Origin of the sequence: Paenibacillus sp. NPDC057886 (genome assembly GCF_042796655.1) — a bacterium.
Taxonomy (GTDB): domain Bacteria; phylum Bacillota; class Bacilli; order Paenibacillales; family Paenibacillaceae; genus Paenibacillus.
In genome coordinates, this window is sequence record NZ_JBHVMZ010000005.1 from 230687 (window position 1) to 288357 (window position 57671).

The window sequence follows — 57671 nt, forward strand, 5'->3', positions numbered from 1 at the left end:
TCCTAATAGAATGTGTAGAAAGCATTTCGGATGAAAGGCTTATTAACGGTTCAGGTGTGTGTTCGGTGCCAATCCAATTTAGTTTGAATGACTTTAGTGCAAAAAGTGAGTTGGAGAAAAAAAGGACCACGCTTCGACTGCTTATGGACGGGATAGAGAAAATTACTCTAAACAATGATTGGGACGTTAAGCCATTTAGAGAGATAGCTTTGAAAATAGAGGAGTTAGGTTATGTTAATGAATGGTCTTGGAAAAAAGCCATAAAGAGTCCTGAAAAGAAGTACAGTGCTAAAGTCATATGCCATCATAATGTAGAAAGTATGGATATATTTATATCTATTACACCGAGATGGTACACAGATACTTTTAGAAAAGGTGATATCAGAACTACCAGATGAATTCGCCTATGCTAGACATCTAGGTGAACTTAAATGGATATCTGATTTTGAAGTTACTTTGATTAATAAAAAAGGTGATAAGAAGGTCTCGGTAACCCTAGAACAGATACGGTGATAATGGAAAAAAAGATAAAGATGGTCGCTAATTTAGCGGATTTTTTGTTTTATCGCTACAAGTTCTTATCCCGGACGAGGGGAGATAGCTGACTGTGGAAAATCTTTTTTTCGATATGCTAGCGGAACTAATCCTATTTGTTTGCGAAAAAGGGATGAGAAGTAGCTTACACTTTGAAAGCCGCAGGCAAGTGCGATTTCACTCACAGATCTTTTTGTTTCCCTCAACATCTCACAACTTTTATGAAGGCGGTATCGAGTTAGATAGTTGTTGGGAGTTTGACCCACGTATTTATTAAATAAAGTACAGCAGCGGCTCCTACAAACGGCTCCTGAGGACGCAATGTCTTCAAGAGTTATTTTTTGCTCGTAGTTTTGATGAATGAATCGAGTCATTTTCTGAATATTCGTCCATAATTGCACATCATGGATATCTCCCACCTTCGGTTGCAAGTGATCTCCAATACCAGCACATAGAGATAAAGCCTGTGAAGTTAAGCGGAACGGATTTGGAGCAAAGCTATTGTGCATTTCAGCATAGATCGCTTGAATGGATAACAATATCTCTTGTTGCCAGGATATCTGTTCTGCTAGTAGTACAAAATCATCCATGTTTGGACCAAACTTCTCTTCCCAGTATGCTCGTATCAACGAAGCACCTTCCCCGATGAGAGAGGAATGGATCACTATAACAATAAATGAACAATTACAATGAGTGTGAGAAAAACCAAAATGCAAACGATGGCTATTCACAAAAATCCCATTTCCTTGCTCTAAACTAACGGTTTGTCCGTTAACTGAATACTCCATGGAGCCTTCCAGAATGTAAATGAACTCCACATCCGAATGCCAATGAGCGGCAGCTTCAAAATTTTCAAATTGATTCAAGCTTCCCTTTCGGACATACAAGGGCAACTCAGGTAGATTATAATTCAATCGTTCCGATAAATCAGAAAATACTTCTAGATTTTTCATAAAACAAAGTGCCTCCAAAAAAATACGATTTTCACAAAAGTATAGCCAATATTTATGGAAAGGACAATGGATTTATCCTATCTTGATAATATGGAAACCAACAGAGAGGAGTGGATATAGGTTAAAAAGAAAAATCGTATACAGTTAACTACTCCTATGACTCGAGATTTTAATAAGGAATTAATCACGCTTGTCATTCCCATTGCATTACAAAATCTAATCTCGGCCACAGTCATATCAGCTGATGTAGTTATGTTGGGAATGATTAGCCAATCTACAATGTCGGCCGTATCGCTAGCGGGACAAATTACCTTTGCATTGACATTGTTTTACATGGGGATGTCTACGGGAGCAGGGATTCTAACTGCACAGTATTGGGGGAAGAAAGATGTACAAACCATACAGCGTATTCTCAGCACTGCCTGCTTTTTCTCATTTAGTATCTCAATTTTGTTTTTTTTAGTATCTTTTTTATATCCTGAAACGTTAATGCGATTTTTTACCAATGATGGTGAGTTAATTCGGTATGGTTCAATATTTCTAAAGATGAATTCGTTTTCTTATCTTGCAATGGGCATTTCACAAATGTATCTCAGCGTGATTAGAAGTATGGAAAATGCAAGACTAAGCGCTTGGATTAGTTCATTATGTTTAAGTTTAAACATTTTGTTCAATGCGTTATGCATCTTTGTGCTTTTCCCAGACAGACCTGAAATGGCAATCATGGCGGTAGCTCTTGCTACAGTTTTAGCTCGGTTTATTGAGTTGGGCTGCTGTGTTATTTATTCCGTGACGAGAGGATCGATTCGCTTTCGTTTCCCGATACGTGATGGTATTCAGCGCAATCTCCTAAAGGATTTCCTAAAATACACCATGCCTGTACAAGGCAATTATATTGTTTGGGGAGGGGCACTAACTGCAACTGCTGCAATTATTGGACATGTAAGTGCTGATATGGTTGCAGCGAATTCTGTTGCATCCGTGGTTAAGAATTTAACCATTGTACTGTGTGGAGGTATTGCTAGTGGTGGTTCTATACTGGTTGGAAAATATCTAGGTAAAGGGGAGATCGAAAAAGCCAAACAGGTGGGAAACAGAATGAATCTATATGCTTTACTATTTGGAATAATAGCAGGGTGCACAATAATCCTGATAAAACCGCTTGTTTTCTCCATAGTAAATCTAAATGCCATATCTCAAAACTACTTGGATGGAATGTTATATATTAGTGCATTTTATTGTATTGCTAAATCCATTAACGCAACCAATATCTCAGGAATATTCACTGCAGGAGGTGACTCTAAATTTGGCTTTTGGTGTGATTCGATTGTAATGTGGGGCATTATTTTGCCGCTTGGTTATTTCTGTGCTTTTGTATGGAACGTATCACCTCTTGTGCTGTATATCGTTATTAGTTTAGATGAGATCATTAAGCTGCCATTGGCATTTTATCGTTACCGCCAATACAAATGGCTCAATAATATTACAAGGAGTTTTTCACCAGTAGGTTAAGAAATATGCGGTCAAAGAATGTAAGGTCAACTAAAATAAATAGATTAAATGCAGAGGGGACTAAGGCATGAATATTACAGAACGAATGGCAAACCGGCAATTGTTTACTGATCACGATGCAAATTACCCAAAGGAAGCTTCTGATCTGGCTCGTGCGCGTCAGCGAGGAAAGGCGCTATGTTATGAGATCAATCGCTTACATCCCGATGATATTGAAATGCGTAAGACTCTGATGGAACAACTTTTCGGTAGTATTGGTGAAAATGTTTGGATGGAACCTCCTATTCGGATGTCTTATGGATCAAACACTACAGTAGGCAATAATGTCTATATCAACTTTAATTTAACTGTTGTTGATGACTATAAAGTCACGATTGGAAACGATGTCATGTTTGGTCCAAATGTCACGATTGCTGTAACCAATCATCCAGTGCACCCAGAAAAGCGCAAAGAAGGTGGAATGTTCGCTCTACCCGTAGTCATCGAGGATGGCGCATGGATCGGTAGCTGCGCTGTGATTGTGCCTGGAGTTACTATCGGTGCGGGTAGTGTGATCGGTGCAGGAAGCGTGGTAACCAAAGATATTCCTAGCAATGTAATCGCTGTTGGAAATCCATGCAGAGTCCTACGTAATATCACAGACCATGACAGAGAGTATTACTACAAAAACATGCGTTTCGACCAAGTGGAATGGTAATGGATAACAAGCAAATAATCAAATCTAACTTGGGCCGACTAGACGCTACCTGGCAAGGAGAGAACATGGGAAAATGATGCCACTCATTGTTGAAATCATAATATCAGTATGTATTTTGATTGGATTATATTTTGTAGTAGGTAGGTTATTGGAATCCCCACGAGTTGTCAGTTACGTAGAGCATCTAGAAGAACAATTTGAAAAAAATCTTGATGAAGACAAAACAATTGAATAATAGGATAAGAAATGTAGGATCAATTGGTTTTATTCCCTTTTCGTAGACAAGAGAAAAAAGACATCTGTTACGATGGACTTAATCTTGCTGAGCGGAGGGAATTTTTTATGGCTTAAAAAGGAAAAGTGAATCAATGGTGTAGCCGATAAGAACGGCTGTATTTGGATTGAACTAACGGGTGGGGAAATGGATAAGGGATTTACATTAGCTAGCCGATAAATGTTTTGTTCACGAATGTGGATCGACTGTCCATGGAGAGCTTGCCGGAGTCATGTTTATGAGTACCTCCTCGTTGAAGAAACTGATTGTGCAATTAAATAATAATGATCTAAAAGCGTATAAGTTACGCATTACGTATTCAACTCCCATGATCAAAGGCAATGAAATGAATATTCGATATTTCTATTGGAAGTTATATTGTGATGCGTATGAGTTCACAGGATGGCCCTTTGCGAACGTCGATTATGCTTATATCAATCAGTTAAAGGAGGAACTATTAATGAAAGTATCTTATCATGGACATTCCGTTGTGAAAATTGAGACGAACGGCAAAATCCATTCTGATTGATCCGTTTATTACAGGAAACTCAAACACGGACCTGGATGCGGCTACCGTGCATGCGGATGTAATCCTGTTAACCCATGGACATGGAGATCATGTCGGGGACACGGTGTCGGAGTAGGAAAAATGCTTAAGCCTGGCGAAGGGATTGAACTCTAATCCTACGATCTGCAACCCGTTCGCAGCGCCAATTCATGCCATCAGCGCAAGAAGCTGGTCTTAAAGGATGCAACGGATGGATGTGCACAAGCAACGAAGACTATATGGGAAGCCGCTTGCTAGCGGCTTTTTTCGTATGTCGTATCATCTTGTTCACTTAATCGTTGGCAATGATTTTAAAAATCGTTAAGTAGTGTATGTTTTCAGCTATTTTTCGACATATTACGTGATTAAAATCCATTATATGACATTGACAGAGAGACACATCATTTGATAGGATCAATTAAATTTTACTATTCATACTAGAATACTTGGTTTAAGGAAGGAGATCCATTTCTTCATGTGGCAACCCCTATCAGCGATGCAGTTTTTCAAGCCACCTCGCTACATTTTCGAGAACTTGGAGCAGGCTTTCGCTCAACAACCTGAGGCTACCGTATCCCGAATCAATGAAACGTATGAAGAACAGACGATTGCCTTGTTTCTTGTCAAAGGTTATAAAGCCGGGCCGACCGTATGGATTCAGGCTGCATTGCACGGGGACGAACATGACGGAATTATCGCTTGTGCCAGACTGTTGACCGATATTTCGCCAGAAGGGCTGCGTGGCAGCCTGATTGTATGTCCTGTTACGAACCCAACGGCCATGCTCGCAGGAACCAATGCCAGTCCGCTGGACGGTGTTAACCTGAATCGGGTTTTCGGTCAAAACGTTGATCCCGATTCATACTCCAGTCGCTATGGCGAGTGGTTGGCTGACAAAATCACAACGCATGCCGATTTTTTGATTGATCTGCACGGTGGAGGCCGCTGGCTGGACGTATGTCCGTTTGTAATGGTTGCTAGCGATCACGATGAAGCGTTCGATCGTACCCTGGAAGCTTTAAGCCAGGTTCCGCTCACAGCTACACTCATCTGCCGCGCCGAAGCTAAAGGCATGCTGATCAACGAGGTGTGCCAGAAGGGCATTCCCGCTGTGCTACTGGAGAGTGGAGGCGGCAACCGTTGGAGTGATGTTGCCGTTCACATGCACCTTCAAGCTGTGCACTTGATTCTTAAGCAGCTAGGTGTATATCTGACCGAGCTTCAAATGAAATCGGATGAAACTCTATCCACAAATAGCAAGCCGTTAAGGATCACAGAAGTTGCCGAGTTGAGGTTCAAAGCGAGTGGTATTCTGACATTCAGCCGGCAAGCCGGGGAGGTCGTCAGGCAGGGGGAGGAACTGATCCGCGTGTTGTCATACCCGGAACTGGAAGAGCATTCCATAACCTGTCCAATAGAACAAGGTGTCATTTTATCCATCCATTCAGCATCGACGGTCCACGTGGACGGTTATGCGGTTATGCTGGGCAAATTAACATAAAAATTATGTAACGGGGGTTTACATCATGAAGAAGAGCAAGTTTCTCCTGAGCCTGACCTTGTTGGCTGTTTTTGCCGCAGGATGCTCAACCACGAGCAAATCGGGAAGCGAAGCAGAGGTAGCAAGTGAAACACCGGCTCAAAAGCTGGAGATCACGGTTGCCCGGGCATTCGACGTTAACGGATTGGATCCTGGATTTTTAACTGAAAATGCACAAGTCGTGGATAATATCTTCGACACTCTGGTCAAGCGGGACGAGAATGAACAGCTCGTACCAGGGCTCGCGACAAGCTGGAGCCAAGTTGATGACACCACTTGGGAATTCAAACTGCGCGAAGGCGTAACGTTCACCAATGGTGAGCCGTTCAATGCAGATGCTGTAAAGTATTCAATTGATCGCGTTCTTGATCCGGCGAACAATGCACCGACTGCAAGCTATGTTTCCACAATCCAAGAAGTCAACGTGGTGGATGAATATACGGTAAACGTAGTGACGAAGAAGCCTGACCCACTTGTACCCACGCGTTTTAATCGTTATCCAACCGAGATCGTACCTCCAAAATATGCTGAAGAAGTCGGACAAGAGCAATTTGCTCAAAAACCGGTAGGCACAGGTCCTTACCAATTCGTAAGCTGGGACAAAGGCAGTAACGTAGTCCTGGAAGCTAATCCCAATTACTGGGGTGGAGAACCTGAAGTCAAAAAAGTGACTTTCCGTTCCATCCCCGAAGCTTCGACACGTGTCAGCGCACTGCTCAATCATGAGGTCGATCTCATCACAGCAGTATCCCCAGAAGATCGCGAGAAGATTGAATCTTCATCTACAGCGCGTCTTTCGACGGTTGAGAGAGCAGGCAACACCGTCTACGTCGGCTTCAAAACCGATGTGAAACCTTTTGATGATCCGAAAGTAAGACAAGCCTTGAACTACGCGATTGATGTCAAATCCATTGTGGATAAGGTGCTTCAAGGTGCTGCCGTTCAGACCAACAGCTTGATAGGTCCGAAAGACTTTGGTTACGCTGGCGAACCAGAAGGATACAGCTACGATCCCGAGAAAGCGAAGCAACTGCTGGCGGAAGCCGGATATCCAAACGGATTCACCGCAACGCTGGATACCGTAAGCTGGTACATTAAGAACACCGATGTGGCACAAGTCATTGCAGAACAACTCAAAGCCGTAGGTGTGAACATCAAAGTCAACAATGTGGAAAGTTCTGTGTATCGTACGCTCGTACCTGCGGGCAAACAGTCCGACATGTACGTTCTTGGCTGGAGCAGCACCAACACACTGGATGCAGACGCAGCGATCTATGCCATCCTTCGTTCCGGTGAGTCCTACTCGACATACACGAACAAGGATGTGGACGCCAAGCTGGATGAAGCACGATCCGTTACGGACGAGACTCAGCGCAAGCAACTTTACCAAGAGATTCAGGATGAAGTGCTGAAAGATGCACCGCGTATTTTCCTTTATCAGGAGAACCAGTACTATGGCGTATCTGATCGTTTGAAATGGGACGGCCGCGTGGATGGCTCCATTCCGGTATCTACCATTGCTGCAGGCAACGAGTAAATCGGCAGGTGCCAACGCCATGTGGTCAAGCCCGGATGGGAGTGTTAACCATTGAAGCATTACGTGTTAAAACGTTTGGGACAATCGGTACTTGCAGTCCTCGGTGCGGCAACCCTTGTATTTTTCATTATCCGGTTGTCGGGTGATCCCGCGCGCCTGATGCTTCCTCCTGAAGCAAGTGAAGAACAGGTGACCGCCCTTCGAGAGAGCCTTGGCTTTAATCAGCCCCTCTGGATGCAATACATCGATTACCTGAAAAACTTGTTTACTGGCGACTTGGGCAATTCCCTGTATTACAAGGAATCTGCGTTGAAGCTGGTGCTCGAACGGATGCCCGCAACCATCGACCTTGCCATGTTCGCCATCATTATTGCAGTCACTGTTGGTTTGCTTGCAGGTATTGTATCGGCTTATAAGAAAAACAGCTGGATCGACTATGTGGTCAATGCCTGGATTTTCTTGACCCAGTCTCTACCGGTATTCTGGATCGGGATTGTGCTGATCATGATCTTTGCGGTTAACCTTCATTGGTTGCCGACTTCCGGCAATAGGGGATTGGAATCGATTATTTTACCAGCTTTGACGCTGGCAGCATACCCGATTGCACCCATTGCCCGCACTATGAGAGCATCACTCATTGAAGTCATGGACAAGGGATATATGATCACAAGTCAGGCCCAAGGCTTTTCCAAACCAAGCCGGATTTTGAAACGCGGACTCAAAAACGCATTTCTTCCGGTTATTACCGTGATCAGCCTGGAATTCGGAGTCATGATCGCAGGTGCAGTTGTAACCGAAACGATCTTTTCGTGGCCGGGTGTAGGACAATTAATCATTCAAGGCGTCAGCAACCGTGATTTTCCGCTGGTGCAGGCAAGCATCCTCGTGATCAGTGTCATCTATATCGCTATTACACTGGTGACAGACCTGATCTATCATCGCCTTGATCCGAGAATCAAAGTGCACTAAACGAAGAGAGGGATAATCATGAAAAAACGATCTTTGCTCCGCGCCAATGCCAAAGGCATTGCCAGCATAGGTTCGTTGGCCGTCATCTTCACACTGACGGTTTTTGCCCCGCTATTCGCGCCATTCGATCCGTACAGGCAATCCTTGCAGGATATTCTTATTCCGCCAGGGAGCACATATAGCGCAGACGCAGGCATGAGCTTACTTGGGACCGATCAGTTGGGCAGGGACGTGCTCAGCAGATTGCTGTACGGCGGCAGGTTATCGCTCTGGATCAGTATCATTGCCGTAGTGATTTCCGGTGTGCTGGGCAGTGTAATCGGGATCGTTGCCGGATATTTCGGCGGTAAAACGGACGCGGTATTAATGCGTCTGGCTGACATCCAGATGTCCATCCCAAGCATGCTGCTGGCCATCGTCATGGTCGCTGTGCTCGGATCGGGTTTAACCAATATCGTAATTGTGCTTGCCGTGACAGGCTGGGTGACCTTTGCACGCGTCGTACGTAGCCAGGTGCTTGCTCTAAAAGAATTGGAGTACGTCGAAGCAGCCAAAGCGATGGGTGTACCGAGCATCACGATTATGGCAAAGCACATTTTGCCGAATACGCTGTACACGATCGCGACGCAGGCAGCATTGCAGATGTCCCATATGATCCTGCTCGCTGCAGCCCTCAGCTTCCTCGGGCTCGGGATCGACGTGTCCACACCGACTTGGGGTGGTATGGTTAACGATGGCAAAAGCTATATCAGCTCGGCATGGTGGTTATCCACGATTCCTGGTCTAGCCATCGCGCTGGTCATCATGACCATTAACCTGTTCGGCGATTGGCTTAGAGACCAGGCAGAATTACGTTGATTTCGGAGCGATGTCAACGGACAAGCAAAATACCTTTACAATCGCAGAAAGGAGGCTGGAGAGCGTGTACTTCATATCCCGAGAACGCATCGAACAGAGCGGCATTGCAGATCCCTTGGTTGCGCAGCGTCTAATCGAGCGAACGTTCTGGCAGAAGGCGCAGGGAACAGCCGTTAGCGCGCAAGAGGTAGCGATGGCTGCCGGAGCAAGGGAAGCAGGGGCATTCTATTCCTTGCCTGCCTATCTGGCAGAGGAGGGAGTGGCAGGTCTGAAATGGACTTCACATGTACCCCAACCGAATCACGGGCTGCCGTATACTCATCCGGTTGTTTTGCTCAATGAACTGGCTACGGGGAGACCCCTTGCCATTCTGGAGGGTGAGTTGATCAGCGGGCTGCGTACAGGTGCGGTATCCTCTACAGCCATCAAAATCTTGACTGGATCACACGCATCATCGATACTTCTCTGCGGCTCAGGTTTCCAGGCAGGTCACCAGCTTCGCAGTATACTACCGTTCATGCCCGAACTAAAAGAAGTTCACGTGTGGAGCCGCACGGCGCAGCATGCGGAGCAACTGCTCGAAAGGCACACAGCCCAACTCGAACAACGAGGCATTCATACTCGGGTACATGTTTCTTTACCAGAGCGTCTCGATTTTGCAGAGGTCGTGGTTGGTGCCACGTCAGCATCGGAGCCTTATCTGCATGCAGAGCATTTCGTTCGAGGCCATCTATATCTTCATATTGGCATGCGCGACATTGATTCGGAAGCTATTCTGTCATTCGACGATATTGTATGTGACGATTACGAAGCCGGCGTTCCATCCAGCAGCCAGTCGCTCTTTGGCCTTGCTCGACAGTCACCCGATATTGCCCGGAAGGTAACCTTGCTGGAGACACTTCTGGGCAAGCCGGATCAAGCAATACAACAGCACCCGGAGCGTAAAATAATGTTCAATGCGTTCGGGCTGTCCATATTCGATCTTGTGCTTGCCCATGAAACATTGAAACGGTTGTTGGAGCAACCGGGGACGAACATCGCACCATTGGACCTTAGCAAGGAGAGAACGACATGACGGAACAAAAACTTCTGCGTATCGAAGAATTAGGCATACGTTTTACCAAACGGGGTCAGCACAGCGATGTGCTCCATAATATTTCCTTTGATATCCATGAAGGCGAAATATTGTGCCTTGTCGGTGAGTCGGGCAGTGGGAAAAGTGTAGCCGTCAAATCGATTATGCAATTGTTGCCTCGGCCTGCCGCACAATATACGCATGGTCATATCTGGTTCAATGGTCAGGACTTGCTGACGTTAAATGAGAAACAAATGGAGTGCATCCGCGGCAAACGAATCGCCATGGTGTTCCAAGATGCCCTGAGTGCACTAAACCCGGTCTACACGATTGGTACACAAATGGTAGATGTCATTCGCCTGCACGCGCCAAAGCGGATCAGCAAAAAGGCTGCGCTTGAAGAAGCGAAATCGTGGCTGGCACAAGTGGAGATCCGGAATGTGGACGAAGTTGTGAAGCAATATCCGTTTCAGCTCTCCGGGGGAATGAGGCAGCGCGTCATGATTGCGATGGCCTTGTCATCAAGGCCGGAACTGTTGCTCGCTGACGAACCGACAACGGCGCTGGACGTGACTGTGCAAGCGCAGATTTTACGGCTGATCCAGAAGCTAAAAAAACAATACGGTATGACCGTATTGTTCATCACGCATGACCTCGGTGTTGTTCACGAGATTGCTGACCGGGTCATCGTCATGAGACACGGCAATCTGGTGGAAGAGGGAACGAAAGAAGACATATTTCAACGGCCTGAACATCCATACACCAAACAGTTGTTGAACAGCATGCCTCGCATTTATTTCGAGGGGGTGGACTCATGAACAAGCCCCTGCTGGAAGCACAGGGACTGAACAAAGTATATCGAACGAGGAGCGGCACCGATTTTGCGGCCGTTCGTGATGTTTCGTTTCATCTGCGGCAAGGAGAGACGTTAGGCATTGTTGGTGAATCCGGAAGTGGCAAAACAACGGTTGCCAAAATGGTCGCAGGTATGATTCCTCTCACATCGGGAAAAATTGCTCTGGGGGACAAGTCCCTGAGTGGAACGAAGCGTATTCGCTCCGACAGGAGAAGCATCCAGTACGTTTTCCAGGACCCGGTATCATCCCTGAACCCGAGATGGAAGATCAGAGACATCATAGCTGAACCACTGAAGCTGTACTTTCAACTGAGTGCCAAAGCGATCGATAGACGTATTGATGAGTTGATGGACGATGTCGGATTGCCCAGGGATTACAAGTCCCGTTATCCGGGAGAGCTGTCCGGCGGGCAATGTCAGCGGGTGGGCATCGCACGGGCCCTTGCGGCGGAACCTGCTGTCATTGTCTGCGATGAGCCGACCTCGGCACTGGATATGACGATTCAGGCACAAATCCTGGACCTGTTGAAAAATCTCCAGCAGCAGAAAGGACTTTCCTATTTGTTTATCGCCCACGGACTTGAAGTGATTTACAGCATTTCGCACCGCGTGATGGTTATGAGAGCCGGAGAAGTTGTGGAAGAAGGCGAGACCAGACGTATTTTCCATGATCCGCAGCATGAATACACACAGTCGTTGATTCAGGCAATCTCGAGAATCGAGATTCCTCATTTCCAATAAATCGTCATAAGTGTCATATGCGCCATACGATTCGTAAACATTTAATCTATTAAGAGGAGGAACTTTTTATGAGCAGTGTGGTACCCGCATTACAATACGAAGAGATGACCCAGGAAGCCAAAGATTTCGTCGATGAGCGGATCAAAAGTGGTAGTCGTGTGACCAATATGGTTAAAACGCTGCTCTATTCAATGCCTTCTTTCGAAGCGATGGAATTTTATCCGGTCCGCAATGAGCTGCAGAAGATCATTGGTAGCCGCGCGATTTATTTTTACTGTTATGCGATTTCGACTGAAAATGAATGTCTCGTCTGCTCCACCTATCATGCCAAGCTTCTCCGGGACCTGAACATCAGTTTCAATGAGTTTGAGTTCACCGAAATTGAAAAAGTACTGATTGATTATGGTCGTGGATTGGTCAACAACCCAAACACCATCGATGAATCCATATACGACAGATTAAGAAATGAATTCACGTCTGAAGAGATCGTGCTCATCACCACTGTCGGATGCAAAATGATCGCGTCTAACATCTTCAACGAAGCGATGAAGGTGGATCTGGACGAGTATCTGTTTGAAGTAGAGTTTGACAAAAACATACTTCCTGCCAAGTCTTAATCTCGCGGATTCACTGGTGTGCTTGGAAGTTAGCATAAAACATGATCGGCTTCATCTCGGTCATGTTTTATATTTTGACTATACGGGTTCAACTCAAGAATGATGTCCCTATAGCAATTGTTTCGTACAATCATCATGTATTTGTCTAATAATCATGTTGTCTAACAAGATTCTAATTTATATAATGTTTATTCATATTAAGTTTTTGCGATCAGGAGTAATGAAGCCAGCAGAGGGAAGTGATTTGAATACAATTCAATCGTGTATCTAGCAATAAACTGTATATTCAAATCTATGATCAGATTTTTTCAGAGATACAATCAGGTACGTTCCACATTGGAGACAAGCTGTCTACGTCAAAAGCACGATGGAGCAGGAAGAATCACTCACGGACGACTCATTCATCAATTCCGTGTCTCCGGAGGACATTGTGGAAGCAAGAATGAGCATTGAACCGCTTATTGCCAACATGGCTGCACAAAGGGCTACGGCAGAGGAGATTCAGCTTCTTCGCGAGACCATTAAACAGATGGAGTCGGAGACTGCCAAGGGACATTACGTACCCGAAACTAATGGAAACGGTAAACATTTCGTAGGAGATCAAAATTGTCGAGGGACAAAAACTATTTGATGAATTAATGGCGCTGCAATATGAACAGTTTGAAGCAGTGTTTGGTCCATCCGATCTAGATTCAGCTCATTAAGCAGTTCCAATTGGCAGCCATAAGATTAGTTGGACCCAAGCATAGATTCCACTTCCTGTCGCTGCCTTATGTGGGGCAAATTTTCTGGTAATCGCCGATAGTATAGGTCGCGGTCTGGTGCCTCCAATCGAAATTCCAGTTGGTATTCTAACAGCAATAATTGAGGTCCCTTACTTTATCTAGTTGCTTCGTAAGGAGCGCAAGCAATAACTCGATGATCTCTCCATATGATCCATGTGAACATAATCGTGGTTTTCTGGTTCTGGTGATGGACCTATTTGACTATTCAACCGTTGATCTTAACGAAAAGACCAACGGTTTTTTGATATGAAAAAAATAATTTTTCAAAACAGTCAGATCGTTTTTTTAGATGTAATGAGGTTGGCTGTAGCTTTTCTTCAGGATCATTTGTGGAAGCTCAATTAATAGTTTATCCATCGTGAGCGGGTCATCAAAATTATATTTGTTCTCAGAAACGATGATTCGGTCGGCATTTTTCGAATTCCAGTATGGTGATTGCATTAGTTCTCTGTATAACCGAATCGTACGTGTGTCGCTATCCATGAGGATAAAATGAATATCTGCCTCGTAGGCTCGAGCATGTTCCGGTCGCGTTAGTTGAAAAGGAATGCCTGCTTGGATCAATTCCTTCACCTTAGGCGGGGGTTGCATGCCGTCAGGGTGGTAGACGGTGACCCCAAAACCCTTCATGCTCATGACGTAAAGATTGCCTTCAACAATGGAAAATACCGCCGCCGTTTGTTTGACATCCACATGCTCAGCTATATCTCTCCACATTCGCTTGCTTGCAGTACGATGTCGATAGATCCATTGTTCTGCGAACTTTTGCCGATTCACCAACTCTGCCATCTGTATAATTCTGGAATAAACGGGTTCATAACGATCGATAAGTACCGTTGGGGCTATGGATGCCAGCTCGTCGACCCAATCCTGACGGAAACCAGAATGAACGATCAAGTCAGGATGAAGCTCGCGTATTTTTGTCGGCTCACCAAGTAACCCAACATCCTCAACGTCTTTGATTGCATCCCAGTAAAGTCCCCGTTTACCGATAATCTGCACGTCTGCACCAACCGGTTTGATTCCCAGGGATAGCAAATCGCCAAGTGAATAACCAATGGCAACGATACGTTTATAAGGAACCTCCGGCATGAGGAAGGGAGACGAGTTTACTGAAGAGGCCTCCTCATACTGGCGGGGAGTAATCCCTTCTGTCTGTTTGAACTTCCGTGAAAAGTAGCTTTCGTCTTTAAATCCAACGGCGTGGGCAATCTGCGCAAGCGTGTCATCGGTTTGTAGCAACAGCCGCTTGGCGTGTTTCAGACGAATGTCTAGCACGTAGTCCAGCGGCTTTTTTCCGGTAATGGATTGGAACAAGCTACTATATTGCCATTTGGCTACGCCAGCGATGCTGTATAACTGACGAGCCGTAATGTTTTGCTGATAATGGGATTCGATATAAGCGACCGTATGCTTCACGGCTTGAATGCTATCGGGTATTTCCGTGTTCCGCCGAATGTTTTCCATTAGAAAAAGGAGTAGCTCCTGTAACGTAATCTGCTGTTTCAATCGCGATTCCTCAGGAGTGAAAATGGGACGCTTCAAAGAGGAGTCGAGCGTTCTTGCCAGATCAAGCAACCTGGATTCGTCGGTTATATTCATTCGTGTCTCGTAAGGAATCATGGACAGAAGTTCGTTGGATGGTGTTGACTCTCCTAATCGGTATACGCAAAAAACGATGATGATGGCTGCCGCGGTATCCAGTTGCGGATCCAACTCTAATGATTCCGGGGCCTCTTCATGCTGGTCGACAAATTGGATGCTAGCCTGTGCACCTGGTGCAAGAAGTAAGGAATCGTTCTTTTCAGTCTGCACGAAATGTTTCCCCAAATGCAGCAAACCGGAAGCCGACCTAAACACGATAAGGCGATGCGCCCCGGGCGGGCTGGCGATACACTGTTTACAGGACAGCCTACGCAACAGAATCACGCTTTGAGGAATGTATAAGCCGAATCCAGTGTCTGGAAAAACGGGGTTTCTTGTATCGTCAACGGGTGAATGTTCCATGTCATGCTCCTTAATTATGTGTATTCTAAATCGCTCTTCTGAACAGCAATCCTAGACAAGTCAGTTGTCGCAAGCACGGTTCTGCTTTTTGTGCTATAAAAAAACAGAAATATATTCATTGTTCAATCATACCAAACTCCTTAACATGATTGAAGATGATTTTCATTCTCATTAATGTGTTAAGGGGAGGATTTACCATGATAAAGAGAAATATGTACCGCGTCACATTCGGCATGCTGTTTGTACTTCTGATTGCCATAACAGCAGCTTGTTCCAACAAAGAGGAGGCTGCTTCATCTGTAACAGCCAACAGTGAACAGGAAAAACCTAAAGAAATTACTGTGTCTTGGATGAGGGACTTAGGTCCGTCCAATCCGCATGCGTATTATCCATCGCAGTTGTTTTCACAATCCATGATTTACGAACCTCTGGTTGAGTATGGGAAAGGGGGAGAAATCAAACCCCATTTGGCTTCCAGCTGGGAAATTAGTGAGGATGGAAAGGAGTATACCTTCCATCTTCGCCAGGACGTCAAATACTCGGACGGCACACCGTTCAATGCCGCTAGCGTTAAGCGTAATATAGACGCCATTCTGCAAAACAAAACGACGCATAGCTGGTTGGGAACAGCCAAATTGCTTGATCAAGCCGAGGTCGTTGACGAGTACACTGTCAAACTGGTCATGTCCGAGCCGTACTACCCGGTATTACAGGACTTGACGACCGTACGTCCCTTCCGTTTCCTTGCCGATGCAGGCTTTCCCGAAGGGGACAACACGCTGGAGAGCATTAAGTCTCCAATCGGTACGGGGCCATGGATACTTAAAGAATATAAGCAGGATGAATACAGCGTATTTGTGAAAAACCCAAACTATTGGGGTGAACAGCCTGAGCTGGATAAGATTACTGTCCGCATCATACCCGATGCTGAAACCCGTGTGTTAGCTTTCGAGAAAGGCGATCTGGACCTCATTTTCGGGGAAGGCTCTATTAGTCTCGACGAGTTTACCCGCCTGCAAAAAAACGAGAACTACGAAACCGCATTGTCAGGCCCGTTAGGCACCCGGAATGTGATCTTGAACACGCAGAACACAAAACTGGCGGATACACGCGTAAGGCTTGCTCTGCATCAAGGATTCGATAAGGCAGGATTGGTCAAGGGGATCACATCAGATGTTGAACAGCCTGCAACGCAGGTGTTAACTACCGATTATCCTTACGTTAGCCAAACGTTCCCTGGATTTTCATATGATGCTGCCAAAGCAGCAGCTTATTTGGATGAAGCGGGATGGGCAGTCCCGGCGTCGGGAGGAACCCGGGAGAAAAACGGAGAAAAGCTGTCTTTTGAGCTGATGTATGATACAACGGACCGCATCCAAAAAGCAATGGGTGAGACACTTCAGGCCGAATGGGCCGGACTTGGCGTCGAACTTCGCTTGACGGGACTTGAGTTGACTGAACAAACCAAACGTTTTCGCGAGGGTGATTACGACATGAACTTCTGGTTCAACTCCGGCGTGCCTTACGATCCACATACGTTGGTCAATGCAGTAGCAGAACCCACGTTTGGTGTTGCCGAGGCACATCTCAATATTGAAGGCAAGGCAGAGCTAGACGAACAGATCAGGCAAGTACTGGCTTCCGTTGACGAGAAGAAAAGACAAGAGCTTTACGATCAGATCTTGCAAAAGATTCAGGAGGAATCGGTCATTATACCCTTGTCCTATATTCGTCAATTCAACGTATACCAGAAAACACTTGATAACGTATCGTTTCCGGAGAGCAGATGGGATCATCCGTTTAACAGCATCCGCCTAAAATAAAGAAAAGGAAGGGCCGCTCATGGCAGGTTATATTTTCAAAAGAGCAATAACGCTGATTCCGCTCGTGCTGTTCGCCACCTTCGTAGCGTTTGTGCTAATGAGGCTCTCTCCGGTTGATCCGGCCGAGGCTTACTTCTCGGCAGCTCATATTAAACCTAACGCACAAATGCTGCAGGAGAAAAGGGCAGAAATGGGACTGGACAATTCATTTATGTCTCAGTACGTGCAATCTGCTGTTCACATGTTGCAGTTGGACCTTGGCACTTCATACTTGTCATCTAAGTCCGTATGGGAAGAAATATGGAGTCGGTTACCAGCAACACTGCAGTTGGCCGGAACCAGCATGGTGATTGCGTTTATCGCCGTCGTGATACTTGGTTATTTCTCGGCAGTGTATGCCGGGAAGTGGATAGATTACGCGGTACGTTTCCTTTCCTACATCGGTGCGTCCTTGCCACAATTCATGCTGGGTTACTTGCTGATCTATCTGTTTGCTCTTCACTGGGACTTTCTTCCAGTGGAGGGCAAGGGCACATGGCAACATTTGATCTTGCCTTCATTGACCCTAGCTCTAGCGCTTGTGGCAACCTATGCGCGACTGTTCCGCGAGAGTATTCTGGAGCAGTTAAAGCATGCGTATGTGGACTATGCGCATACAAGAGGACTGAAACCGCACAGCATCATGCTCAGACACGTGGTCCGGATAGCCATCCTGCCTGTTATCACTGGATTCGGTATGAACCTGGGCAGGCTGATCACGGGAACGATTGTAGTCGAAAGGGTATTCTCATGGCCAGGCCTGGGACGTTTTTTTGTTGAAGCGATCTTCAACCGTGATTTACCTGTTATTCAAGGCTATGTTTTTTTTGCTGCCTGTCTTTACCTTTGCACCAGTCTTCTAACCGATCTTCTGCACATGGCTGCCGATCCGAGGCTCTCTTTGCAAGAAAGGGGCAGGTAACATCATGAAGTTAAGAGGCATGATTTTTAGTAAACGACTTCTCGCAGGTTTATGCCTATTGTTTTTGGGTGTTTGCGCAGCGACAGCCGTCTTTGCTCCATGGATAGCGCCCCACGATCCGTATAAGATTGGAATGGCTATTAAGCTGTTGCCATCTTCGGCAGAGCATTGGCTGGGTACTGACCATTTGGGCAGAGATGTGTTATCCAGACTCATCTATGGCGTCCGCATTTCGTTTGGACTGGTGTTAGGCGTCTTTTCCGTCTCCGTGCTCGTTGGCGTATTTATCGGCATGTTATCCGGTTATGTAGGTGGCTGGTTGGATCAGCTGTTCATGAGAATATGCGATGGCATGCTTGCATTTCCGAACCTTGTCCTTGTGTTAGGCATCGTTGGCATGCTGGGACCGGGCATATATCAGGTCATCATTGCACTGCTGCTAGTACAATGGGTGTACTATGCACGTATGACCCGAGGTCTTGTGTTACAACTGCGTTCAGAGCCATACTTGATGGCTGCCACCATTTGCGGTTCCAGTCGATTAACCATCTTAAGAAGACACATTTTTCCGCATATTTTTCCACAGATTGTAGTGATTGGTACGCTTGAGATGGGGTGGGCCATCATGGATATTTCAGCCCTTTCTTTCCTGGGCCTGGGCATTCAGCCTCCGACCGCTGAATGGGGAGCGATGATTAATGAGGGACGCGGCTATTTGCGCGAACATCCTTCGCTAATGCTGTACCCTGGAATGTGTATTTTACTGGTAGTGACCGCGTTCAATGTATTAGGGGAATCGTTGTCTCAATTGCTCGGTGTCAAAAAAGTGAAGGAAAGGAGCACACTCCATGTTCGAAAATCATCACGCAAGGTCAGCAACTCCTGAACCATTGCTCGTACTTCATGATGTCTGTGTCGACGTAATCACTGACGGGTCCTCTCAGCGCTTGCTTCACCACGTTTCGTTCTCGTTGCAGCCAGGACGCGTCATTGGTCTCGCAGGACAGAGCGGCAGCGGAAAAACGCTGACCTGCCGATCCATTCTTCAATTACTCGATCCCAGTATACGCGTAAACGGTAGCATCAGGTTAAGAGGTAATGAACTGAACAGTATGACCGAAAAGGAGTTACGCACCATTCGAGGCAACGATATAGGCTATATCGTGCAAAATCCAATGAATGCACTGGTTTCTGTTCATACCATTGGAAGTCAGTTTGTCGAAACGATTCGTACGCATTCCAGGTGTAGCAAAAGAGAGGCCTTGAGTCTGGCTATGCAGGCTCTCGAAAGTGTAAGGCTTCCAGATCCGGCCGGACTTCTCAAGCGGTTTCCGTTCGAGCTTAGCGGTGGGATGTTGCAACGAGTGTTGATTGCACTCACGATGTGTATGTCACCCTCTATCGTCATTGCGGACGAGCCTACCACCGCACTGGATACGGTCAATCAATACCGCGTACTGGAGGAACTCGAAAGACTGAGGTTGAACAATAACGTTGCCATACTGCTCATTACGCATGACCTTGATGTCATCGCAGAGATGGCTGATGAAGTTATTGTCATGAAGGAAGGGCGGATCGTGGAGCATAACGACGTAGTATCCATATTCAACCGGCCACAGCATTCCTACACTCAGGAATTGCTGCGAAGCCGGTTGAATGACTGAACGGAGGAGTAAACATGGCATTGCTGGAGCTTTCCCGCGTTACGCACGCTTATGACTCTGCGCACGGCTTCTTACAGAAATCGAAACAGGGGACTCAAGCAGTTGTGAAGGATGTCTCCATGACGCTGGAGGCAGGAAAATGCATTGGGTTATTGGGGGGGAGCGGTGCAGGCAAGAGTACGCTCGGCAAAATCATGCTCGGCTTGCAGCGCCCTCAATCTGGCACGGTACTTATTCATGGTAAGGACATGTATACGAGCGACAAACGAACGAAGAAACAATTGCGGAAGCATATACAGGCCGTATTTCAAGATTGTTATTCGTCGGTCAATTCTAAGATGACGGCAGCGCAAATCATTTCAGAACCACTCGACAATTTTGAGCGACTAACGAGCAGGGAGAAGACTTATCGTATCGGCGAAGCTCTGGACATGGTAGGATTGCCCGCAAGTGCAATAAACAAGTTGCCAAAAGAATTTAGCGGTGGACAACTGCAGCGCATCAACATCGCGCGCGCCATGATCTCTAACCCCAGCTTCATCGTGCTTGATGAAGCTGTCAGTAGCCTTGATGTCGCCAACCAGGTGCACATTATCAGCGTTTTACGCGATTTGAAGGAACAACGGGATATGTCCTACATATTTATCACGCACAATCTAAAGGCTGCTTTTGCGCTGTGTGACCAATGGACTGTAATGGATCATGGTAAACTGTGCGGGAGCTTCTCAACGAAGGCTGAAATGATGAAGTCTGAGGAGATAGCAGTTAAACAGCTGTTGGATGCCTCACTCTCCACACGTCCAGAGTTAGGCACGATTCGCAAGGATAGGCACTTTTATGCTGAATCAGGGCAGCGGGAAGGTGCATGGGCATGAATCAAAGCGAAGGTTTGGCAGATACCTACAACAGCGTATTTTCTCCCGCGTTGTTGCGCCTGTATGCCCTAACTTTTTTGTTTTACAGTGCAAACGCCTTCGTTCAGATGATATTGCCTCTTTATACGCGAAGCGTTGGTTTTGGTAACGATAGGATCGGCATTATTATGGGTACATATTTGCTGGTTAGCATGCTGCTGCGACCATGGGCGGGATTAGTGGTTGAGCGAATCGGGATTACCCGTATTTTGCGTTTCATCTTAGCAGGGCACCTGTGCGTTTTGCTTCTGTACGTTTGGCAGGGCAACGTTCCTCTTATTCTCATCAGGGGTTTGCAAGGAGCCGTTGCCGCCTTTTTTTCACTGGTCGTGCAGATGACCGTGATGGATCTGCTATCCGAGCGTGACCGAACGCAGGGATTGTCACTGTATTTGCTGTTTGGCTTGTTGCCCTCGGTTATGATGCCCGCTCTGGGATGGATCGCCTGGGACCAAGCGGGAATGAACGGATTTTATGCGGGCCTTGCAGTTCTTGGCGCATTGACTCTCACCTCGGCCTATGGAACAGGAAGAGACACAAAGCGCATCAAAGTGGTCACACGTTCCTCTGAGCAGAAGACGGGAGAACATGATATTACTGGAAGCATACAAGCCACGCTCTGGAACCGCCATTTCATTCTGTGCAGCATCGTGATGATAAGCACGACGATTGGATTCGGCGCGATAACGGCCTTCATGGCTTTATACGTGATGCAGGCCGAGATCGGAAATGCGGGGGTATTTTTTTTCATACAATCGGGAGTAGTCGTAACAACGAGATTTGCTTTGCGTAAGCGACTGCCTTCGGACGGGAATTGGCATTCCGTTTATGTGGGGGGATTGTTAGTTTCGATCACGATAGGTCTGGCACTAGTTGCCATTGCCCCGTATACAGGCAAGACATGGGTGCTGTATGTGGGCGGCATCGCAGTCGGCTATGGCATCGCGAACATGTATCCCGTTCTTGCCGCTTACCTGAGCATCGTACTTGGACAAGAACGACGAAAAATATGGATGGGGCTGTTTATCTCCATGTCCGATCTTGGAACCGTGATTGGTAGCATAATGTTAGGTATGGCGGCAGACCATGTCGGTTACTCATCCATGTTCTTGATCTCTGCCGGAGCTTCACTTAGCATTGCCATGCTTGTTGCCATGAGTAACCGTTGGATGAATGCCCGACTTTGAACAAGAGTCGAATTTTCCGGTGAACGGTAGTCAGACCATAACAGAATATGATGCTGATTCTGTTTATCGGACGCTTCAGCATATAAACTGTCATTATTCATCTAATGTTACATTACAGTCTTTGGGGCGCATAGCAGGGACGCATCCCAATTTAGTCCCATTGAATATCTGATTCATATACGAATTAACAGAGCAAAGGAATTTAAAAGCGACATACCCGGCTCGTGACGAAACCAGCTTCAGCCATTTAGCCTAATGACCCATCGTTGCGTATTTCATTATGTAAATTATGTAACCAAAAATAAAACCGATCATCTCTAACAGAATTCAAGATGATCGGTTTTATTTTTTATGAATTATCCATAGATGATTGAGCAGCTTCCTTAAGTCGTGGACAAGAATAGCAGTAACCGAATCCTGCATCCAAACGATAAGCCAGACAGCAGACCGATTTAACTAAGATTTGCGAGTTGGGGTCATTCGGATGCTCGATATATCTCAACTTAATTTTAAATGGATTTTTTTGCAGTCCAAAGGTACCAACCCTTAAACCATTCCTAAGGATGGCATGGATACTACCTTTGCTGTTCTCCCCTGAAAGCGGGGGTGGTTCTTCTTCGATATGACCATATAAGGTACTGATCACTTGTCCCCATAAGCTGAGGACATTGATCTGAACTACTTTAGCTAATGTTTCTAATAGAGGTCTTACGTGTTCTCTATAAAATGTGTTAAGAGCATTAATAAGCCATTCTTCTCGGCTCTGATCCGGAACATGGATACGGCTTGTATTTTTAATTTTAAATGAGATTAAAGGGTAGTGACCATCCGTATACAATTGAACGATAAGGTTGTCTAATGACAAATTATAAATAAAAGTTTCACCACAGAACAGCATGTTTTGCATCCCATTACATAGAGAAGCCAACCAGTTACAGACAAAAGCTGCGGTGACGAATCGTTCACCTGACTTAATTAGAGGGCCGTAAGTGTCGAGAAGATGTAACATGTTACTTTCATGAAGCAGGTCTTTTGCTGGTATAGCAAGCAACATATGACTTGGTTCATGCAAGGTTATAGAAAAACGATCCTCAAAATTTTTAAATTCCATTTTAGTTTTCTTTTTTCTCGAATGCAAGCAGCACATCGTTTACGGCGTTGCTGTCTGCAAGAGGAGACATACCCAGACTAAACCATTCCTTACCACCCATTGTATATACCTGGTTTTTCTTGACAGCAGTCATATTTTTCCACAATGAACTGTCCACCATTTCTTTATATCTATTTTGGACTTTTTCGCTGGACTCATCATCGAGCTGCAAAATAATATGATCAGGATTATATTCAGGTATTTTTTCCAAAGAAATCGTGACACTCATCTCACTTTGTGGAAAGTCTTTGACCGGATTCAGGCCCAGTTCCTTGTGAATAAACTTGCCACGATCAATATTTTCCCCATAAACCACAATCCCATCAGCCATAATCATCATATACATAACTGTCTCATTGCCAACCAGGGAATCTAACTTTATTTTGGCTTCTGCTTCTTTATTCTGTAGATCCAGGATGACCTTTTCAGCGAGATCTTTCTTACCGAGAACCTCACCGATATCCCGCAGCTCATCCCGCCAATTATCTCGTTGTGGCAGGAGCACGGTTGGCGCAATTCCTGTCAATTGATCATAGTCTTTATCTGACCACCAAACAGGAGCAATAATCAGGTCTGGTTGCGTGGACAAAATAGCCTCAAAATTTGGCGTTTGGGCAAGACCAGTTTTCAACGTATCTTTCAATGCGTCTTGCAAATAAGCTGGGAATTCTGGATGGTAGTTCTGAACTGCAACAGGCTTTACACCCAACGCATACAAAAATTCCGGATAAACAACAGACAGACCCACAACTCTTTGGGGATCTGCCGGAATACTGATGTCTCCCTTTTCACTGGCTACTATGCGCTTCTTATCAGAAACAGCTGTTTCTGATGATCCCGAAGCTCCAATGGCTGTAGCGGACTTGTCCGATCCAGTGTTGCTGCTTGCGCATGCAGTGCACAGCGCGACTAACAATACGATGATGATCCCTATACTCAAACGTACTTGATGTTTCATTTCTTGATGCTCCCCTTGAATAATAAAATTTGCAAATGACAATCCATTGATAAGATTGATTATCATTATCACATAAAAAGAGTATAATTGTTTTTTTAATCTCGGAATATTGACGATAAGGACAAAGTTTTATGCACGATTACGCCAAAGTTTCAGCGCTTCATCTAAAACCAGGTCATTGGTGAATGCTGTATATTCAACCCATGGATAAGTAGGAAGGAAGTCAACACGACGATTTTTTACTGCTTTAAGATTACGCCATGCTTCAGAACGCTTGAGTAATTGCCAACTTGAATGCGCGCGTGCATCCTCATCCAGAATAATTAATAAGCGGTCGGCATCGTAAGCGGCCAGTTCTGCAGGTTTTACTTGGTAATCGGGTTTTGAAGGATCGATACCATTTGCTGGAGTAATGTGCAAATCATCATAAAAGACCGTGGTTAAGCTTCTATGCCCCAAAATGTTGTAATGCTCACCAGTAACTCTTAAGACAAGAAGTGTGTCTTCATTAATCGTGGATTGTATCTGTTCTCGTACGAAAGTCGACTTGCGTTCATATTTTTCAAACCATAGTTCAGCAATGGATGATTTGCCCAAGAAAGCTGCAATCAGTTGTAAATGCTCACGCCAATCCTTCTCCATCCATGGCACGAAAAATGAAGGGGCAATTCGTTTGATCTGTGCTTGCTCCTCGACTGACACGAAGCTATCGATGCCAATAATATAATCAGGTTTAGTTAGGAGTAGCTCTCTTCTTTTCATCGATTCTGTTGAATTCAATGATAGAACTAAATCAGTTCCGTATTTTCTTTTATAATAATCTGTCCAGGGATGATCTCCTGGTGCTGCACTGGGTGTAATCTGAAGTGGCAGCAACTGTCCAATATTGAGAGGGTTGTAGGCGACAATTTTCTGCTTGTTGTTTCTAATGAACGTTGCCGGAGGGATCCCTGTAATCTGTTTGAATTTACGGCGGAAATAAATATCATCAGAATAACCCACATGATGCGCGATATCTTTGAGACGGTATTCGCTGCCTGTTTTCATTAGCTTCTGGGCTTGGTCAATTCGAAACACTGCCAGATAATCGATTGCACTGCAGCCAAATCTCTTTTTAAATAACCGCATAAAATGACGAGGACTTATTCCTGCCACATTCGCCAAATGTTCTATGGATAGGTCTCGTTGAAAATGTCTTTCCATATAGGACTTTACATATTCGAGAGCAGATTCCGGATCATGTTCCAGAACAAGAAGGCTGTCCTGGAAAATTTCATATAGAAGTTCCTGAAAGAGGATTTGGCTGCGAAACCGCTTCAGAAAATCATTACTTTCAGAGCCGTAAGCTATTTTTTCACACAAAGAGTTTACGGAGACTGTAGAAGAAAGATTGATCTTCCCTTGTATTGGGAACGTGAAGTTTTCTTTGTTCGTTTCCAGGGAGGAAATGATCGTGGAATCAGAATCCTTAACAATATCAAATCGTAGAAGATAACACCCGCGGTCATCTAATAACTGCGTTTCGGCTTGTACAAGTTGACCTGGTGTGAAAATGTATACACAGCCTTCTTCCCATTTGATATGCTGTCCATCCATTGTTATCCAGCCTTGGCCGCTTGATGTTACAAGAAGTAGATGGGATTCAATGAACTGTAGTTTTAGTTCCCAATCATTAGAAGTATTTCTGATATGTTGTATCTGTCTAAGCTTATAGTTTGCATCTTCAAGTACCGCAAATGGAGCACTCTCAATGGTTTTATACCTTTCCAATTTGTTTCTCACCATCCCTTTATAAGGAACATTCTAGCTCACAAACATGCTCATCGCAATTGGTCTCTGTCTTGGTGGGTCATAATTCAGTTGTCCCAGCGCGCTTCCCAAACGTGGTTCGGCACTGCAACCTGGGTGCGCACTCTGTGACCGAATTTTGGATGTAGGACAACAAAAGCAAACGGTCAAGTACATTCAAGAGCAAACGAGGACGATGTCTGACGTCGTAGAGGAACTGAATATCCCCAAAAGCACGTTACATCAATGAAAAAATCCTAGCTACACTGTCCACTTTATTGACAGAAGAGCATTTGATGATTGGAAGACTTTTGAATATAGTTGAAGGCCAAATTATGGTAGCAAACATGGATGTTTCTGAATCTAAGCAAAAATCGTGACTATTTGGCGACAAGAAAATCATTTTGTAACATATTTAGATGAGCTTTCTGGTGGTCAAAGGCATGAATTTGGAACATAGAAGAGGTTATGGATCCAGATGTTTTGATAGATATTTTTGAAACAAAAATAGAAATTATCGATGGTCCTTATGGGCCAATAGCTATTTATTTGTTACAATGTTTTCGAAAAAATCATCTTATGATAGGGATGTAAACAGTCGTCTTAGAGATGATTGCTTACATCCCTATTCTTTAATTAATTAGAATTACATTCTGAAGATAGATGATGGCTTGTTTATTAAGAAGGTGAAAAAGGAAAAATTAAAAATTTTCCAGGGTAAAATAAAAATCGATTTTAATCAAATTCCAATTTTAGTTTGATATCGTTCTATTGGGTGCACGGAGTAATTAAACGTGAAGGTAGGAATAGCGATGGGAGATATCATTAATCAAATATTGGAAGTTATCACGGGGATGGGATATTGGGGAATTTTGCTGGGTATGACGCTTGAAGTTATTCCAAGTGAAATTGTTTTAGCTTATGCAGGTTATTTAGTTTATCACGGACAATTGAGTCTGGTCCAGGCTGTAATTTTCGGGACTCTGGGATGCCTGCTGCAACATGTGATTCTGTATGCAATTGGACGATACGGAGGAAGAATATTAGTGGATAAGTATGGAAAATATTTGCATATCAAATCCAAGCATGTGGATATGACTGAACGCTGGTTCCAGAAGTATGGAGTTGGTGTGGTGTTCACCTCGCGCTTTATTCCTGTTGTTCGACAAGCAATTTCCATTCCAGCAGGTATTGTCAAAATGAATATTTTTATTTTCTTACTTTTTTCAGGATTGGCCTCGATTCCATGGGCTATTTTATTCGTATTTCTAGGTAAGACATTAGGCGAGAATTGGAAGAATATTAATGAGATAGCCGCCCCATATACACAACCTTTTTTATGGGGTGCTGTCGGTTTGATGTTTATCTACGTTTGGTTTAAGAGTATTAAACACAAGAAAAGTCAATAGGGCACAAACAAGAATTACATCATTCACCAGATCACCCTTAACAAGGAAAAAAAATCTGAACTGCAGTACCCTCAGACCATAGCCTATGCTCCAAATATAATATTTCACAAGTCTCCAACACAGATCCAGACGAGAAAAGGAGTGAGTAATTTGAAGCCTAAACTTTCAGGAGACCTTGAAAGAATACTGAATAGACTTGAGAAATCTGATTTAATTACTCTCCTCACAGAAGAAATCTCCGGCAGCGATCTAAATACGCTTCTTTTGAAGGTGTTTAATGAGAAGGCTAGAAGAGCTTCTCCAAATGATCTACTTAAGAGATACACAGAAAATCGGTTTGTTCATCCAGCAAAGGTGGAACCGCTTCAACTAAAACAATTGGAAATGGATATTCTGAAAGTAGCTGTAAATCAGGGAGTATCCCCACTCCAGTTGTCACCTGTTGCCCCATTGGGCTGTACCTCAGTAGTAGGTACAGTTGACCAAAACAAAGTCATTTCGGCACTTCGGGGGACGGAAGTTGTTTCAGATGCAACGAATCTTATCGCGTTACATATCGCTGATCTGATTAAATACCATAAAACCTCTAGAGAGAATTACATGCGATATTGTACTACCCATAGACATGTACGAGCACAGTATTTTGGTGGTTCTCCAGGAATGCTCGCTCATTTTCACTTATTCTGTATGGTGACTTCAGGGGTTGACCAAGGATCATACGATTTCGAGAAAAAATCATTGTGGGAACACATCGAAATTTATCGAACGATTTTTAAATCACTCTTCAATTCCAGAATCGAGGTTATTTTTAGTGAGCGAGGTGGATATAAAGATAGCGCGGGTTTAATATCAAGAATCACTGATTATGGGGAAAGTTTAGAATTAAATGATGTGGTCATAAGTACAGGTTCTCCTCATAAGGAGAATCAGTACTATAAGGGGTTGCAATTCACTTTAAAGACAGTAATCGAGGATGAGGAGTATTACATTGGTGATGGAGGCTTTGTAGACTGGACACAAAAAATGCTCGGAACTAAGAAGGAGCGATTATTAATAAGTGCAATTGGATTGGATCGTCTTTTGGTTTGATATTAAACTAATTGGAAGTCGCTATTATAGCGGCTTTTTTGTTTTATAGGAACAAGTTCTTGTCCTGATTATCCATAGGCAGTTTTTAGGCAAAGAGTTGTCTCCATAATATAAGTGTGCTATAATACCGATTAACCAAACATCCTATGTTTGAAAAAATAGATGAAATGAGGGCTTACGTATGCTTCAGAAAACAAATCGGCTGACGCTGGTCGAGCAAGTTGCATTGCAAATGGAAAGACAGATCGAATCTGGCAAGTGGGCTGTCGGGACGCGTATTCCGGCCGAGCCGGAGTTGATGGTCGAGTTGAATGTTAGCCGCAATACATTGAGGGAAGCCATTCGGGCCCTGGTCCACGCGGGACTCTTGAAGACGAAGCAAGGGGACGGAACGTACGTCTGCTCTTCGAGCGTGCTGGGAGTTGTACTACATAAACGAATCATGCGCTCCGATACGATGCAAACATTGGAAGTCCGGCATGCGCTCGAACGCGAGGGAGCCCATCTTGCCGCACAGCGCAGAACGGACGACGAGGCTCGCGAGCTTCTTCTCCAACTGGAACGCTGGGAGGGGGCGGCAGCACGCGGTGACATGGATGGCATTGTAACGGAGGATATTCGTCTACACCAAGGCATCATCGCGGCGTCTCATAATGAAATCTTGATCGAATTATACAACCATATCGCGGACGCGTCACAAGATTCGATTATAAGCCTGACTCGTTATGAAATCGATACGAGTTTCCAGGAGATGCACCGGCAACTGGTCGAAGCAATTGTTGACCAAGATGCCGATCGTGCCGTGGCAACGGTTCACCGTTATATTGCGGAATCAAAAGCTGTTTTTGAGGTCAAAGGAGACGAGCGGCCATGAGCGTACTAAGCGATACAAAGTCAACGATCGGGAAGAAGTCGTTGTCGTTGGGTTGGCCGATCATCCTCGGCATCGTCCTGATTGCACTGACCATGCGGTCGCCACTAACGTCGGTAGGTCCATTGATCGGTTCGATTCGTGAATCCCTCGGACTGTCGAATGCTACGGCAGGTCTGCTCACTACACTGCCGTTGCTTGCTTTCGCGCTGCTCTCGCCGTTCGCACCCATTTTGGCACGCCGTTTTGGGGTGGAACGGACCCTGCTTTATGCGCTGGTTTTACTCGTAGTGGGTATTGCTATCCGTTCGTTGGCCGCAACCGCTTCTTTGTTTGCAGGCACTGCTTTGATTGGGTTGGCGATTGCGGTATGCAACGTACTCATTCCAAGCCTGGTCAAACGTGATTTTGCTCATCAAGTTGGCCTCATGACCGGTGTGTACTCCGTGTCAATGAATTTATGTGGTGCAATCGCATCCGGTATCAGTGTTCCGGTCGCCCGCGACCTCGGTTTCGGTTGGAATGGCGCGCTCGGCATTTGGGGCATACTCGTTCTGTTGGCCGCACTGTTCTGGTTACCTCAAGCTCGGGCGAGTCGGGTGTCTGCCGGTGCAGCAACGAGCGGTGCATCGAAGCGCCGAAGTCTGTGGCGTTCGCCACTGGCATGGATGGTTACGATTTTTATGGGGATGCAGTCTCTCTTTTTCTATGTTTTGGTCGCTTGGTTGCCTGAAATCATGACAAGCCGGGGATTGAGTGAAGACAGCGCCGGTTGGATGTTATCGCTGTTTCAAACTGCTGCGCTGCCCGTAGCGTTCATCGTGCCGATTGTTGCGGGACGCATGAAGAACCAACGTTTACTGGTCATCATAATGACTATCCTGTTGTTTGTCTCATTGGGAGGCCTTTACTTTGGGGGAAATGCTCTCATTTCGTTATGGACAGTTTTACTTGGAATTGGTGGGGGATGTGCGTTCAGCTTGGCCATGATCTTTTTAAGCTTGCGGACGAAAGATGCCCACGATACAGTTTCTTTGTCCGGTATGTCGCAATCCGTTGGATATTTGCTGGCGGCAACCGGACCGATCTTGTTCGGTTTGCTTCATGACATCACGGCAAGCTGGAGCCCCCCGCTATTGCTGCTGCTTGCCGTTAGCGCTCTGTTGCTCCTGTCCGGCTTGGGCGCCTCCAGAAATCGCACGGTTTAAGACACTAGTAAAGAAGAATAAGCAGAGCTTGTGATAAAGCGCCGAATGCTCTCGACAGAGGCGGAATGAGATTTGTAGCTCAAGTCTATCTGGTCAGCCGGAATACCATTAAGCAAAGGATGACCAGAGGGAGACAAGACATATGCCCATTGAAAGTCGCTATTTTAAGCGGCTTTTTTGTTTTATTGATAGTAAAAAGAAAGAATGTCGCGGATAAGGTTTATAGACCGTGAGCGGATAGCGGAATGACACCTATATATGGAAGGTTTTTAATATATCAATTGCGAAATTAATTGGCTATAATGCAAAAGGATATAAAAGGAGATATGAAATTTATAAAAAAATAACAAAAATGAGGAATATATGTGGTTTACTTTTTATGGACGATGTATCTTGGATTGCTGGGAACAGCATCTCTCGCATTTTTATTAAAAGGAAAGTATAAATCAAAACTTAGCAAAATAGATTTCGTCGTATCTGTCATTACATGGATTGGGTTGTTAGGTTTCGTTACAGAAACCAGTATTCTATCTCCTGTTTTCTGGAAATTTGTTACCGTGATAGCTTTTCTGTGGGATATATCATTCACGATGCTTCTAAAGGATTATGAAGGTAAAGAAATATTCTTTTTCATGAATGTTGCCGGTAACCCCAGGCATCCTATGTATTGAAAGAATCCGTGTAAACGAAATAAGAATGTAAACCAGTGGAATATAAATTCATTCACTGGTTTTTATTTATCCCGGATGAAATTTGATAAATTATAAAGGGGCCATAGAGCTTCCTTAATTCAAACTATAACAATGAAGACTTAGCTATTCATTACTTTCTTTTTTACGACACACATAAGCGTATGCAGAGGGAATATTTAGAGGTACAAACACAATTTTTTCAATGATAAATTTTTCGGATAGCTGTTTTTTCATTTGTAGAGAATATTGAAAAGCAATAAACTGTCCCCCAGGTTTTAGAGCTTGGTGAATCTGTTCAATTAAAGTGTCCCTCAAAGTACGCTCAAAATTAAAAAATGGCAAACCGCTAAATATATAATCGAGTTCATGTATGCCTTCGTTCCTCATTGTGTTCATTAAAGTAGCGGCGTTTGGATGTGAATTGAAATTCGGATATTCATTCTGTAAAATGCTTCGCATCGTCTGATCCATCTCAAATAATAAAACTTTTGTGTTTTCATGTGCATTTTTTTGAATATATCGGGTAATAGCCCCAGTCCCTGCTCCAAGCTCTGCAACTGCCATATTTTCTTGCCAAATTGCTTGTTTAACCATCGTATTGGCCAAAAAACGAGAACTTGGAATAATACTCCCCACATTTTTGGGGCTCCTCATAAAACTTCTTAAAAATAGCAGACAGTCCTTTGATTTCATTTTATAACCTCCAGCATTGATAAGATTGGGGTTCCGAAGAAATTTCCCAAAGCAAAAAAAGTGATCGTCCAGAGTAGGGCGCTGGAGTATGTTATAAGAGCGAATTTCGTATAATGAACACCGCTCAGTCCAATGAGCAAAGGCATGAAATAACGTACAACCGGGATAAACATTCCGATACACATCGCTACATGGCCTCTTTTTCTTAAAATGGATTCAGCTATGAGATAGTGCTTATTGTGTGAGAATGTATTCCTCAATTTGTGACCGAATAATTTGCCTGTAAAATAAGCAACTGTAATCGCTGTTAGCAGACCAATCAGAATACTGATATAGGCAGCCCAATGATCGATAGATCCCGAACGACATAGAACGGCACTGGTAATAATGGTTACTTCATTAGGAATTGGGATTCCGAATGGGCCCAGGGAGAAGGCGAGAAAAAAGAAAAGGTACCCATATTGATGGATAAGATCTAGCACGTGTTGAACAATCATTTTTTCAACTCCTTATGTGGATAGGTGTATCTTAACGAGAAAAAATAAGGAATTGATTAGAGTATTTCTAAAGAAAATCTAAAAAAAAAATGAACCTCATGATCTTTTTGGATAAACATTGGCCATGGGATTCATAATGGTCTCCATTACTTAGCTAACGATGTATAAAAACTTCATAAATTCATTCGTTTTATATCGGAGATTTTTTATTTATATCTTGTATGATGGTCTGATGAAACGAAAATGGAAAAATGTATTTGTTTTACGCAACTGGTGCCTCTGCAGAAAGTATTGTAGAGTTGTAGGAGCAATTACGCGATGAAGGTGAGAAATATGGAGATAAATAATATTCTTGTTGTAGATGATGAACCGGAAATTCGAGAAGCTCTCGTTATTTATTTAAAAAGCAATGATGTAGATGTTTTTACGGCCTCTAACGGATTGGAGGCACTGGAAATCCTTGAACAAGAAACGATTCATCTTATTATCATGGACCTCATGATGCCACAGCTTGATGGAATTAAGACGACATTTAAAATTCGTGAAAACAAAAATATACCGATCATAATGCTTTCCGCCAAATCGGAGGATAGTGACAAGATTTTGGGACTCAACGTTGGCGCCGATGACTATATAACGAAACCGTTTAATCCGCTTGAACTGGTCGCTAGAGTCCGATCTCAGCTGCGCCGGTTTACGAATTTAGGTTCCTTTCACTCCATCGGGGAAGAGATCATTCAAGTAAAAGGACTTGTGCTGAACAAAAGTTCGAAGACTGTTGAGGTGGATGGAGAGGACGTTAGACTGACTGCGAAGGAATACAAAATTTTGGAGCTGCTGATGGAGAACAAGGGCAGAGTTTTCTCTATTGAAGAGATTTATGAGCGCGTGTGGAATGAACCGATCTTTGCTTCAGAGAATACGGTTGCCGTACATGTGAGAAATATTCGTGAGAAAATTGAGATCAATCCTAAAGACCCAAAATATTTAAAGGTGGTATGGGGAATTGGATACAAAATCGAGAAAAAGTAAAGAAGATCGAAAGATTGGAATCGACCTTCTTGTCATCATAATCGCAGTTATTTTAGGGATCTTCATACTTATAAACGAGTATTCATACCTGGGGTTGAGTCTGAGATTTTCAACTTCAAGTTTCATCTTAGAACTTATTTCCATTATTATCCTGGGCTTGTTGGTAGCCAGACTGTTTCGTTATTTTAAGGTACCTCATAATAAACGTTCCTTCTGGGACGGCAGTGTGCTGCTAGATTACTTCCATATTTGGAGAACCGGTTTTAGAGCCAGTCTGCTAAACGGGAGACTAACGTTTGGCCTCATTATTATGTTTCTGCTGACCGCCTTAGCCGGCATTTGTTTTTGGGAGGCAGTCACATATTACGGACAGGGATGGCTCGTACTTTATTTGTTGCTATGTGTGTTGTTTCTGGTTCCTTATATACTCTCCAAGCTTAGACGTTTCATCGCCATCATCAACGGGAGTAAAGAGATTGCCGAAGGAAATATTCAAAATTCAATTCAAGATACCGGAAACGATTCCCTATCTGAACTTGCTGGTTATATTAACAATATGAAAGCCGGGTATCAAAGCGCGTTGGAACATCAAATGAAAAGCGAACGGTTAAAAACGGAACTGATTACCAACGTATCGCATGATTTGAAGACCCCGCTTACTTCGATTATTAACTACGTTGATTTATTAAAAAAAGAAAATCATTCTTCGGAAACAACCCTAGCCTATATTGAAACGCTGGAACGCAAGGCGCTTCGTCTGAAACTGTTAATTGAAGACCTTTTCGATATTTCCAAGATGGCCAGCGGTACAATAGAGCTGGATTTGGAGTACGTCGATGTGGCAACGTTGTTGACCCAAGCAATCGCGGAATCAAACACTCATATGGGACAAGCGTCGCTCGAAATGCGGGAGAGGATTGCGAAATTTCCGATCCATGCGTTTTTGGACGGTAATAAAATATGGCGTGTATTCGAAAACTTAATTAGCAACGCGCAGAAATACTCGCTTCCAGGAACGCGGATCTATATTTATTTGGACGAGACTGATGATCTGGTAAGATTCAAAATTCAAAACACCTCTGCTTATGAGATTGATTTTGATGCGGAAGAACTGTTTGAACGTTTCAAAAGAGCAGATGAATCTCGCCAGACAGAGGGATCGGGACTAGGACTGGCTATTGTGAAAAGCATCGTTGAGTTGCATGGAGGGGAGATCAAAGTCGAGATTCACGGCGATCAATTCAACGTTATTGTGCATTTACCCAAGAAGCGCTGAATGAAATAAAAGATCACCAACCTTTGAAGCCATTGTAAGCTTGCCATATTTAAAATGGTTAGCTGGGATTGAACCCAGGTATCCAAATAAGAAGAATAATGATTATCCATATGATCCATGTCTGAATGAGTAAATATCCGAAAAAAGGATCTCATCCGTACTTCCGTTCCCTTCAAATGAAATACCCTACAAATGGGGGGGATACAATCCATTATTACACAGAACATTATAGGATAGTATTTCAAAATTAAAGGAGTAAGATTGAGGAGTACAAGTTCATGAATCTTACTAATGATGAAATGGAGCGGTTGATTCTTATGAAATTAAATGAAAAAGTAGCTATTGTTACAGGTGGTGCCAGTGGAATTGGTGAAGCCACTGTTCGCCTTTTCGCAAAAGAAGGAGCAAAAGTGGTCATTGCTGACTTTTCTGAACATGGTAAAGAACTAGCTACCGAACTCAATGGGGAAGGTCATGATACGTTTTTTGTCAAAACAGATGTTACTAAAGAAGAAGATATTAAGCACATGATTAATGAAACCGTTGAGAAATATGGTAAGTTGGATATTATGTATGCAAATGCAGGGGTTGCCGATGACGAAACCGCTGATGTATTGTCATATGATAAATGGAAACGAACAATCGATATTAACTTGTCAGGTGTATTCCTTTCCGACAAATATGCAATTGAACAATTCCTTAAGCAAGGAAATGGCGGAGTTATTGTTAATGCTGGTTCAATACACAGCTTTGTTGCGCTGCCTAAAACAACAGCTTATGCTTCGGCAAAAGGGGGCGTTAAGCTGTTAACTCAGAATTTATGTACTGCTTATGCAAGCGAGGGAATCCGCGTCAACGCGGTATGTCCTGGATACATTGAAACGCCTTTATTGAAGAACGTAGATGAAAAAAGCAAAGAATATTTAACTTCACTTCATCCACAGGGCAGACTTGGACGACCAGAAGAAGTAGCAAAAGCTGTGTTGTTCTTAGCCAGCGATGATGCTAGTTTTGTAAATGGTACGACCTTGCTTGTTGATGGAGGTTATACGGCACATTAATGTTGGTGAGTTAACAGATCATGTTATCTGAAAACAGATTATCCAATCGAAAAAACCTCTATACATTGAGAACTTCTTAATGATTTAGAGGTTTTTTTAGTTTAGTTCCATATAAAAGGAATTGCTAATGTATAAAAATGTATTTTATCACTGGATAGATGGGGTTGACATGGAACCAGTTACAGAGTCTACTATTGCGTTATAGCTACAGGAACTGGTGTAGATTCTTAATAAATATACTTTATAAAGGGAATTATTACTTGAAATCGGAGGGATTTAAATGATTAAACTTGTAGTAACTGATTTGGACGGAACATTTTTGAATAATCAAGGTTCATTTGATATTGAACTTTTTAATGAAGTGCATGAAGAAATGCAAAAGAAAGGAATAACGTTTGTTGCCTGCACGGGAAAACAGTGTGAACGAGTAGAAAAGTTGTTTGGTAACCATGGAAAAGGGATCTGGATTCTTGGAGATAGCGCAGCCAGAATTAAGAAAGATGGAAAAGTCGTTAAAGAGTTTAGCATAGATCGCACACTCGTCCTAAGAGCCATTGAAGAAATTCAAGCTTTTGATCCTCAAATGACAATCATTGTATGTGCAAGCGATGCAGCATACGTACATTCCTCTATCCCTGATGATATGTACAACGTAGTTAAAGGCTCTTACGAACAAGTGATAAAAATGGATTCCTTTTCCGAAATTGATAGTGATTTTATCAAAATAACCGTATTTGATACAGAAGGCAGAAGCACAATGCTTAGAAAACATGTGGAACAAAGGTTACATGGCCAAATCTACATTGTCGACTCTGAAGCCAAATGGCTGGACATTACCGCTCTTCATACCCATAAAGGCGAAACGGTAAAAAAATTACAGGATATGCTGGGGGTAACCGCGGAGGAAACGATGTCGTTCGGTGATGGAGAGAACGATGTTGAACTGATGGCAATTGCTAAATACAGCTTTGCTGTTGCCAATGCATGCGAGAACACCAAAAAAGCAGCAAGTTTCATTACGAAATCTAATGAAGAAAACGGCGTTCTTATAACCATTCAAAAAATAATGGATTTGCAGTAGAGCTGCCCTAATACGTTCTCAATTCCGTACAGGCATACCATATGAACAAACGCTGGTGACCTTAACAGGTGACCAGCGTTTTTACTTATTTTTTCGGCATTTTGCTCTCATCCATGTAAAGCAGGTTCCAGCGGTGACCGTCCAGGTCGGCAAATCCTGCGCCGTACATCCAGCCGTCGCTTTCACTCGGTTTGCCAAAGATGCTTCCTCCGGCAAACTCCACTTTTTGAATAAAGGCATCTACTTCTTCTCTGCTTTCAGCGCCAATGGAAAATATTACTTCTGCGCTATGGGAAGTATCTGCTGTTTTTGAACCTGTAAATTTTTCAAACGTCGACTCCGGGAACAGCAGAATCGTTGTTTGACCTATGGACAGCTGGGCTCTCTCGTTACCAACACTCACCGCATGGAATCCAATCTCATTGAAAAAAGTAGTGGAGCTCTCAACATCTTTAACTGGCAGGTTAATCCAGATATCGTGTGGCATGGTTGTAACCTCCTGGAATATATTTTTTACTACGCCTACTATACTCTACTTCTGGCAGCAGAAGCGAATTTTATAAAAGAGATCTGTAAGTTATTCGTTCAAAATTACCCTTTATGTCTATACACCTTATCCAGTAGAATAGAAATTATAGATAGAGAGGTGTTAAAATGCTTTCGCATCGATTGCTTACTCACGATACAATTATTAAATTATTGCCCCACATTAATACAGAACAGAATCTGCTTTTCTATAGTTATTTAACGCAACGTAAGGACAAGGCTCAATATGTTGGTCAATTTATGAATAGTCAACTTACAGCCGTATTAGCTTATTTTAGCGAACTATCCTTTCCTGCATTTTCTTTCTTCCGAGTTGAAGATCGTGATATCTTTTTGCCAGAACTAATCGCTTTTACAAGAGAAATTATCCAACTTGACGAAAGTGCTGTATGTGGCACGATACTCTGTCAAAGGGACCTTGAACTTTTTCAATCCTTTGGTCTCATCAAAGGAAATCCTCAACGTTTTTTAACTATGAAACATCAGGATGAATCGAAACTCCTTGAAGCTCACATTGCAAAAAAGATAAATGAAAATGAATATTCTAAGGTAATTGATTTTTTACATAGTGGGGAAATGAGGTTTTTCACAAGAAGTGAGTTAGAGAATTATCCTTTTCTTGGAATTAAGGAAGGGGAAGATTTCATAGCTGTGGGCGGCTACCATTTTTATGACCCTCAGTTAGTAGAGCTTGGGAACATTGTTACCAGGCTAGATTACAGAGGAAGAGGATTAGCTAAACGCCTAACAAGTGAATTGACACACCTCGGTAAAAAACTGTCACCAGATGTTTATCTGGGTGTATTAGCAAATAACCTGCCTGCTGTTCGCTTATATGAAGGCTTGGGGTATCAAATAACAATGGAACTTTCTATTGTCAATTTTACTTTGTCTAAGACAGAAATGTAGTCCAAATCATAGGACTTAATTCAGTATAGCTTACTCAAAAAAGCGAATAAGTACTCAATATTATCTCTGTATAGTTCGTAAATAACTGTGAACAATACGTTAATTCATTGACAATGAGTGTAATATTAATTAAAATTCGAAAGGGCATCAGGGTAAAGCAGATATGAGTATCCTTATCATTGGTTTAGAATCTTAGCTTTTTAATCCTAATGACGAATATAGGAGCGGTAATATTACAATCCTATTACGATGATTGGGATTTTTTTGTTTTTGGCTTTGGAGATTAATTTGAAGGTTGGAGGCTGGCTTTAATCATGGACAATTGGTTCAAACTAAAAGAAAGAGGTACGACCGTTTCAACAGAGATCATCGCAGGGATCACCACATTCTTCACAATGGTATACATAGTGATCGTAAACCCAGGAATACTCAGCAGCACAGGGATGGACTTTAACGGAGTATTTATTGCTACGGTGTTGGCGAGTATTGTGGCGACTCTGATCATGGGAATCGGGTCCAATTATCCGATCGTCATAGCGCCTGGTATGGGTCTGAATGCATTCTTTGCCTATAGTGTAGTTGCTGGATATGGCGTGTCTTGGCAGGTTGCACTAGGAGCGGTATTTATAGCAGGGCTTTTGTTTATTATTTTATCGCTTACTTCATTTCGTTACATGCTGCTTGATGCCATTCCTGCGAGCCTTAAGCACGCGATAACAGCAGGGATCGGATTGTTTATTACAACGGTAGGCCTGCAAAATGCCGGGATTATTGCCGATTCAGAATCAAATTTGATTACGATCGGGAACTTGGCAGAGCCTATGACTTACCTGACCATTATCGGATTGATTATCACTGTTGTACTTATGGCTTACAATGTAAAAGGTTATCTGTTCATCGGAATGGTGGTAACAGCGGTACTTGCCTGGATCATGGGACTATTTCAAATGCCGGAATCGATTGTATCCATGCCGCATGGCCTCACGACAACGGCTTTCCAACTGGATTTGGCAGGCGTATTCTCTAATGGTTTGTATACCATCATATTTACTTTCCTGTTGATCACGTTGTTTGATACGACGGGGACGATGCTTGGCGTTGCTGAACAAGCAGGACTGCTGAAGGAAGGTAAATTTCCGCGCTCACGCGGCGCACTATTGGCAGATGCCGTAGGGACTACCACTGGCGCTTTGCTCGGAACGAGCCCAACATCGGCTTATATTGAGTCCAGCACAGGGGTGGCTGCGGGAGGAAGAACAGGACTGACTGCGGTAACGGTAAGTATACTGCTTGCTCTTACTTTGTTCTTTACACCTATCGTAAGTGTGATATCAGGTATCCCGGCGATTACTTCTCCCGCACTGATTATTGTTGGCTACTTTATGATTAGCGTAATCAGCAAAATCAATTGGAAGGATCTCGAAGAAACATTTCCTGCCTTCCTGATTATCATACTTACTCCGTTGACGCACAGTATTGCGACAGGCATCGGCGTAGGCTTCATTTTCTATCCGGTTCTCAAGCTGCTTCGCGGAAAGGGCAAGGATGTTCATCCAATATTCTACATTTTTGCGGTATTGTTCTTCATCCAGCTTGTATTCCTGGACCACTAAGAAACGGACTAATCAAAAAAGGAGAACTGCTTATATAGAGGCAGCTCTCCTTTTTTATAAGTAACCATGAGATTAATTTGTTAGAGAAGAATTCTTCTTCATATTTAATACTTCAAATGCTTCTTTTAAAAAATCCATAGTATGCTTAGGCACCAACGATTCATAGGGTTTTACGTTTTTATACAGTTCTTCGTTATTTACCTCATCATTGAAAATGAAATTACTTAATGGAGTATCTGCAAATATGCCATGCAACTGCTGCTGTATGAAAGGATGGTCTGGTTTAAGATCCTTTACGATAGCTCGATGGACAAGCAATAACAAATTGAAAAGTTTTCCATCCAAGTACGTTTGCTTAGAGAAATCCTCTGGAAACACCTGATCAATAACATCTATAGAGACATACTTTTGCAGCATCTTTTTTTGAGCCTGCTCAACACGCATGGAATTCATAAGGAGCATTAGTATTTCAGAGTTTGATTCATTGAGTTGATCTTGCTCGGTTAACAGTTGTATTCGTTCAATTAATGCTAAGGAACAATCAATTGCTTCCCTCCGCTGTCGAAGTGATTGTTCTTGAACTTTAATGATTTCCTTGAAAGAATAATTCGGATTATCCAAACAGACTTTAATCTCGTTTAATGAAAGGCCTAAACTTTGCAATAATTGGATTTCATGAAGCCTTTTAAAATCCGCATTTACATATATATAATGATCATTTTCATTTTTTTGTGAGGGTACTAGTATGCCAAGTTGGCGATAATGTCGTAATGTACGAACCGTTGTGTCTGCCAGCTTTGCAAATTTACTCACCGTTAATCTCATCTAAAATTCCTCTTTTCATAAATCATTCTTGTATTTTTTCGCCAGGATAATTCCAATAGAAGTATTATAAATCCCATGGGCAAGCATGGGGGGAATTAACGACCCGGTAAAATAAAAGAGTAGTGCAAAGATCAAACCATTTACAAACACACCTATTAGGATACCGGTGGCTCCTTTATATTGGGGAACATGTATTACCCAAAATAGAAAAGTGCTAATTAGAATGACGAGCCAATCTACTATTAAAGAGTATCCAACAAATAATCCTATCAGGACACCTCTAAAAAAGAATTCTTCAAATACACCACCACCTATTGCAGATACAGCTATACCACTTGGTCTGGTCATTATTTTTTTAATCATATCTGATCCCTCGGTTTCGGGTAGTTCTGTTCTTGTTTTGATGAATGTAACTAGAACAATAGTTGTTATAAACAAACTGGAAATAATACCAATGGTTATCGCGGATAAAATACTAATTTCGTTTGGTATAAATAAGGAAGCTATAAATGGTAATATTTCTCCCCATTTAAATATCCCAATAAAAACCAATCCGATAAAAAGAAATGATGTTAGCGTTAGTGATGCTCTTAACAGTATTTTGTATTGTTCCTTTGCCTTGGTTTCAGTCATAATTAAAACTCCTTTTATCTAATTTTTTTCATTATAGATTGTGACGTAGCGTCCCCCGCAACATTTGCTTGTTGTTAAAAAAAAACAAAGTTCTTGACCCAAACGGAGGGCAAGAACTTTGTCTAATATCTGATCAGGTGTAAAAAATGATGAATATAATTATGATTACGGGCAATTCTAACCTCTAGAAATGAAAGAAGAAGTATCCAGGGTGAGGAGGGTAGAGTTATGATCCACAAGCCAGCTTTATTGATCATAGATGTACAAACCGGATCATTTATGAATCCTCTCTTTATTCATAACAGTGAAAAATTATTAAATAATATCAAGCAACTTATGACTTGGGCCCACATAAGTAAGATTCCAGTCATACTTACTCAGCATAATGGGAAGTTAGGGACGCTTACCTCAAAAACATCGTCAGGGTGGTGTCTTCATCCCTCCTTACCCTTGATCACTCAAGATGTGAAAATTGAAAAGGACTTTCCAGATTCATTTCAAGATACCACCCTTGAGTCGCATTTAACTCATCTAGGCGTTAATCAACTGGTTGTCGCGGGAATTCAGACTGAGATATGTGTTGATGCGACATGCCGTAGAGCATTTAGCTTGGGATATGACGTTATTTTAGCAAAAGATGGTCACAGTACCGCGGACTCTTCCTTCTTAAGTGCAGATCAAATCATTACACACCATAATATCGTTCTACAAAACTGGTTTGTTTCTTTAAGCGATACCCAGAATATCATAATGTCGGTTTCAAGATAGACAAGTATCCATCTACGTATTTGTTGAAGCCGCAATTCCGGAAAATGAAATAGCAGGTGGGAGTTTTCCGCAGATGAATTTTAAAAATGGTGTTGTGGTTCGTCCGTAAGTTAATACATAGTTCCAGACCTTGAGGGTGGCAAACTCTCAAGGTCTTTCTTATATTCTCTCACCCAGCATCGAAGTGAAATATACTGAGACCTATTGTTTTTTGACTATTGTCTTACGTTTTTGATCTAGGAATTATCTGGAGATTTTCATAGAATTACAACTAATCGAGGTTAGGTTCTACAAGAAGGGAAGATGATATGGAAGCAAAATCCACCCGCAAAAGAGTGCGAACACGCTGGCGCAAGCATGATACCGAGCTCACGCTGCTCGTGCTTCCGACTACAGTCTGGTACATTTTGTTCAGCTTCTTGCCGATGTTCGGTGTCATTATCGCTTTCAAGAATTTCAAGATTCACGGGAATTTTCTCAGTAATGTGATAAACAGCGACTGGATCGGGTTCAAAAATTTCGAATTCCTGTTCAGTTCGAACGACGTCTGGATCGTAATTCGCAATACAATCGGTTACAACATGATCTTTATTATTCTGGGTATCATCGTGCCTGTGTCACTTGCATTAATGGTTGGACAGCTGCACAGCCGCAAGGCAGCCAAGGTCTATCAGACGATGATGTTTCTGCCGTATTTCCTATCTTGGGTTGTCGTTTCCGCGGTGCTTTGGGCATTCCTGAGCTATGACAAGGGGATAGCCAATCAGGTTCTGACCCATTTTAATCAGGATCCCAAAAATTGGTACATGGAACCGTCGTATTGGCCTTATCTGCTTGTATTTATGAACATGTGGAAGGGCCTCGGCTATGGCATGGTTGTCTACTTGGCGACAATCACCAGCATGGATTCAACGTATTACGAAGCGGCCGTCATTGATGGCGCAAGCAAGTGGCAGCAGACACGGTATATTACGCTGCCTTTAATGAAATTTGTTATCGTGCTGATGTTTATCCTGTCTGTTGGAGGTATCTTTTCCACGGATTTCGGCTTGTTCTTCCAAGTGCCGCGGGACTCCAATTCTCTCTACAATGTGACCACGACGGTCGATGTGCTCGTGTACAAACAACTCAAAACCGCGACGGTCGGTATGGCGTCCGCTTCTGCCTTCATGCAATCTGTACTGGGCTGCGGAATGATCCTATTCGCGAACTGGGTCGTTCGCAAAGTTGATCCAGAGAGCGCGCTGATTTAGAGAGGAGGCAGGGATATGTCAACGCAATCAAGCTACGATTCCGGTCTTGAGAAGTTTAACCGAGTCGGCAAAGGAACGAACATTTTTTTTCACCTGATCTTTATCATCTTAGCCTTGTTGTGTGTAGTCCCTATCGTCGTGGTGATGTCCATTTCACTGTCTAGCGAGGCATCTATCCGAGAGACCGGGTACCAACTCCTGCCGTCGGCATTCTCGGCTGAATCCTACAACTATATCGTCAAGCAGGGTTCCATGATTGTACGTGCGCTCGGTGTTTCGGTATTCGTTACGGTAGTAGGCACGCTGATCGGCGTACTGCTCACCACTACGATGGGTTATGCGCTATCCCGTCCACAATTCAAGCTGAAAGGACTGCTGACGTGGATCGTGTTTATCCCCATGGTTTTCAACGGCGGTCTTGTTTCCAGCTATTACATCAATTCAACGATGCTGGGATTAAGTAACACAATCTGGGCGCTGATTTTACCTTTAGCCGTTTCCTCCTTCAATGTCATCATCTGCAAAACTTTTTTCAAGACAACCATTCCGGACGGGCTGATCGAATCGGCCGAAATCGACGGAGCAGGTCAATTCCGCATCTTCTTCACAATTGTACTTCCGATCTCACTGCCTGTTCTAGCAACGATTGGCCTGTTCCTCTGCTTCTCGTACTGGAATGACTGGTTTCAATCGATGCTGTATATTGACGACCAAAGCTTGTATTCGCTGCAGGCACTACTGAACAGCCTGATGAGCAACGTTGATGCGCTGGCTAAAAACGCCTCGACGATGGGCATAAGCTACGCTGAGCTTGTCGCCACCATGCCCAAAGAATCGGCACGTATGGCTGTTGCGATCATTATTGTACTGCCCGTTGCTCTGGCCTACCCCTTCTTCCAGAAATACTTTATCTCCGGTTTGACGGTGGGTGCAGTTAAGGGATAAATCGAAATAAATCTGGAAATTTCAGGTTTATCATAATTTTTGCGCAGGATCGGTGCGAGTTAACTTATGGGAGGGAATAGAGGAATGAGGTCAAGGTTTAAAGCATGGATGAAAGCTCCGCTTTTGATCGGAGTGGTAACGCTGGCTATCTTTGGTTTAACAGGCTGTTCCAGCTCAGACAACAATAACGCGTCAAACAACACGCCAGCGGAAAACTCGGGATCGAATGCAGGCGAAGGTTCCGGCGAGGTACCTACGCTGGTATGGTGGACGATCGGCGGACAAGTGCCAGCCAATTTTGATAAGGCAATCGAGAAGATAAACGAATATACGGCAGAGAAGATTGGTGTAAAAATCGATCTCCGCGTTGCCAGTTGGGGTGATTGGGACACTAAGATCAATACGATTGTAAACTCCGGTGAAGCTTTCGATATTATGTTTACGAATAATGGAAAATACAGCCAACAGGTCAACATGGGCGCATTCACGGATATTACCGACCTTGCGCCAAGCACGGTGCCGGACTTGTACAGCTATATCCCAGAAATGGTGTGGGACGGAACGAAGGTTGGGGGCAAGATTTACGCCGTTCCAACGTATAAGGATTCTTCCTTAACCCAGTACTGGGTGTTTGACGATGCGCTCGTTCAAAAGTACAATATCGACCTTGGCAGCATCAAGACACTGCAGGATCTGGACAAGCCATTCCGCGACATCAAGTCTGGTGAAGGCAAAGGATTTTACCCGCTGTCCTTGACTCAGGGCGAAGGTATTAGCGGTTTCTTCAATGACTATGACGATATGACTCTCGGCTTTCAGCCAATCGGCGTGAAGGCCGAAGATGAGTCCCGCACAGTCGTTTCCGTTCTCGAACAACCGGATATACAGGAAAAGCTGAAGCTCATGCATCAATGGTACAAGGACGGCATCATCAATCCGGATGCGCCGACCAAGATCGAGGCTGACCCTTATCGCCCGTTCTTCAGCGCACAGGCATTTCCTGGCGCGGAAGTGAATTGGCAGATCTCCGCAGGTATTGAGAAATACGACATGGTTCAAATTCTGGGTCCGATCTATACAACCAGCACAATCCAGGGATCCATGAACGCAATCTCCGCCAACTCGAAGTACAAGGAAGAAGCGCTTAAATATCTGGAACTGGTAAACACCGATTCCAAGCTGCGCAATATGCTTGCCTATGGCGAAGAAGGTGTCGATTTTGATTATGTAAACGACAATACAGTTGAACGGAAAACGGATTCGTGGCCGCTGGCGGCCTATACGCAAGGCACGTTCTTCAACATGGCTGTCACTAAAGGCGCACCCGAAGATCAGTGGGACCAGGTTCGCAAACTGAATGAAGCAGCCACCTCATCTTCGATCCTTGGCTTTGCACTGGATATTAGCGAACTCGGCACTGAAGTAGCCAATGTGAAGGCTGTATGGAACAAATACAGTTATGAGTTGATCACTGGTGCATCCGATCCGGAGAAGCGGATACCGCAAATCATAGAAGAGTTGAAGAAAGCTGGCATGGATAAGATTATGGAAGCCGCACAAGAACAGATCAATGCATATTTCAAATCGTAATTGTTGAGACTTGCGACAATAACCCGAACGGAGCCGTCGTGGCCGTTCGGGTTTTCAAATCTTACTGGAGACTTTTGCATGTAATTTGAGCTTCTAACGGATTGATTTGTCCGACAAATAGCTATATGGTAAAACTATAAGTCTCAGTATAATCCAACTGCTAAGGAGAGCTGCATGTTTTCCTTCTTTCAAATCCAAATTTACCGCCGCAAATTTATTGCATACGCGATTTTCACGTTATTCATGGGTCTGATTTTAAGCGTATTGACCACACTTGTTTTGCTGCAGCAGTGGTTAGAGAATGCTCAGAATCAAGCGGCAGATGCATTCTCCCGGGTTGAAAGCATTCTTCAAAACGATGCTGAGCGGATTGAAGCCTATTTACAGCGAGTTTACTCTAATAACGGTCTGGTGGCAGACGTTCGTTTTTTTCTCGCCAACAGTGCGGAAGGCTATCTGACGGGAAGACTCCAGAACAGCCGCTATGATCAGCCTCTCGCTTCGTTTCCAGAAGACGTGAAAGCTTTTCTCGGCAGCGGGCAGGAAGATATCATCCAGGTGAGCCTACATACTGAGGAACGAGGCAACGTAGTGCGTTTTGCCAGTAATGGTGCGACGAGCTTTTTGTTTAATCTGCCTAACACGGATGACATATTTCGAGAGACAATCCAAAGAGGATTCGTCATCCGCAAACAGCTGTTGGACGAAAATCAAATCTCACGCCAGCTTGGTGAATTTCGTTTTCTGGTCAGCAGCGATGTATTATTTAAAGGCGTGCGAAACAATCAATGGATTGAAAACGGAGTCGTCAGCGCCGCTGGGGATGTCTATCTCATGGACGCTGGAGGCAGCGCCAACCAGGAATTATTCAGAAAGGCTGCATTGAACGAACGTAGCAAGGGGTTTATGCAGTTAGGCAAGCTGGACCGCGTGTTTTATGTGACCCATTCGTCCAATGCTTACGACTACCAATTGATCAGTATTGTAGACATGGCAGTGCTTATCCGGCAAAAAGTCGGCATGCTGCTTACCGTGTTCTTGATCTTCTTGGTAGCTATGATCAGTTTTCTCCTGTTAATCGGATACAATCTTCGTGAAGACGCAGGTTTTCTGCAACGGATTATCTATTCCATCCAACGTGTAAAATCAGCCAATTTTACGCCAATCAGTCCGACCCGTTATCGGAAGAATGAGTACGGAATGATCGCGAGGGAACTCGACGATATGACGCATCAGCTTAACCAACATATTCGAACCGAATATTTGCTAAAACTGAAACAGAAGGAAACAGAAATGAAAGCGCTTCAAAATCAAATTAACCCTCATTTTTTGTACAATACACTTGAAATTATCCGATCGTTTGCGCTGGCAGGCCGCGCGGTTGATACGGCTGAAGCGGTAGCTACACTGGGCTCTTTATATCGTGAAATCGTGAAGAACGAAGATATTATTCTGTTGGGCAGTGAGCTGGCTTTGCTTGGAAAATACTTAAAGATCATGGAGTTTAAATATCCGGACAAATTCTATTATCAAATCAATGTGGACCAGGGACTACTGTCTCTGCCTACCGTTAAATTCTGGATGCAGCCGCTCGCCGAGAACTATTTCGTTCACGGCTTCCATTCGGACCACGAATTTAATCTGCTTGTTGTGAATGGCTTTGAAAATACCCACTCATATGTATTGGAGATTGTAGACAACGGGAACTCGATCTCGGAAGATCGACTGGCTGATATCCGCCGCAATCTGTCTTTTGTCGGGGACTCGGCATCGGAGAGCATCGGCCTGCGCAACGTGTATACACGGCTTCATTTTTTCTATGGAAAAGGCTTTACCATGCAAATTGAAAATAATGTGGAAGCTGGTGTCAAAATTACCTTAACCATAGTGAAGGAGGCGTAACGTATGTACAAACTTCTGATTGTTGATGACGAGCCACTAATTATGGAGGGAATCAAGCGAACGCTGGACTGGGAGATGCTCGGCTTCAGACAGATCGAGACCAGCGAAACCTACGGAGATGCGCTAACGAAGGCCGTGGAGTTTTGGCCTGACCTGGCGATTTTTGACGTCTGCATTGGCAAAGAGCGCGGCTATAACGCCATTCACAAGCTTAATGAGCTTGGACTCCCGACTACCTATATTATGATGAGCGGTTATGGTGAGTTCGAGTACGCCTTGGAGGCCATTCATTGTGGGGTTAAGGATTATCTACTCAAGCCGATTGAGCGTACAAAGCTTCAAGCTCTGATTGAGCGAGTTATCGTCGAAAATTTGAACGGTACGCTGGAGGGAAGAACTCTGAGCCACCGTGACATAGACCCTGTATTGAAGGTGCGCTACGACAGCCTATCCAAGTTAACCAACCGTATTTTGCTGATGGTTAAGGCTGAATATGACCAAAATCTCAATCTCAAAATGTTGGCCAGCCGTTTTCGCATGAACGGAACCTATCTTGGACAGTTGTTTCTGAAGGAAACCAAGATGAAATTTTCGGAGTACCTTATGGCTTACCGGATGTTATGTGCGCGAGATCGTATTCAGGCTACAAACGAGAAGATATCGACGATTGCGCTCTCCGTCGGCTACGCCAATCTAAACTACTTTTACACGCATTTTCAAGCCTACTTCAGCAAATCGCCTTCCGATCTGCGGAGAAAGGAGTAGTGCAGAAATGATATATTCATGTATCGGAAACATGTTTATCAAGGCAGTCCTGATTACAGCGATGTTGACACTGCCTCTGTCCGGCTGTATCTCAAAATCAAGCACGAACGAGGAACCTGACAAAAGGATAAGCACAGTGAATCTGATTTATTATACGTTAGGCAATTCTGACCCGGATCTGAAGATGGTGAACGATAAAATCAATGAAGTGTTGGCTCGAAAAATCGGAATCACGATTACATATATCAAGATTGGTTGGCAGGAGTACAATGACCGGATCAATACGCTAATTTCGACAGGGACTCCTTTTGACATCGCTTTTACCACGGATTACTCAAGCTATGTTCAGCGCGGAGCATGGCTCAGACTGGACAGCTATTTATCCAGCTTCGGCAAGGAGATGTACGACGCGATCGACCCCGTATTATGGCAGGGCGTTCGCATGGAAGACGGCGGCATCTACGGCGTGCCCACGAATAAGGAGCTTGCGGTCCGCATGCAATGGATGTATCCGGAGACGCTTGTCCAAAAGTATGACATCGACATTACGAAGTACAACACCCTGGAGTCTCTGGATCCGCTGTTCCAAATGATCAAGGAAAAGGAACCCTCCTATCAGTTGATGGAGATGGACAAGGACTCCCAGAACTTCTTTGCCATGTACGGTTACGAATATGTACTGGACAAACCGCTACCGCTCATGGTGCGTTCTCTGGATCCGGACGCGCATGTGATCAATATATTTGAGACCAAGGAAGCAAGGCAGGTGCTGGATACACTCCGCAGCTATTACATCAAGGGTTACATTAATGAGGACGCCGCACTGCGGGAGAGCCAGAATCTCAAACGTGAAGAACGGGTTTTCTGGAAATCTGCGGGAGGAGGACCCCTTTCGGAAAATAGCTGGAGCAAGGATCGCGGCTACAAGGTTGTTGCTTATCCCGTGACGCTGCCATTGATCACGACGGAATCCGTTCGCGGCGGGATTATGGCGATAAACGCAAAGTCTGCGCACCCTGTTGAAAGCGTAAAGTTTTTGAATCTGCTCAACACGGACCCGGAGATCCGCAATCTGTTTAATTACGGTATTGAAGGTGTTCATTATACGTTGGACAAGAACGGACAGGTGCTGCTGAAATCTTCCGGAGAGAGCGGCGATGATACGGTGACAGGAGTCGACTATGAAGGTGTACAGTATACGCAAGGAAACTGGTTCATTCTCAAAACGATCGGCGGAAAATATCCCGATCCGTTGGATAAGTGGGATCAGTACCGAGCAGCAAACGCCGAATACGTTAAATCGAATTTGCTCGGATTTACGCCAAATTTAACGAATATGTCCATTCAGGTCAACCTCATAAAAATGGTTTGGGAAAAATACTATCCGAGCCTGATGACAGGCAGTGTGGATGTGGACAGGGTACTGCCCAAATTCAACGAGGAGCTGAAGCAGGCGGGTCTGGACGAGGTGCGGGAGGAAATACAACGGCAGCTCGACGCTTGGCGCATTGACCATCCATAAAGGGGTTAACGAATTCCCGAAAGTATTCCTAATTTCAGTAATCTCTAATAACCGGTTGCGCCTTCCTTTTAAACTGGATGGCACAGCCGGTTCGTCAATAGGTGGAATACGATACGGTTCTCCTATATTGTCTTTTAGAAGTGTAAGGTTTAGATGAGCTTAGACAATTCCTTTGTCCATCGCTTTGCTGATCAGTGTAGCAAACAAACTGTTGGACCAGGCGAACCATTCACGTGAAAAATCGGAGGGATCATCCGGGTGAAAGCCTTCGTGCATATATCCGGTATCCGCATCGGTCCGAACAAGCATATCAATTAATTCTTTGACCTCCTCATCGTTATCTGCTGTCAGCGCCTGCATGGACAATGCCATATGCCACACATAACCTCCCGGGGTATGCGGACTACCGATGCCTCTGGCATGTTTACCCCTCGAAATAGAACGGGTTATCGAAGCTTAGGGCAAAGCGGCGGGTGTTCTGATAAATTTCATCCTCCACACCCACATAACCAATATAAGGAATAGATATCAGTCCTGGTGTGCCGGCATCGTCCATCAGAGAATAATTACCGTATCCATCCGTTTCGTAGGCGTAAATTCGGCCGTATTTTGGATGATTCACAATTCCATAGATTCGGATGCCGAAGTCGATCTCCTTGCGCAGCTTTGCTGCCCGGGCCGCCAGTCTTTCGTCCCTATAGATTACGCTTGCGATCTCGCGAATGTAGTCCAGAATCACTACAGCGAACATATTGGACGGAATATTGTAGCCGAACTCACAGCTGTCATCGCTCGGACGGAAGCCCGACCAGCTCATACCGGTGTAATTGACAGGCATGCCGCGTCCGTTATTGTGTAAAGTCTCCGTATCCTGAAGCGTCTCCCGGATGAAATGGTACGGAGATTTCTCCCCGTGGTACTGCTCCGTTTCGATAACGTTCACGATGGAGGTCAGCGCCTGGAAGCAGGCAGTATCAAAGATATCAGTCTGCTCCGCTTCCTTCCAGTACATATAAGCCAGCTGTACAACGAAGCAGAGGGAGTCCAGCTCGTATTTGCGCTCCCACATCCACGGGTTTAGATTGCAGTCATCCGTAGCCCGGTAATGTTTGTCACTTGCCGTTTCGTTGAAGGCATTGGTGTACGGATCAATATTGACATAGAACATCTGACGGGCGATCAGGCCGCGGAGAATCCGCTGCAGCGCAGGGTCATTTTTGGCAAAAGGGATATAATGGCGCACTTGCTCCGTAGAATCCCGCAGCCACATTGCCGGGATATCCCCGGTAAATACAAAGGTGGTACCGTCTTCAAGCAGCTTGGTTGTTGTCTCCAGCGTATTCGGAAAGCAGTTGCGGAATAGTTGCTGCAATTTCGGATGATGCGCGAGCCGTTCATCGGCTTCAGTAAGATACGTAGTTATGGAAGCTGGCATGTTCATAGTCTAACTCTCCTCTAAAGTTAAGATTATAGATTGTACTATCGCAGAACAAAATCTTAATTTGGTTGCCATTCGTAGCAAATGTTTGCATACCTTCCCAATGAACACAATATGTCACTTATGAAGTGGGATAAGAGGTTCATAAGTGACATATTTGCAGCGATGCTTCGATTGAAAATATTCACTTCAAGGCAGGGCGGAAAATACCACAGCAACGCGGTTTTACACTCTCTTAACATGACAATGCAGAACCTACATATTTACGGTGTCAACATTGTTTCACTACACTTCGAATTGTAAGCGTTCGCAAGATTGGATGAGCAAGAATGCGAATCAGCTACATGATTTCATGTAACGAAAAACAACTTAGAGAGGAGTGGGAGAATGAAGGGGAGTTATGCTGATGTATCCGTAAATCCTTCAATAAAGAACAAATCCCTTGGCAAAAGAATCTGGAAAAATTGGGAACTCTATCTGTTCATGCTTCCCGCGTTATTGTATTTCCTCGTTTTTCATTACGGTCCGATGTACGGTATTCAGATTGCTTTTAAGAATTTCGTACCTTCGAAAGGAATTACGGGCAGCGAATGGGTCGGTTTTGACCATTTTGAACGGTTCTTCAATTCCTATTTTTTCTGGGATCTGCTATGGAACACGTTCAGCATCAGCTTCTATGAACTTGCTATCGGTTTTCCGCTTCCGATCATTCTGGCGCTGGCTTTCAATGAAGTCCGCAACGGCCCGTTCAAGAAATCGGTTCAGACAGTAACTTATGCGCCGCATTTCATTTCTGTAGTTGTTATGGCAGGGATGATCATTACTTTTTTATCACCCTCGAGTGGAATGATTGTCCGGTTCATCGAGTTCCTGGGCCTACAACCAGCGGCGTTTCTGACTGATCCGGCCTGGTTTAAGACAGTATATGTCTTCTCGGGCGTCTGGCAGAGCACCGGGTGGGGAACTATTATTTATCTCGCGGCTCTGTCAGGCGTAGATCCCCAGCTGCATGAAGCGGCCATTATGGATGGAGCAAGCCGGTTTAAACGGATGCTGCATATCAATCTACCGACGATCGTGCCCACCATAACGATCATGCTAATCTTGAATATGGGTAATATACTGGGCCTTGGCTTCGAGAAGATTCTGCTGCTGCAGAATTCGCTCAATATGGAGGCTTCCGATGTAATTTCCACCTATGTATACCGCGCGGGCCTTGTGAACGCCCAGTACAGCTTCTCAACAGCTGTAGGATTGTTCAACTCGGTAGTCAACGTTATTTTGCTTGTTACTGTCAACCAGATCGCCAAACGCACCAGTGAGAATAGCCTCTGGTAGAAAGGAGTTGAAGTCAGTGGTTACTGCCATGAAAGAATCCAGGGGGGACAAGCTGTTCCTGATTAGCACCTATATCTATTTGGGCCTTGCACTGCTGGTAGTTCTCTATCCTCTAATCTATATTCTCAGCGCTTCAATCAGTTCACCGCAGGACGTCAATTCGGGAGCTATGTGGCTATTTCCGAAGAATGTGACACTGGACGGCTACAAGCTTGTATTTGAGAACCCTAAGATATGGAATGGTTACTGGAACACGATCATTTACACTGTAGTGGGGACTCTGGTCAATCTCGCCGTTACTCTGCCGGCCTCGTATGCCCTAAGCAGATCTGATTTTGTCGGTCGCCAGTTGTTTATGGGCCTCATTCTGTTCACGATGTTCTTCAGCGGCGGAATCGTGCCGACGTATCTCCTGGTCAAGAATCTTGGCCTCATTAACAGTATGTGGGCATTGATCCTGCCAGTGGCCGCTTCGGTTTGGAATATTGTCGTAGCCCGCACCTTTTTTCAGACGACCATCCCAAAAGAACTGCAGGAAGCGGCGCATATTGACGGTTGCACGAATCTAAAGCTGTTTATACGCATTATTCTGCCGCTTTCGGCACCAATTGTAGCCGTTATGGCCCTGTTCTATGGAGTAAGCCATTGGAACAGCTACTTCCCGTCCCTGATCTATTTGAATGATGAAGCCAAGTATCCGCTGCAGATGGTTCTGCGTCAGATCCTTGTCCTTCAGGAAATGTCGGCCGAAACCACGGGCGCTTCGATTAATGGTGAGGTGGCGACCGCTATGAATAATAAGGCAGAAACGGCATCATTGATCAAATATGGAGTCATAGTTGTCTCCACATTGCCCATCGTTGCAGTCTATCCGTTCCTGCAGCGTTACTTTGTCCAGGGGGTCATGATTGGCTCTGTTAAAGGCTAAACGATTAGAATGTTTATATAACAAGGGAGGAATTATTCATGCAGATTACACGCAAACCATGGAAGCTTCTGCTCTCTTCGGCTCTAGTTCTTACACTGCTGGCAGGCTGCAGCAATTCAAATGAAGGTGCAGCGAATAACAGTACCGGGGAGGTCGCTATCAATAAAGAAGGCTTCCCCATTGTCAATGAATCCGTAACTTTGACGCTTATGGCGCCAGATGTAGGAATTCAGAACTGGGAGAAGATGGCGGTGCTCCAGCAGATGCAGGAGAAGACCGGCATTAAGCTGGAATACAAGAATGCACCGAAGGACAGCTTCGAGACCAAGAAGAATTTGGTGCTCGCCAGCGGGGATTACCCGGATATTCTTTATGCTGCCGGTCTAACGACCGCAGAGCAGATGAATTATGGAGAGCAGGGTATCATCATACCCCTGGAGGATCTGATTGAAGAATACGCTCCCAATTTCAAGTCACTGCTGGAGGAGAATCCGGACGTCCGTAAATCAATTACAGCACCGGACGGGCATATCTATTCCTTGCCGGTAGTAGAACTTAGCCAGCACTGGTACCGCAATCCGATGTGGTATAACGGGGACTTCCTGAAGGCGCTGAATATCGACAAGCTTCCCGAAACGACGGAAGAGCTGTATACCTACCTGAAACGTGTGAAGGAGGAAGATCCAAACGGCAATGGCAAAGCCGATGAAATTCCGATTTCCTCAGTGACAACACCCGCTGCGAACCTCCGCGATATCCGTACCTGGCTGCTTGGCGCCTTCGGTATTTATGAAGAAGAAATTTACGTGGACGATGCGGACAAGGTGCATTATACACCGCTTGAAGAAGGTTATAAGGAATATTTGACCTATATGAACCGCCTGTGGTCCGAAGACCTGTTGGATCACGAGAGCTTCTCGCAGACGGCAGAGCAGAAGAAGGCCAAAACGCAGAATAATCAAGTTGCCCTCTTTTCAGACTGGCATGCCTACATGTCCAAGGGCGGAGAGCCTTCGACGGCAGATCCGATGTTTGCGCCCGTCCGCAGTGAATCCATTGCTGCTCCTGCGATTGCAAAGAACAGAGGAATCACAACTGGCGCATTTGCCATCACGGAAAGTAATCCCGCTCCGGAAGCGTCTATGCGCTGGGTGGATTATCTCTATTCTTATGAAGGGGCGATGTTCTTCAATAAAGGGCCTGAGGGCATTCTCTGGGAATACACCGACAAAGAGAATCGGGTCAAGAAGTACTTGCCTGTACCTGACGGCAAGGAAATGGAAGATTACCGGGCAACTCTGACGCCCAACTACGGCATTCCCGCTCCAACCCTGTCCATGGATGATATTAGTAAGGGGCTGAAGACAGACTTTGACCTCTGGGTAGAGCAGGAAACCCAGCAGAAGCTTCTCGATAAAGGCGCACGAATTCCATACCCGACCTTGTTCTTCACCGTGGAAGAGCAGACCGAAATCAGCAGCCTCAATTCTGATTTGAGAACATATGTGAATCAGATGGAAGCGAAGTTCATCACTGGTGCCGAGCCGCTTACGGGTTGGGATAATTATGTGGCGACCGTCAAGAAAATGGGCGGTGAGCGTGTAGCTGAAATCAACCAGGCTGCATATGATCGGTGGAAATCCAACTAATCAGGCCAATGTGGTTCCGTGGAGACTTCCGGCAGAGTATCCCGATTTCTTTTAAACCCTATGAAGTCCAGAAGATCAAACTATACCATGAACATGAATTGCAGGAGGGATAGATATGCAAATCACGAGACATCCGGATAATCCTATTGTTGTCCCGGGCGGATATGAATGGCGCAAGGTTACGGTTTTCAACCCTGCAGTCATCATTGATAACGGTAAATTTTATATGATTGAGCGCACCGCAGGTTCCCTAACGCCATGTAAGAATTACCTGGGTCTGCTTGAGAGCGAAGATGGTGTGAAATTTACCCATGTGAGAGATGAACCGATTGTGACGCCTGATATGCTGGGATTCCCTTATGGCAGTGTGCAGGATCCGCGGATTGTCAAAATTGACGGGACCTTCTACCTGAATTACGCTCTGCGGCCCTGTGCTATGAGCTATTATCCTACTGGGGCAGGGGTTCCCTTGCGCTCCATTCCGGAATATCCCGACGGGTGGGGGGAAGAAGAGGGGCATTGGTTGACCCGGTCCTCCATTCTGAAATCGGATAATCTGTTGGATTGGGAGTTTGTGTCGGACACGACACCACTTGATATCAATGACAGGGACAACATTCTGTTCCCCGAGAAGATAGGCGGCAAATTCGTGCTGCTGCGCCGCCCCGAGGAATACGTGGGAGAAGACTATGGAACGGATAATGCGGCTATGTGGATTACCTACTCCGAGGATCTTGTGAACTGGGAAGAGCCCAAGCTTCTCGCCACCGCCGGAAGCCTGTCCTGGGAATCGCGGAAAATCGGAGGTTCTACGCCACCGATACGTACGGACAAGGGCTGGCTGGTGCTCTATCACGGTGTTGATGAGGATATTGTCTACCGTGTGGGAGCAATGCTGCTGGATTTGGAGCAGCCGGAGAAAATCATTGCCCGGACAGCTAATTTTATTATGGAGCCGGAGACGTACTATGAGAAATTCGGGTTCCAGATTCCGAATGTCATCTTCCCGACCGGAAATGTGGTCAAAGACGGACTGCTCTATATCTATTACGGGGTAACGGATACAGCGATTGCGCTCGCAACTGTTCCTTTGGATGAGCTGGTGGAATATATTCTCCAGGAAGCTCAGTAGCAAAACAACCCACAAAGTGAAAGTTTAGCTTTTCTGAAAGGGCGGAAGGTCCGCCAAGTTAACCGGTCTTTTCGCAGCAGCCCCCTTCAAGGCATGTTCCTTGCGGTACTGCCCCGGCGTCAGACCGGTTTCTTTTTTGAACTTGCGAATGAAATTAGGTGCATCCAAATAACCGACCTGCTCAATAATTTCTTTGAGCGGTGCACTAGTGCTCTGTAGCAGCCGGATGACCTCATCCATACGCCGCTGCCAGATATATTGTGAGAAATTGCTGCCGGTCTTATCTTTGAAACTACGGCTTAAATAAGAGGTTGAGATGGCAAATTTAAGCGCCACATGCTCCAGGCTGAGGGTGTAGTCTGCGAACTGCTTGTCCACGTAAGCCAGAATATCATCCATTAATGAAGGCTCGCTTGTCTCTGTATTCTGTTCGACCTGCGCGCAAATAGCAGAGGCCAAAGAGAGCAGACGGTTCTCAAGTTCTTCGAGGGTTTCAAAGGAGGTTAATTCCGACATATTGGCGAACACTTCATGCATGCCAAACTCGGAGGCTGTGCGCAGAAAAGCGTTCAGCAAATCGAAGCAGATGCAGCGCAGCAGATGAACCTGCAGCGGCTCGTCTTTGATTTTATCAATGGTATCAGCAATTATCTGGGCAGCTACCGATTCATTGCCCTGCTTCAGGCTCTGCTCCAGCTTCAGCATGGATTTACGCGGAATCCAGAAACTTTGGGCAGCGGAAGGGACTAGCTCTATGAGCTGCTCAAAGTAGGATACCTGCCCGCTGCGCCGGATCATCCGGTGCTCCAAAGCTGCAGCGGCTTCAATGAAGGATTGATTAAGGAGAGCCAGATCCTGGTAGGCCATGCCAACACCAATACTCAGAGACAGCTGCGAGTGCTTGCGAATTACCTCTAGAATGGCTTGAATAACCTGCTCCATACGGCTTTGAACCGGTATGTCCGCATCGTCAGGAAGTGAAATAATCAGGGCAAACTGGTCCTTGACCGAGAATTCCACACCGAAGATCTGTGCATCGGGACCAGGCAGACATACATT

The 57671-nt window shown here is 44.5% G+C and carries 51 protein-coding genes and 5 pseudogenes (2 of these 56 running past the window's edge); 44 read left to right on the forward strand and 12 right to left on the reverse strand.

The features are described from left to right. Positions 1–398, forward strand: the 3' portion of a protein-coding gene (locus tag ACFVQB_RS18340) for a hypothetical protein (protein WP_379441921.1). Its footprint begins 223 nt before the window's first position; 398 of the gene's 621 nt are visible here — the last part of the coding sequence; its start codon lies beyond the left edge, outside the window; the stop codon is at positions 396–398. A 180-nt stretch (positions 399–578) separates the two neighbouring features. Here the strand turns inward: ACFVQB_RS18340 and ACFVQB_RS18345 are convergent, their stop codons facing one another. After that, positions 579–1487, reverse strand: a complete 909-nt coding sequence (locus tag ACFVQB_RS18345; protein ID WP_379441922.1) for an AraC family transcriptional regulator — start codon at positions 1485–1487, stop codon at positions 579–581. 156 nt (positions 1488–1643) lie between these two features. Between ACFVQB_RS18345 and ACFVQB_RS18350 the strand changes: the two genes are divergently transcribed. The 15 genes and pseudogenes from ACFVQB_RS18350 (at position 1644) to ACFVQB_RS18420 (ending at position 13597) form a co-directional block, all read left to right on the forward strand. Then, positions 1644–2999, forward strand: coding sequence for an MATE family efflux transporter (locus ACFVQB_RS18350; RefSeq protein ID WP_379441923.1), 1356 nt, complete (start codon positions 1644–1646; stop codon positions 2997–2999). Positions 3000–3066: 67 nt separating this feature from the next. Further along, entirely contained in the window at positions 3067–3696 is a 630-nt protein-coding gene (locus tag ACFVQB_RS18355) for a DapH/DapD/GlmU-related protein (protein ID WP_379441924.1), read from the forward strand. A gap of 73 nt (positions 3697–3769) precedes the next feature. Beyond that, positions 3770–3931 carry a hypothetical protein gene (locus ACFVQB_RS18360; RefSeq protein WP_379441925.1) on the forward strand — a complete coding sequence of 54 codons (162 nt, stop codon included), beginning with the start codon at positions 3770–3772 and terminating at the stop codon, positions 3929–3931. A 277-nt stretch (positions 3932–4208) separates the two neighbouring features. Then, positions 4209–4289: pseudogene (locus tag ACFVQB_RS18365) on the forward strand (hypothetical protein); the annotation flags it as partial. A 141-nt stretch (positions 4290–4430) separates the two neighbouring features. Beyond that, a pseudogene (locus tag ACFVQB_RS18370) lies at positions 4431–4608 on the forward strand (MBL fold metallo-hydrolase); the annotation flags it as partial. Between the two features lie 384 nt (positions 4609–4992). Beyond that, positions 4993–6018 (forward strand): M14 family metallopeptidase, encoded by a 1026-nt coding sequence (locus ACFVQB_RS18375; RefSeq protein ID WP_379441926.1) that lies wholly within the window; start codon positions 4993–4995, stop codon positions 6016–6018. A 25-nt stretch (positions 6019–6043) separates the two neighbouring features. Continuing rightward, positions 6044–7594 (forward strand): ABC transporter substrate-binding protein, encoded by a 1551-nt coding sequence (locus ACFVQB_RS18380; protein ID WP_379441927.1) that lies wholly within the window; start codon positions 6044–6046, stop codon positions 7592–7594. Positions 7595–7645: 51 nt separating this feature from the next. Then, a complete protein-coding gene (locus ACFVQB_RS18385; RefSeq protein WP_379441928.1) occupies positions 7646–8563 on the forward strand; it encodes an ABC transporter permease in 918 nt (305 codons plus the stop codon). 18 nt (positions 8564–8581) lie between these two features. Then, positions 8582–9421, forward strand: a complete 840-nt coding sequence (locus ACFVQB_RS18390; RefSeq protein ID WP_379441929.1) for an ABC transporter permease — start codon at positions 8582–8584, stop codon at positions 9419–9421. 64 nt (positions 9422–9485) lie between these two features. Further along, positions 9486–10496: a hypothetical protein gene (locus tag ACFVQB_RS18395; RefSeq protein WP_379441930.1), complete on the forward strand. Its 1011-nt coding sequence runs from the start codon at positions 9486–9488 to the stop codon at positions 10494–10496. Then, the gene (locus ACFVQB_RS18400) at positions 10493–11314 is read left to right on the forward strand and encodes an ABC transporter ATP-binding protein (RefSeq protein ID WP_379441931.1); all 822 of its coding nucleotides are present in this window, start codon (positions 10493–10495) and stop codon (positions 11312–11314) included. The genes ACFVQB_RS18395 and ACFVQB_RS18400 overlap by 4 nt, the downstream gene beginning before the upstream one ends. After that, entirely contained in the window at positions 11311–12093 is a 783-nt protein-coding gene (locus tag ACFVQB_RS18405; protein ID WP_379441932.1) for an ABC transporter ATP-binding protein, read from the forward strand. The genes ACFVQB_RS18400 and ACFVQB_RS18405 overlap by 4 nt, the downstream gene beginning before the upstream one ends. Positions 12094–12161: 68 nt before the next feature. Further along, on the forward strand, positions 12162–12710 hold the full coding sequence (locus ACFVQB_RS18410) for a carboxymuconolactone decarboxylase family protein (RefSeq protein ID WP_379441933.1): 549 nt from the start codon (positions 12162–12164) through the stop codon (positions 12708–12710). A 248-nt stretch (positions 12711–12958) separates the two neighbouring features. Then, positions 12959–13284, forward strand: a pseudogene (locus tag ACFVQB_RS18415) (FCD domain-containing protein); the annotation flags it as partial. 232 nt (positions 13285–13516) lie between these two features. Continuing rightward, on the forward strand, positions 13517–13597 hold the full coding sequence (locus ACFVQB_RS18420; protein ID WP_379442856.1) for a hypothetical protein: 81 nt from the start codon (positions 13517–13519) through the stop codon (positions 13595–13597). A gap of 183 nt (positions 13598–13780) precedes the next feature. On the opposite strand, the gene ACFVQB_RS18425 is transcribed toward ACFVQB_RS18420, so the two are convergent. Beyond that, the gene (locus ACFVQB_RS18425; RefSeq protein ID WP_379441934.1) at positions 13781–15310 is read right to left on the reverse strand and encodes a helix-turn-helix domain-containing protein; all 1530 of its coding nucleotides are present in this window, start codon (positions 15308–15310) and stop codon (positions 13781–13783) included. A gap of 389 nt (positions 15311–15699) precedes the next feature. Between ACFVQB_RS18425 and nikA the strand changes: the two genes are divergently transcribed. From nikA to cntE, 6 genes are read left to right on the forward strand one after another with little or no spacing between them, the layout of a single operon-like run. Beyond that, entirely contained in the window at positions 15700–17325 is a 1626-nt protein-coding gene (gene nikA, locus ACFVQB_RS18430; protein WP_379441935.1) for a nickel ABC transporter substrate-binding protein, read from the forward strand. A gap of 19 nt (positions 17326–17344) precedes the next feature. Beyond that, positions 17345–18286: an ABC transporter permease gene (locus ACFVQB_RS18435; RefSeq protein ID WP_379441936.1), complete on the forward strand. Its 942-nt coding sequence runs from the start codon at positions 17345–17347 to the stop codon at positions 18284–18286. A 4-nt stretch (positions 18287–18290) separates the two neighbouring features. Continuing rightward, positions 18291–19172, forward strand: a complete 882-nt coding sequence (gene nikC, locus ACFVQB_RS18440) for a nickel transporter permease (RefSeq protein ID WP_379441937.1) — start codon at positions 18291–18293, stop codon at positions 19170–19172. Further along, a complete protein-coding gene (locus tag ACFVQB_RS18445) occupies positions 19135–19950 on the forward strand; it encodes an ABC transporter ATP-binding protein (protein ID WP_379441938.1) in 816 nt (271 codons plus the stop codon). Before nikC ends, ACFVQB_RS18445 begins: the two co-directional genes overlap by 38 nt. A gap of 14 nt (positions 19951–19964) precedes the next feature. Then, positions 19965–20825 carry an ABC transporter ATP-binding protein gene (locus tag ACFVQB_RS18450; RefSeq protein ID WP_379441939.1) on the forward strand — a complete coding sequence of 287 codons (861 nt, stop codon included), beginning with the start codon at positions 19965–19967 and terminating at the stop codon, positions 20823–20825. Beyond that, positions 20822–22051: a staphylopine family metallophore export MFS transporter CntE gene (gene cntE / locus ACFVQB_RS18455; RefSeq protein WP_379441940.1), complete on the forward strand. Its 1230-nt coding sequence runs from the start codon at positions 20822–20824 to the stop codon at positions 22049–22051. Before ACFVQB_RS18450 ends, cntE begins: the two co-directional genes overlap by 4 nt. A 349-nt stretch (positions 22052–22400) precedes the next feature. Here the strand turns inward: cntE and ACFVQB_RS18460 are convergent, their stop codons facing one another. From ACFVQB_RS18460 to ACFVQB_RS18470, 3 genes are all read right to left on the reverse strand, one after another. Next, complete coding sequence (locus tag ACFVQB_RS18460) at positions 22401–23162, reverse strand: (2Fe-2S)-binding protein (RefSeq protein WP_379441941.1); 762 nt, start codon at positions 23160–23162, stop codon at positions 22401–22403. A gap of 1 nt (position 23163) precedes the next feature. Next, positions 23164–24159, reverse strand: coding sequence for an ABC transporter substrate-binding protein (locus ACFVQB_RS18465; RefSeq protein WP_379441942.1), 996 nt, complete (start codon positions 24157–24159; stop codon positions 23164–23166). Between the two features lie 129 nt (positions 24160–24288). Then, positions 24289–25929, reverse strand: a complete 1641-nt coding sequence (locus ACFVQB_RS18470) for a helix-turn-helix domain-containing protein (RefSeq protein WP_379441943.1) — start codon at positions 25927–25929, stop codon at positions 24289–24291. A gap of 311 nt (positions 25930–26240) precedes the next feature. On the opposite strand from ACFVQB_RS18470, the pseudogene ACFVQB_RS18475 reads away from it, so the two are divergent. From ACFVQB_RS18475 to ACFVQB_RS18495, 5 genes and pseudogenes are all read left to right on the forward strand, one after another. Beyond that, positions 26241–26541 (forward strand): annotated as a pseudogene (locus tag ACFVQB_RS18475) (hypothetical protein); the annotation flags it as partial. 218 nt (positions 26542–26759) lie between these two features. Beyond that, on the forward strand, positions 26760–27356 hold the full coding sequence (gene uptA / locus ACFVQB_RS18480; protein ID WP_379442860.1) for an undecaprenyl phosphate transporter UptA: 597 nt from the start codon (positions 26760–26762) through the stop codon (positions 27354–27356). A 150-nt stretch (positions 27357–27506) separates the two neighbouring features. Further along, entirely contained in the window at positions 27507–28445 is a 939-nt protein-coding gene (locus ACFVQB_RS18485; protein ID WP_379441944.1) for a hypothetical protein, read from the forward strand. Between the two features lie 181 nt (positions 28446–28626). Then, entirely contained in the window at positions 28627–29319 is a 693-nt protein-coding gene (locus tag ACFVQB_RS18490; protein ID WP_379441945.1) for a FadR/GntR family transcriptional regulator, read from the forward strand. Then, entirely contained in the window at positions 29316–30524 is a 1209-nt protein-coding gene (locus tag ACFVQB_RS18495) for a CynX/NimT family MFS transporter (protein ID WP_379441946.1), read from the forward strand. The genes ACFVQB_RS18490 and ACFVQB_RS18495 overlap by 4 nt, the downstream gene beginning before the upstream one ends. Positions 30525–31339: 815 nt before the next feature. On the opposite strand, the gene ACFVQB_RS18500 is transcribed toward ACFVQB_RS18495, so the two are convergent. Further along, positions 31340–31909: a class I SAM-dependent methyltransferase gene (locus tag ACFVQB_RS18500; protein WP_379441947.1), complete on the reverse strand. Its 570-nt coding sequence runs from the start codon at positions 31907–31909 to the stop codon at positions 31340–31342. Beyond that, positions 31906–32406: a DedA family protein gene (locus ACFVQB_RS18505; RefSeq protein ID WP_379441948.1), complete on the reverse strand. Its 501-nt coding sequence runs from the start codon at positions 32404–32406 to the stop codon at positions 31906–31908. Before ACFVQB_RS18505 ends, ACFVQB_RS18500 begins: the two co-directional genes overlap by 4 nt. Before the next feature lie 333 nt (positions 32407–32739). Here ACFVQB_RS18505 and ACFVQB_RS18510 point away from each other — a divergent pair, with 333 nt between their 5' ends. From ACFVQB_RS18510 to ACFVQB_RS18525, 4 genes are all read left to right on the forward strand, one after another. After that, on the forward strand, positions 32740–33438 hold the full coding sequence (locus tag ACFVQB_RS18510; RefSeq protein WP_379442864.1) for a response regulator transcription factor: 699 nt from the start codon (positions 32740–32742) through the stop codon (positions 33436–33438). Further along, the gene (locus tag ACFVQB_RS18515; protein ID WP_379441949.1) at positions 33413–34714 is read left to right on the forward strand and encodes a sensor histidine kinase; all 1302 of its coding nucleotides are present in this window, start codon (positions 33413–33415) and stop codon (positions 34712–34714) included. Before ACFVQB_RS18510 ends, ACFVQB_RS18515 begins: the two co-directional genes overlap by 26 nt. Positions 34715–35031: 317 nt before the next feature. Next, positions 35032–35775, forward strand: coding sequence for an SDR family NAD(P)-dependent oxidoreductase (locus tag ACFVQB_RS18520; RefSeq protein WP_379442867.1), 744 nt, complete (start codon positions 35032–35034; stop codon positions 35773–35775). Between the two features lie 280 nt (positions 35776–36055). Then, positions 36056–36856: a Cof-type HAD-IIB family hydrolase gene (locus ACFVQB_RS18525; RefSeq protein WP_379441950.1), complete on the forward strand. Its 801-nt coding sequence runs from the start codon at positions 36056–36058 to the stop codon at positions 36854–36856. Between the two features lie 85 nt (positions 36857–36941). Here the strand turns inward: ACFVQB_RS18525 and ACFVQB_RS18530 are convergent, their stop codons facing one another. After that, positions 36942–37343, reverse strand: coding sequence for a VOC family protein (locus tag ACFVQB_RS18530; RefSeq protein ID WP_379441951.1), 402 nt, complete (start codon positions 37341–37343; stop codon positions 36942–36944). Between the two features lie 167 nt (positions 37344–37510). On the opposite strand from ACFVQB_RS18530, the gene ACFVQB_RS18535 reads away from it, so the two are divergent. Beyond that, complete coding sequence (locus tag ACFVQB_RS18535) at positions 37511–38311, forward strand: GNAT family N-acetyltransferase (RefSeq protein ID WP_379441952.1); 801 nt, start codon at positions 37511–37513, stop codon at positions 38309–38311. 314 nt (positions 38312–38625) lie between these two features. Beyond that, a complete protein-coding gene (locus ACFVQB_RS18540) occupies positions 38626–39924 on the forward strand; it encodes an NCS2 family permease (RefSeq protein WP_379441953.1) in 1299 nt (432 codons plus the stop codon). A 72-nt stretch (positions 39925–39996) separates the two neighbouring features. Here ACFVQB_RS18540 and ACFVQB_RS18545 read toward each other — a convergent pair whose 3' ends face one another. Together ACFVQB_RS18545 and ACFVQB_RS18550 are read right to left on the reverse strand one after the other, a co-directional pair. Continuing rightward, positions 39997–40749, reverse strand: coding sequence for a MerR family transcriptional regulator (locus ACFVQB_RS18545; protein ID WP_379441954.1), 753 nt, complete (start codon positions 40747–40749; stop codon positions 39997–39999). A 15-nt stretch (positions 40750–40764) separates the two neighbouring features. Continuing rightward, on the reverse strand, positions 40765–41382 hold the full coding sequence (locus ACFVQB_RS18550) for a CPBP family intramembrane glutamic endopeptidase (RefSeq protein ID WP_379441955.1): 618 nt from the start codon (positions 41380–41382) through the stop codon (positions 40765–40767). Between the two features lie 228 nt (positions 41383–41610). Between ACFVQB_RS18550 and ACFVQB_RS18555 the strand changes: the two genes are divergently transcribed. The 7 genes from ACFVQB_RS18555 to ACFVQB_RS18585 all read left to right on the forward strand — a co-directional run bounded on the left by ACFVQB_RS18555 (position 41611) and on the right by ACFVQB_RS18585 (position 50127). Beyond that, positions 41611–42150 (forward strand): cysteine hydrolase family protein, encoded by a 540-nt coding sequence (locus ACFVQB_RS18555; RefSeq protein WP_379441956.1) that lies wholly within the window; start codon positions 41611–41613, stop codon positions 42148–42150. A 308-nt stretch (positions 42151–42458) separates the two neighbouring features. Continuing rightward, complete coding sequence (locus ACFVQB_RS18560; RefSeq protein WP_379441957.1) at positions 42459–43403, forward strand: ABC transporter permease; 945 nt, start codon at positions 42459–42461, stop codon at positions 43401–43403. 15 nt (positions 43404–43418) lie between these two features. Further along, a complete protein-coding gene (locus ACFVQB_RS18565; protein WP_379441958.1) occupies positions 43419–44348 on the forward strand; it encodes a carbohydrate ABC transporter permease in 930 nt (309 codons plus the stop codon). 84 nt (positions 44349–44432) lie between these two features. Next, complete coding sequence (locus ACFVQB_RS18570; RefSeq protein WP_379441959.1) at positions 44433–45938, forward strand: ABC transporter substrate-binding protein; 1506 nt, start codon at positions 44433–44435, stop codon at positions 45936–45938. Positions 45939–46112: 174 nt separating this feature from the next. Beyond that, positions 46113–47840, forward strand: coding sequence for a sensor histidine kinase (locus ACFVQB_RS18575; protein WP_379441960.1), 1728 nt, complete (start codon positions 46113–46115; stop codon positions 47838–47840). A 3-nt stretch (positions 47841–47843) separates the two neighbouring features. Further along, positions 47844–48605, forward strand: coding sequence for a response regulator transcription factor (locus tag ACFVQB_RS18580; protein ID WP_379441961.1), 762 nt, complete (start codon positions 47844–47846; stop codon positions 48603–48605). A 7-nt stretch (positions 48606–48612) separates the two neighbouring features. Then, entirely contained in the window at positions 48613–50127 is a 1515-nt protein-coding gene (locus tag ACFVQB_RS18585) for an ABC transporter substrate-binding protein (RefSeq protein WP_379441962.1), read from the forward strand. A gap of 159 nt (positions 50128–50286) precedes the next feature. On the opposite strand, the pseudogene ACFVQB_RS18590 reads toward ACFVQB_RS18585, so the two are convergent. Then, positions 50287–51568: pseudogene (locus ACFVQB_RS18590) on the reverse strand (glycoside hydrolase family 125 protein). Positions 51569–51952: 384 nt separating this feature from the next. Between ACFVQB_RS18590 and ACFVQB_RS18595 the strand changes: the two are divergent. The 4 genes from ACFVQB_RS18595 (at position 51953) to ACFVQB_RS18610 (ending at position 56612) form a co-directional block, all read left to right on the forward strand. Next, positions 51953–52903, forward strand: a complete 951-nt coding sequence (locus tag ACFVQB_RS18595) for an ABC transporter permease (protein WP_379441963.1) — start codon at positions 51953–51955, stop codon at positions 52901–52903. Between the two features lie 16 nt (positions 52904–52919). Beyond that, positions 52920–53831 (forward strand): carbohydrate ABC transporter permease, encoded by a 912-nt coding sequence (locus ACFVQB_RS18600; RefSeq protein WP_192267285.1) that lies wholly within the window; start codon positions 52920–52922, stop codon positions 53829–53831. Between the two features lie 38 nt (positions 53832–53869). Beyond that, positions 53870–55480 (forward strand): extracellular solute-binding protein, encoded by a 1611-nt coding sequence (locus tag ACFVQB_RS18605; RefSeq protein ID WP_113056378.1) that lies wholly within the window; start codon positions 53870–53872, stop codon positions 55478–55480. A gap of 115 nt (positions 55481–55595) precedes the next feature. Beyond that, positions 55596–56612 (forward strand): glycoside hydrolase family 130 protein, encoded by a 1017-nt coding sequence (locus ACFVQB_RS18610; RefSeq protein WP_379441964.1) that lies wholly within the window; start codon positions 55596–55598, stop codon positions 56610–56612. Positions 56613–56636: 24 nt separating this feature from the next. Here ACFVQB_RS18610 and ACFVQB_RS18615 read toward each other — a convergent pair whose 3' ends face one another. Then, positions 56637–57671, reverse strand: partial view of a helix-turn-helix domain-containing protein gene (locus tag ACFVQB_RS18615; RefSeq protein ID WP_379441965.1) — the final stretch only. It continues 1335 nt past the right edge of the window; 1035 of the gene's 2370 nt are visible here — the last part of the coding sequence; its start codon lies off the right edge, out of view; it ends in the stop codon at positions 56637–56639.

Coding starts and splice junctions, on each gene's coding strand:
- ACFVQB_RS18550 (WP_379441955.1), bottom strand. CDS start 41,382: ATGACTGAAACCAAGGCAAAGGAACAATACAAAATACTGTTAAGAGCA.
- ACFVQB_RS18555 (WP_379441956.1), top strand. CDS start 41,611: ATGATCCACAAGCCAGCTTTATTGATCATAGATGTACAAACCGGATCA.
- ACFVQB_RS18465 (WP_379441942.1), bottom strand. CDS start 24,159: ATGAAACATCAAGTACGTTTGAGTATAGGGATCATCATCGTATTGTTA.
- ACFVQB_RS18435 (WP_379441936.1), top strand. CDS start 17,345: ATGGCAGGTTATATTTTCAAAAGAGCAATAACGCTGATTCCGCTCGTG.
- ACFVQB_RS18350 (WP_379441923.1), top strand. CDS start 1,644: ATGACTCGAGATTTTAATAAGGAATTAATCACGCTTGTCATTCCCATT.
- ACFVQB_RS18540 (WP_379441953.1), top strand. CDS start 38,626: ATGGACAATTGGTTCAAACTAAAAGAAAGAGGTACGACCGTTTCAACA.
- ACFVQB_RS18535 (WP_379441952.1), top strand. CDS start 37,511: ATGCTTTCGCATCGATTGCTTACTCACGATACAATTATTAAATTATTG.
- ACFVQB_RS18345 (WP_379441922.1), bottom strand. CDS start 1,487: ATGAAAAATCTAGAAGTATTTTCTGATTTATCGGAACGATTGAATTAT.
- ACFVQB_RS18560 (WP_379441957.1), top strand. CDS start 42,459: ATGGAAGCAAAATCCACCCGCAAAAGAGTGCGAACACGCTGGCGCAAG.
- ACFVQB_RS18410 (WP_379441933.1), top strand. CDS start 12,162: ATGAGCAGTGTGGTACCCGCATTACAATACGAAGAGATGACCCAGGAA.
- ACFVQB_RS18445 (WP_379441938.1), top strand. CDS start 19,135: ATGTTCGAAAATCATCACGCAAGGTCAGCAACTCCTGAACCATTGCTC.
- ACFVQB_RS18400 (WP_379441931.1), top strand. CDS start 10,493: ATGACGGAACAAAAACTTCTGCGTATCGAAGAATTAGGCATACGTTTT.
- ACFVQB_RS18505 (WP_379441948.1), bottom strand. CDS start 32,406: ATGATTGTTCAACACGTGCTAGATCTTATCCATCAATATGGGTACCTT.
- ACFVQB_RS18530 (WP_379441951.1), bottom strand. CDS start 37,343: ATGCCACACGATATCTGGATTAACCTGCCAGTTAAAGATGTTGAGAGC.
- ACFVQB_RS18495 (WP_379441946.1), top strand. CDS start 29,316: ATGAGCGTACTAAGCGATACAAAGTCAACGATCGGGAAGAAGTCGTTG.
- ACFVQB_RS18460 (WP_379441941.1), bottom strand. CDS start 23,162: ATGGAATTTAAAAATTTTGAGGATCGTTTTTCTATAACCTTGCATGAA.
- ACFVQB_RS18450 (WP_379441939.1), top strand. CDS start 19,965: ATGGCATTGCTGGAGCTTTCCCGCGTTACGCACGCTTATGACTCTGCG.
- ACFVQB_RS18510 (WP_379442864.1), top strand. CDS start 32,740: ATGGAGATAAATAATATTCTTGTTGTAGATGATGAACCGGAAATTCGA.
- ACFVQB_RS18355 (WP_379441924.1), top strand. CDS start 3,067: ATGAATATTACAGAACGAATGGCAAACCGGCAATTGTTTACTGATCAC.
- ACFVQB_RS18525 (WP_379441950.1), top strand. CDS start 36,056: ATGATTAAACTTGTAGTAACTGATTTGGACGGAACATTTTTGAATAAT.
- nikC (WP_379441937.1), top strand. CDS start 18,291: ATGAAGTTAAGAGGCATGATTTTTAGTAAACGACTTCTCGCAGGTTTA.
- ACFVQB_RS18595 (WP_379441963.1), top strand. CDS start 51,953: ATGAAGGGGAGTTATGCTGATGTATCCGTAAATCCTTCAATAAAGAAC.
- ACFVQB_RS18575 (WP_379441960.1), top strand. CDS start 46,113: ATGTTTTCCTTCTTTCAAATCCAAATTTACCGCCGCAAATTTATTGCA.
- ACFVQB_RS18380 (WP_379441927.1), top strand. CDS start 6,044: ATGAAGAAGAGCAAGTTTCTCCTGAGCCTGACCTTGTTGGCTGTTTTT.
- ACFVQB_RS18500 (WP_379441947.1), bottom strand. CDS start 31,909: ATGAAATCAAAGGACTGTCTGCTATTTTTAAGAAGTTTTATGAGGAGC.
- ACFVQB_RS18570 (WP_379441959.1), top strand. CDS start 44,433: ATGAGGTCAAGGTTTAAAGCATGGATGAAAGCTCCGCTTTTGATCGGA.
- cntE (WP_379441940.1), top strand. CDS start 20,822: ATGAATCAAAGCGAAGGTTTGGCAGATACCTACAACAGCGTATTTTCT.
- ACFVQB_RS18375 (WP_379441926.1), top strand. CDS start 4,993: ATGTGGCAACCCCTATCAGCGATGCAGTTTTTCAAGCCACCTCGCTAC.
- ACFVQB_RS18565 (WP_379441958.1), top strand. CDS start 43,419: ATGTCAACGCAATCAAGCTACGATTCCGGTCTTGAGAAGTTTAACCGA.
- ACFVQB_RS18360 (WP_379441925.1), top strand. CDS start 3,770: ATGATGCCACTCATTGTTGAAATCATAATATCAGTATGTATTTTGATT.
- ACFVQB_RS18405 (WP_379441932.1), top strand. CDS start 11,311: ATGAACAAGCCCCTGCTGGAAGCACAGGGACTGAACAAAGTATATCGA.
- ACFVQB_RS18545 (WP_379441954.1), bottom strand. CDS start 40,749: ATGAGATTAACGGTGAGTAAATTTGCAAAGCTGGCAGACACAACGGTT.
- ACFVQB_RS18605 (WP_113056378.1), top strand. CDS start 53,870: ATGCAGATTACACGCAAACCATGGAAGCTTCTGCTCTCTTCGGCTCTA.
- ACFVQB_RS18580 (WP_379441961.1), top strand. CDS start 47,844: ATGTACAAACTTCTGATTGTTGATGACGAGCCACTAATTATGGAGGGA.
- uptA (WP_379442860.1), top strand. CDS start 26,760: ATGGGAGATATCATTAATCAAATATTGGAAGTTATCACGGGGATGGGA.
- ACFVQB_RS18490 (WP_379441945.1), top strand. CDS start 28,627: ATGCTTCAGAAAACAAATCGGCTGACGCTGGTCGAGCAAGTTGCATTG.
- ACFVQB_RS18390 (WP_379441929.1), top strand. CDS start 8,582: ATGAAAAAACGATCTTTGCTCCGCGCCAATGCCAAAGGCATTGCCAGC.
- ACFVQB_RS18520 (WP_379442867.1), top strand. CDS start 35,032: ATGAAATTAAATGAAAAAGTAGCTATTGTTACAGGTGGTGCCAGTGGA.
- nikA (WP_379441935.1), top strand. CDS start 15,700: ATGATAAAGAGAAATATGTACCGCGTCACATTCGGCATGCTGTTTGTA.
- ACFVQB_RS18585 (WP_379441962.1), top strand. CDS start 48,613: ATGATATATTCATGTATCGGAAACATGTTTATCAAGGCAGTCCTGATT.
- ACFVQB_RS18610 (WP_379441964.1), top strand. CDS start 55,596: ATGCAAATCACGAGACATCCGGATAATCCTATTGTTGTCCCGGGCGGA.